The 57,671-nt window shown below is 75.2% G+C and carries 43 protein-coding genes (1 of these 43 running past the window's edge); 15 read left to right on the top strand and 28 right to left on the bottom strand.

Translation table 11 applies throughout. The features are described from left to right. The 3 genes from Ade02nite_RS07640 to Ade02nite_RS07630 all read right to left on the bottom strand — a co-directional run. On the bottom strand, positions 1-813 hold part of the coding region annotated (locus Ade02nite_RS07640; RefSeq protein WP_498370398.1) for a HoxN/HupN/NixA family nickel/cobalt transporter (this coding region is incomplete at its 3' end). The annotated region extends 647 nt beyond the left edge of the window; 813 of 1,460 annotated nt are visible. Beyond that, positions 810-2,102, bottom strand: coding sequence for a tetratricopeptide repeat protein (locus tag Ade02nite_RS07635; protein ID WP_203760832.1), 1,293 nt, complete (start codon positions 2,100-2,102; stop codon positions 810-812). The genes Ade02nite_RS07635 and Ade02nite_RS07640, both read right to left, overlap by 4 nt. Positions 2,103-2,137: 35 nt before the next feature. Beyond that, positions 2,138-3,772: a DUF4331 domain-containing protein gene (locus Ade02nite_RS07630; protein ID WP_203760831.1), complete on the bottom strand. Its 1,635-nt coding sequence runs from the start codon at positions 3,770-3,772 to the stop codon at positions 2,138-2,140. Positions 3,773-3,867: 95 nt separating this feature from the next. Between Ade02nite_RS07630 and Ade02nite_RS07625 the strand changes: the two genes are divergently transcribed. After that, positions 3,868-6,744: a beta-galactosidase gene (locus Ade02nite_RS07625; RefSeq protein WP_203760830.1), complete on the top strand. Its 2,877-nt coding sequence runs from the start codon at positions 3,868-3,870 to the stop codon at positions 6,742-6,744. Here Ade02nite_RS07625 and Ade02nite_RS07620 read toward each other — a convergent pair. Next, entirely contained in the window at positions 6,731-7,570 is an 840-nt protein-coding gene (locus tag Ade02nite_RS07620) for a response regulator (protein ID WP_203760829.1), read from the bottom strand. The two genes, Ade02nite_RS07625 and Ade02nite_RS07620, sit on opposite strands and share 14 nt — an antisense overlap. A gap of 326 nt (positions 7,571-7,896) precedes the next feature. Between Ade02nite_RS07620 and Ade02nite_RS07615 the strand changes: the two genes are divergently transcribed. Further along, positions 7,897-9,126: a VWA domain-containing protein gene (locus Ade02nite_RS07615; RefSeq protein WP_379037486.1), complete on the top strand. Its 1,230-nt coding sequence runs from the start codon at positions 7,897-7,899 to the stop codon at positions 9,124-9,126. After that, the gene (locus Ade02nite_RS07610; protein ID WP_203760834.1) at positions 9,096-9,848 is read left to right on the top strand and encodes a peptidase; all 753 of its coding nucleotides are present in this window, start codon (positions 9,096-9,098) and stop codon (positions 9,846-9,848) included. The genes Ade02nite_RS07615 and Ade02nite_RS07610 overlap by 31 nt, the downstream gene beginning before the upstream one ends. Before the next feature lie 79 nt (positions 9,849-9,927). On the opposite strand, the gene Ade02nite_RS07605 is transcribed toward Ade02nite_RS07610, so the two are convergent. Beyond that, the gene (locus Ade02nite_RS07605; RefSeq protein ID WP_203760827.1) at positions 9,928-10,488 is read right to left on the bottom strand and encodes a TetR/AcrR family transcriptional regulator; all 561 of its coding nucleotides are present in this window, start codon (positions 10,486-10,488) and stop codon (positions 9,928-9,930) included. Between the two features lie 99 nt (positions 10,489-10,587). Between Ade02nite_RS07605 and Ade02nite_RS07600 the strand changes: the two genes are divergently transcribed. Continuing rightward, complete coding sequence (locus Ade02nite_RS07600; protein WP_203760826.1) at positions 10,588-11,751, top strand: FAD-dependent oxidoreductase; 1,164 nt, start codon at positions 10,588-10,590, stop codon at positions 11,749-11,751. 114 nt (positions 11,752-11,865) lie between these two features. Then, positions 11,866-12,981 carry an FAD-dependent oxidoreductase gene (locus Ade02nite_RS07595; RefSeq protein ID WP_203760825.1) on the top strand — a complete coding sequence of 372 codons (1,116 nt, stop codon included), beginning with the start codon at positions 11,866-11,868 and terminating at the stop codon, positions 12,979-12,981. On the opposite strand, the gene Ade02nite_RS07590 is transcribed toward Ade02nite_RS07595, so the two are convergent. Continuing rightward, entirely contained in the window at positions 12,976-14,358 is a 1,383-nt protein-coding gene (locus tag Ade02nite_RS07590; RefSeq protein ID WP_203760824.1) for a glycoside hydrolase family 43 protein, read from the bottom strand. The two genes, Ade02nite_RS07595 and Ade02nite_RS07590, sit on opposite strands and share 6 nt — an antisense overlap. Positions 14,359-14,504: 146 nt before the next feature. On the opposite strand from Ade02nite_RS07590, the gene Ade02nite_RS07585 reads away from it, so the two are divergent. After that, a complete protein-coding gene (locus Ade02nite_RS07585) occupies positions 14,505-15,812 on the top strand; it encodes an MFS transporter (RefSeq protein ID WP_203760823.1) in 1,308 nt (435 codons plus the stop codon). Here Ade02nite_RS07585 and Ade02nite_RS07580 read toward each other — a convergent pair. Further along, positions 15,804-17,234 carry a PA0049 C-terminal domain-containing protein gene (locus Ade02nite_RS07580; protein ID WP_203760822.1) on the bottom strand — a complete coding sequence of 477 codons (1,431 nt, stop codon included), beginning with the start codon at positions 17,232-17,234 and terminating at the stop codon, positions 15,804-15,806. The genes Ade02nite_RS07585 and Ade02nite_RS07580 overlap by 9 nt on opposite strands. 53 nt (positions 17,235-17,287) lie before the next feature. Here Ade02nite_RS07580 and Ade02nite_RS07575 point away from each other — a divergent pair, with 53 nt between their 5' ends. Then, positions 17,288-18,655 carry an SGNH/GDSL hydrolase family protein gene (locus tag Ade02nite_RS07575; protein ID WP_203760821.1) on the top strand — a complete coding sequence of 456 codons (1,368 nt, stop codon included), beginning with the start codon at positions 17,288-17,290 and terminating at the stop codon, positions 18,653-18,655. A gap of 41 nt (positions 18,656-18,696) precedes the next feature. On the opposite strand, the gene Ade02nite_RS07570 is transcribed toward Ade02nite_RS07575, so the two are convergent. From Ade02nite_RS07570 to Ade02nite_RS07500, 15 genes are read right to left on the bottom strand one after another with little or no spacing between them, the layout of a single operon-like run. After that, positions 18,697-21,948, bottom strand: coding sequence for a hypothetical protein (locus tag Ade02nite_RS07570; protein WP_203760820.1), 3,252 nt, complete (start codon positions 21,946-21,948; stop codon positions 18,697-18,699). A gap of 10 nt (positions 21,949-21,958) precedes the next feature. Continuing rightward, positions 21,959-23,251, bottom strand: coding sequence for a hypothetical protein (locus Ade02nite_RS07565; RefSeq protein ID WP_203760819.1), 1,293 nt, complete (start codon positions 23,249-23,251; stop codon positions 21,959-21,961). A 23-nt stretch (positions 23,252-23,274) separates the two neighbouring features. Beyond that, on the bottom strand, positions 23,275-24,702 hold the full coding sequence (locus Ade02nite_RS07560; protein WP_203760818.1) for a hypothetical protein: 1,428 nt from the start codon (positions 24,700-24,702) through the stop codon (positions 23,275-23,277). Then, complete coding sequence (locus Ade02nite_RS50220; RefSeq protein WP_203760817.1) at positions 24,695-26,683, bottom strand: ATP-binding protein; 1,989 nt, start codon at positions 26,681-26,683, stop codon at positions 24,695-24,697. The genes Ade02nite_RS07560 and Ade02nite_RS50220 overlap by 8 nt, the downstream gene beginning before the upstream one ends. After that, positions 26,676-28,127 (bottom strand): hypothetical protein, encoded by a 1,452-nt coding sequence (locus tag Ade02nite_RS07550; protein WP_203760816.1) that lies wholly within the window; start codon positions 28,125-28,127, stop codon positions 26,676-26,678. The genes Ade02nite_RS50220 and Ade02nite_RS07550 overlap by 8 nt, the downstream gene beginning before the upstream one ends. A 3-nt stretch (positions 28,128-28,130) precedes the next feature. After that, positions 28,131-30,299 carry a phage tail protein gene (locus Ade02nite_RS07545; protein ID WP_203760815.1) on the bottom strand — a complete coding sequence of 723 codons (2,169 nt, stop codon included), beginning with the start codon at positions 30,297-30,299 and terminating at the stop codon, positions 28,131-28,133. Then, the gene (locus Ade02nite_RS07540) at positions 30,299-32,464 is read right to left on the bottom strand and encodes a putative baseplate assembly protein (protein ID WP_203760814.1); all 2,166 of its coding nucleotides are present in this window, start codon (positions 32,462-32,464) and stop codon (positions 30,299-30,301) included. The genes Ade02nite_RS07545 and Ade02nite_RS07540 overlap by 1 nt, the downstream gene beginning before the upstream one ends. A 3-nt stretch (positions 32,465-32,467) precedes the next feature. Further along, positions 32,468-32,863: a GPW/gp25 family protein gene (locus Ade02nite_RS07535; RefSeq protein WP_239168599.1), complete on the bottom strand. Its 396-nt coding sequence runs from the start codon at positions 32,861-32,863 to the stop codon at positions 32,468-32,470. After that, positions 32,860-34,485: a hypothetical protein gene (locus Ade02nite_RS07530; RefSeq protein WP_203760813.1), complete on the bottom strand. Its 1,626-nt coding sequence runs from the start codon at positions 34,483-34,485 to the stop codon at positions 32,860-32,862. Before Ade02nite_RS07530 ends, Ade02nite_RS07535 begins: the two co-directional genes overlap by 4 nt. Beyond that, positions 34,482-35,147: a phage baseplate assembly protein V gene (locus Ade02nite_RS07525; protein WP_203760812.1), complete on the bottom strand. Its 666-nt coding sequence runs from the start codon at positions 35,145-35,147 to the stop codon at positions 34,482-34,484. Before Ade02nite_RS07525 ends, Ade02nite_RS07530 begins: the two co-directional genes overlap by 4 nt. After that, the gene (locus Ade02nite_RS07520; protein ID WP_203760811.1) at positions 35,144-36,235 is read right to left on the bottom strand and encodes a phage late control D family protein; all 1,092 of its coding nucleotides are present in this window, start codon (positions 36,233-36,235) and stop codon (positions 35,144-35,146) included. The genes Ade02nite_RS07525 and Ade02nite_RS07520 overlap by 4 nt, the downstream gene beginning before the upstream one ends. Continuing rightward, positions 36,228-36,398 carry a hypothetical protein gene (locus Ade02nite_RS07515; protein WP_203760810.1) on the bottom strand — a complete coding sequence of 57 codons (171 nt, stop codon included), beginning with the start codon at positions 36,396-36,398 and terminating at the stop codon, positions 36,228-36,230. Before Ade02nite_RS07515 ends, Ade02nite_RS07520 begins: the two co-directional genes overlap by 8 nt. Further along, positions 36,395-37,564, bottom strand: a complete 1,170-nt coding sequence (locus Ade02nite_RS07510) for a CIS tube protein (protein ID WP_203760809.1) — start codon at positions 37,562-37,564, stop codon at positions 36,395-36,397. The genes Ade02nite_RS07515 and Ade02nite_RS07510 overlap by 4 nt, the downstream gene beginning before the upstream one ends. Continuing rightward, a complete protein-coding gene (locus Ade02nite_RS07505) occupies positions 37,561-38,040 on the bottom strand; it encodes a phage tail protein (RefSeq protein WP_203760808.1) in 480 nt (159 codons plus the stop codon). Before Ade02nite_RS07505 ends, Ade02nite_RS07510 begins: the two co-directional genes overlap by 4 nt. A 34-nt stretch (positions 38,041-38,074) precedes the next feature. Continuing rightward, positions 38,075-38,407, bottom strand: a complete 333-nt coding sequence (locus Ade02nite_RS07500; RefSeq protein ID WP_203760807.1) for a hypothetical protein — start codon at positions 38,405-38,407, stop codon at positions 38,075-38,077. Positions 38,408-38,595: 188 nt separating this feature from the next. Here Ade02nite_RS07500 and Ade02nite_RS07495 point away from each other — a divergent pair, with 188 nt between their 5' ends. Together Ade02nite_RS07495 and Ade02nite_RS07490 are read left to right on the top strand one after the other, a co-directional pair. Further along, complete coding sequence (locus Ade02nite_RS07495; protein WP_203760806.1) at positions 38,596-42,756, top strand: eCIS core domain-containing protein; 4,161 nt, start codon at positions 38,596-38,598, stop codon at positions 42,754-42,756. Next, entirely contained in the window at positions 42,753-46,850 is a 4,098-nt protein-coding gene (locus tag Ade02nite_RS07490; protein WP_203760805.1) for an eCIS core domain-containing protein, read from the top strand. The genes Ade02nite_RS07495 and Ade02nite_RS07490 overlap by 4 nt, the downstream gene beginning before the upstream one ends. 13 nt (positions 46,851-46,863) lie before the next feature. On the opposite strand, the gene Ade02nite_RS07485 is transcribed toward Ade02nite_RS07490, so the two are convergent. The 5 genes from Ade02nite_RS07485 to Ade02nite_RS07465 are packed head-to-tail and all read right to left on the bottom strand — an operon-like array spanning position 46,864 to position 52,633. Further along, the gene (locus Ade02nite_RS07485) at positions 46,864-48,825 is read right to left on the bottom strand and encodes a phage tail sheath C-terminal domain-containing protein (RefSeq protein WP_203760804.1); all 1,962 of its coding nucleotides are present in this window, start codon (positions 48,823-48,825) and stop codon (positions 46,864-46,866) included. Next, a complete protein-coding gene (locus Ade02nite_RS07480; protein WP_203760803.1) occupies positions 48,822-49,277 on the bottom strand; it encodes a phage tail protein in 456 nt (151 codons plus the stop codon). Before Ade02nite_RS07480 ends, Ade02nite_RS07485 begins: the two co-directional genes overlap by 4 nt. A 13-nt stretch (positions 49,278-49,290) precedes the next feature. Next, complete coding sequence (locus Ade02nite_RS07475; RefSeq protein ID WP_203760802.1) at positions 49,291-51,207, bottom strand: phage tail sheath family protein; 1,917 nt, start codon at positions 51,205-51,207, stop codon at positions 49,291-49,293. A 14-nt stretch (positions 51,208-51,221) separates the two neighbouring features. Beyond that, on the bottom strand, positions 51,222-52,019 hold the full coding sequence (locus Ade02nite_RS07470; protein WP_203760801.1) for a hypothetical protein: 798 nt from the start codon (positions 52,017-52,019) through the stop codon (positions 51,222-51,224). Further along, a complete protein-coding gene (locus tag Ade02nite_RS07465) occupies positions 52,016-52,633 on the bottom strand; it encodes a Pvc16 family protein (protein WP_203760800.1) in 618 nt (205 codons plus the stop codon). The genes Ade02nite_RS07470 and Ade02nite_RS07465 overlap by 4 nt, the downstream gene beginning before the upstream one ends. Before the next feature lie 79 nt (positions 52,634-52,712). Between Ade02nite_RS07465 and Ade02nite_RS07460 the strand changes: the two genes are divergently transcribed. The 5 genes from Ade02nite_RS07460 (at position 52,713) to Ade02nite_RS07440 (ending at position 56,110) form a co-directional block, all read left to right on the top strand. Further along, positions 52,713-53,897 (top strand): prolipoprotein diacylglyceryl transferase family protein, encoded by a 1,185-nt coding sequence (locus Ade02nite_RS07460; protein ID WP_203760799.1) that lies wholly within the window; start codon positions 52,713-52,715, stop codon positions 53,895-53,897. A 38-nt stretch (positions 53,898-53,935) separates the two neighbouring features. After that, entirely contained in the window at positions 53,936-54,685 is a 750-nt protein-coding gene (locus Ade02nite_RS07455; protein WP_203760798.1) for an AfsR/SARP family transcriptional regulator, read from the top strand. A gap of 2 nt (positions 54,686-54,687) precedes the next feature. Then, positions 54,688-54,891, top strand: coding sequence for a hypothetical protein (locus Ade02nite_RS07450; protein WP_203760797.1), 204 nt, complete (start codon positions 54,688-54,690; stop codon positions 54,889-54,891). Between the two features lie 93 nt (positions 54,892-54,984). Then, the gene (locus tag Ade02nite_RS07445; RefSeq protein WP_203760796.1) at positions 54,985-55,698 is read left to right on the top strand and encodes an AfsR/SARP family transcriptional regulator; all 714 of its coding nucleotides are present in this window, start codon (positions 54,985-54,987) and stop codon (positions 55,696-55,698) included. Between the two features lie 4 nt (positions 55,699-55,702). After that, entirely contained in the window at positions 55,703-56,110 is a 408-nt protein-coding gene (locus Ade02nite_RS07440; protein ID WP_203760795.1) for a YkvA family protein, read from the top strand. Positions 56,111-56,129: 19 nt separating this feature from the next. Here the strand turns inward: Ade02nite_RS07440 and Ade02nite_RS07435 are convergent, their stop codons facing one another. Next, positions 56,130-56,561, bottom strand: coding sequence for a hypothetical protein (locus tag Ade02nite_RS07435; protein ID WP_203760794.1), 432 nt, complete (start codon positions 56,559-56,561; stop codon positions 56,130-56,132). Positions 56,562-56,744: 183 nt separating this feature from the next. On the opposite strand from Ade02nite_RS07435, the gene Ade02nite_RS07430 reads away from it, so the two are divergent. Further along, a partial coding sequence (locus Ade02nite_RS07430; protein WP_203760793.1) for a serine/threonine-protein kinase occupies positions 56,745-57,671 on the top strand: 927 nt, incomplete at its 3' end.

Below are 57,671 nucleotides of genomic sequence, written 5' to 3'. Positions count from 1 at the left end.
GGCGCCGGCCAGGGGACCGCTGAGGCTGAGGGGACGGTCGGCGGGCGCCGGCGCCGCCGCGATCGGGCACGGCGAGGCCGCGGGAGAGGAAGCGGGCGAGGCTGAGCCGGGAGAGGAAGAAGAGCAGTCGGTGGCGGGGCCTGGTGAGGCGGTGAAGGAGGCCGATCGCACGTCGGACGGAGCGGCGAGGAGGTCGCGGGGGTAGGAGCGTAGCTCGTTGCTGGGGCTCACTGTGGGCAGTGGGGAGTTGGTCAGCTGGACGCCGGTGCCGGTGGCTACCAGCTCGCGCCAGCCTATGTGGGTGTCGCGGAAGGTGTTGGCCATCTCGATCGGTGTGGTGCCCTCGAAGGATGTGGGGGCGGACAGGCGGCAGGTCAGGCGGGTGGTCTGCAAGCCGCCTGCGCCTTTTTCGTGGGCCAGGTGGGCGTCTTTGACGGTCCAGCGCAGGCCGGTGCCGGCGACGGTGACGGTCAGGGCGGCTGCGGCTTCGTCGCATGTCGGGGGTGGGTCCTGCAAGGTGGGGAGCTCGGCCAGGTCGGCGACCGTCAAGGCATCCACGCGGTCGGGGTGGAGGGTCAGGCCGGCGTAGCGGTTGACGGAGAAGTTGCCCAGCGGGTGGGCAGCGGCGAGCGCGGACGACAAGCCGGGAGCGGACGACAAGCCGGGAGCGGACGACAAAGCGGGAGCGGACGACAAAGCGGACGCCGACGACAAGCCAGGAGCCGACGACAAAGCGGAAGCGGCAGCGGGCGTGGACGACAGGGCCGCGAAGGCCAGGAAGGAGAAGAGCGCGACAACCGAAAGGCGTTTCATCGCCGGGACTCCAGGGCGGCCAGGGCCCGGGCGGCGTTCGGGCCGTCCACGGGCGAGAAGTGGGGGTTCAGGGTGCGGGCGCGGCGCAGGTCGGCGCGGGCGCTCTCGTGGTCGCCGAGGGAGAGGGCGATCAGGGCCTTGTGGTAGGCGTAGGCGGCGTTCTGCGGGCTCGCGGCGGTCGCCTGCTGGGCGTACGGCAGTGCCGCTTTGTCCTGGCCCGTGGTGTGGAGGGCCTGGGCCAGCACGTCGGCGACCTCGGCGAACGGGCGGCGGCGCCACTCTGTCGTCGCGGCGGTCACGGCCTTGTGGGGGTCGCCCGTGGCCAGGGCCAGCTGGGCGGCGGTCAGCTCGTCGCGGCCGCCGTTGGCCACGAAGAGCTGGTGGGCGGCGGCGGCCAGGGTGAGCTGGCGCGCGGCCTCCTCGGCACGGCCCGCGAGGCGCAGCGTCTCCGCGTACTCCATCAGGGTCTCGGGGGTGGGGGTTCGCGCCGTCACCGCTCGCAGGTCGGCCACCGCCGCGTCCACGTTGCCGGTGGCGGCCGACACGCGGGCCCGGCCGCGCAGCAGGGGGTGATAGTCGGGAGCCGCCGCCAGGCCGGCCTCGTATTCGGCCGCGGCGCCCGTCAGGTCGCCGCGAAACCAGGCCAGGTCGCCCAGCTGGTTGCGGCAGAAGGCGATGTCAGCCGGGTCCACCGCGGCGGCCAGGGCGCGCCGCATCAGAGCCGTGGCCTCCGTGAGGCGGCCCTTCTGTTCCAGGTCGTACGAGGCCCTGGCGTACGCGGCGAGCCCGGGCCGCAGGTCGAGCATGCGCTGCACGGCCGCGCTCGCCGCCGCCGGACGGCCCAGCTGGGTCTCGGCGTCGGCCAGCACCCCGTACGCGTCGGAGGAATAGGGGTTGACCCTCAGCGCGGCCTGGGCGTGCCCGCGCGCGGCGGTGAAGTCGTGCCGGGCGTTCGCCAGGGCGCCGAGGCCGACCTGGGCGTCCGGGTTGTCGCGCGGGCGCACGGCCAGCGAGCGGCGCAGCGCCTCCTCGGCCATCGGATACCGGCTCGGGTCGGCGCTCACCCGGGCCTGCTCCACATATGCCAGACCCAATTGGGCCCAGGTCCGGTGGTCGCGGGGCAGGGTGCGCAGCCGCTGCCGCGCCTGGGTGACCGTCTGCTCGAGCCGGTCGGTGCGGGCGATGGCGGCGGCCGGCTCGGGCGGGGCGGGTGTCCCCCGCAGTCCGAAGATCGCGCCCACGGCGAGCAGGGCGATCGCGGCCAGGGCCACGGTGACAGCTCGTTTCATGGGAGGTTCCTTCCTCGTACGGGGGACACGCGCGCTCAGAAGATGACCGTGTCGTCGTCGGCGGACGGCCGGGACAGCCGCCGTCGCCGCATCAGCCACCAGACGGTGAGCATCGTGACCAGCGCGACCGCGCCCAGCACACCGCCCAGCAGCGCGGACGAGTTGCTGAGCCCGCTCGACGACGCCGCGGGCGTGATCGAGGGCTGAGGCTCGTCAGAAGGAGACGGAGAGGAAGGGGAAGAGGGGGAAGCCGCGGCCGGAGAAGGAGAGGCCGGGCCCTGGTTGGGCAGCGCCACGTACGGGAACGTGCCGCCGAACGGGTTGTCGTTCGCGTCCACCTTGTCGCCCGCGGCCAGCGCGTCCACCAGCTTGCCGCTCTGCGCCGCGCCCTCGACCGCCTGCACCGAGATGTCCACGACGTCGTCGGTCAGCCGACGCCCGTTCGGGAAGCCCTGAAGGTCCTTGGCGAGCACGCCGAGCCGCTGCGGCTGGGCGCTGACCGGCACGCCGAGGTTGAGCCGCAGCATCTCCGAGGGCCGGAACCGGCTCGCGTCGACGTCCTTGTTGTTCAGCTGCGAGTTCAGGTCCGCCTTGATCGGGCCCTTCACCTTCGTGGTGATGCCGGTCAGGTAGATCTCGACCAGGTCGTTGCGCGGCGCCGGCGGGGCCTTCACCCCGTAGATCTTCTCGATCAGGCGGGGCAGCTCCGGGTCGGTGACCCGCTTGACCACCTGCGGGATGCCGGCGTCCTTGTCCGGCGAGATCGAGTTGAACGCGTCCTTCAGGCCGGCCGGCACGACGACCTCGTTGACCAGCGGGTTGCCGAGCCGCGACACCTGCACGCTGTCGTTGCCCCGCGGCGCGGAGGCGTCGCCGCCGGTCATCCGGTAGCGGCTGCGCTCGGTGGTGGTCCAGACGCCGACGACCGGGTTGCGGTCCGCGTCGCCCTTGAGCGCCACGTCCTTGAACGGCACCTGCAGGGCGATGGTGTTCACGTTGTAGCCGGCCAGCGTGTCGGTGCCCGTCTCGCTGAGGTCCCCGCCGTACAGCAGGTCGAAGACGCGCAGGTCGAGGAAGAACGGGTCGTCGGCCTGGCCCGCGAACAGCTTCCAGCCGCCCTTGAGCTGGATGGTCGACTGGTCGCGCAGCTTCTGGTAGTCGGGCATCGAGGCGGCGCCGATCCGCGACGGCGCGACCGGTGCGTCGCTGACGCGGGTCTTGAAGGGCTCGCCGTTGAACGACGACTCGAGCGTGTAGGTCTGCTTGAACAGCAGGTTCTGGTCGTCGAGCGAGGTGACCGGGCCGTCGTTGTAGAGGAAGGTCTTGGTGCCGCGCTTGTCGACGTTCTTGAAGGTCCACCGGAAGACCGCGTCCGGCTTGGCGTCGCCGTCGCTGTCGACGTTGATGCGGTACGCGGCGTCGGTGGCGAACGGGTAGAAGTTGGGCCCGCCGTCGGGCTCCTCGAACGGGATCCAGTTGGCGATCATCGTCACGTAGCCCGGGCGGTCCGGGCTCACGAAGGCGTAGAGGTCGGTGTTGTCGGCGGCCGGGTCGCTGGCGATGAGCGGCGCCTCGCGGTGGCTGGACGCCGTGGAGGCGCCGGGCCCGAGCGCGGTGAGCGACACGACGAGTGCGACGGCTCCGGCCGCCGCCAGTGATCGTTTGATCATTGTTCCCCTCCCGATGTCGCGAGAGGTTCGGCGCGGGGCGGACGCCGGATGGGTCCCCGCGGCGAATTGGCACGAACGGCCACTACGTTTGCGTCATGACCTTGATCCGCAGGACCGCGCTCGTCGTGGTGCTCGCCGTGCTGGCGGCGGCGCTGGGCGGGGCCGTGCCGCGGACCCCGGTCCCCGCCACCGCGAAGCACACGGTGACGTACGACAAGTACTCGCTCCTGCTCGACGGCAAGCGGACGTACATCTGGTCGGGCGAGTTCGCGTACTGGCGGCTGCCGAGCCCCGGGCTGTGGCGCGACGTGCTGCAGAAGATGAAGGCGAACGGCTACAACGCCGTGTCGATCTACTTCAACTGGGCGTACCACTCGCCGAAGAGGGGCGTGTACGACTTCGGCGGCGTCCGCGACGTGGACCTGCTGCTCGACATCGCCGCGCAGACCGGGCTGTACGTGATCGCGCGTCCCGGCCCGTACATCAACGCCGAGACCAGCAGCGGCGGCTTCCCGGGCTGGCTGAGCAACGACCCCGGGCGGGCCCGCAGCGACGCACCGAGCTATCTCGCCGCCGCCGACGAGTGGATGACCCGCATCGACGCGATCATCGGGCGGCACCAGTTCACCGAGGGCACCGGCACGGTGATCCTCCAGCAGATCGAGAACGAGCTCTTCGTCACCGGCGCCGCGCAGCAACGGTACATGCTGCGCCTCGCCCGCCGGGTCCGCGCCGACGGCATCACCGTGCCGATCTTCCACAACGACGTGGGCCGCAACGGCTATTGGGTGCCGCGCAGCTCCGAGGTGCCCGGCACCGTCGAGGGACCGACCGGCCTGTACGCCTTCGACGCCTACGTCGGCCCGCAGCGCTGCGGCGAGGCGCCGAAGGACGCGCCCGACTTCGGCCTGTGGGGTCCCGGCGGCGCCAAGGGCGGGGCCTCCGCCTCACCACGCACCCCGGGCTTCACGGCCGAGTTCGGCGGCGGCTGGTTCGACCACTGGGGCGGGCCGGGCGCCTATCCCTGCCTCGCGCGGGAGGCAGGCTCCGGCTACCAGCGCGTCTTCTACGGCACGAACATCGCCAACGGCCTGAGCATCCAGAACTTCTACATGACGTACGGGGGCACGTCCTGGGGCTGGCTGCCGTCGCCGGTCGTCTACACCTCCTACGACTACGGCGCCGCGATCGACGAGGCCCGGCAGCCGCGGCCCAAGGCGACCACGATGAAGCAGCTCGGCATGTTCGTGCAGAGCTTCGCACCGCTCACCGAGCTGGACCGCGGCGATCCGGTCACCCCGTCGTCGGCGAAGGTCAAGGTCTACCACGACGTCAACCCGCACTCCGGCGCGCACCTCTACGTCGCCATGCACCACCCGTCCAGCGCCACCACCGACGACGCGTTCACCTTCCCCATCTCGACCGAGGACGGCGATCACACCCTGGCGGTACGCCTGAACGGGCTGGACGCCAAGCTGCTCGTCGCCGATTACGACATGGACGCTCAGCACCTGGTCTACTCCACGTCCGAGCTGATGACCCACTTCGCCGGCACCGCGCTCTTCCACGGCCGCCGGGGCGAGAGCGGCGAGACGGTGCTGCGCTACCCGAGCGCGCCGGCCGTCTCCGGTGACGTGCGGAGCAGCTACGACGCGGCCACGGGCGACCTGCGCCTGACGTACGTGCACGACGGTCTCACCGAGGTGCGGATCACCGGCGGTGGCCGGCCGCCGCTCACCCTGCTGCTCGCCGACGACGAGGCGACCGCGACCCTCTGGCGGCAGGACACCCCGGCGGGCCCGGTGCTCGTGAGCGGGCCCGCGCTCGTGCGCACAGCCACGTACGAGGGCTCGGATCTGCTGTTGAGCGGGGACACGACCGGCCGCACGAGCCTGCGGGTATGGGGTGCCCCGCCCGGGACGCGGGTGCGGTGGAACGGCCGGCTCGACGGTGCTGATCCCGTACGGCTGCCCGATCTGGTCTGGCGCTCCTCCCCCGGCTCGCCGGAGGCCGATCCCGGCTACGACGACTCCGGCTGGCAGCCGGCCGGCCGCACCACGACCGCCGCCACCACACCGCCCCCGCCCGGCGAGCCCGTGCTCACCGCCGACGACTACGGCTTCCACCAGGGCGACGTCTGGTATCGCGGCCGCTGGACCGGCAGCGTCGAGACGCTGCGGATCCGGTACGGGGGCGGCGGCGCCGGCCTGGCGCAGGTCTGGGTCGACGGCGCCTACCTCGGCCAGAACGTGCTGCCCGCCGGAAAGCCGTCGCCGCCGCGGACCGCCACGGCCACCTTCACCGTGCCGTCCTCGTCCCGGACCGCCGGGCAGCACGTCGTCGCCGTGATGGTGCGCAACAACGGGCACACCCAGGACGTGTACGCCGACGACGCGCACAAGGAGGGCCGCGGCCTGATCTCCACGTCGCTCGGCGCGGCCGCCACCTGGCGGATCCAGGGCAACCTCGGCGGCGAGGACCCCGCCGACCCGGTACGCGGCATCACGAACGCGGGCGGGCTGGCCGGCGAGCGCGCCGGTGTGCACCTGCCCGGCTATCCCGACGCCGCCTGGCACACGGCCGCCGTGCCCGCCGCGACGGCCGCGCCCGGCACCACGTGGTATCGCAGCACGTTCCGGCTGGCGGTGCCCGCCGGCCACGACGCGTCGCTGGGCCTGACCATCGGCGACCCGGGCACGCCCCGGTCGGCGGCGAGGTACCGGGCGCTGATCTTCCTGAACGGGTGGAACCTCGGCCAGTACATCGCCGACGTCGGGCCGCAGGGCACGTTCGTGCTGCCGAACGGCATCCTCGACCCGCACGGCGTCAACACCCTCGCCCTCGCGGTCACCAGCGACGGCGGCCCCGGCAACGGCCTCGAGAAGGTGGCGCTGACGAACCTCGGCACCGTCCGCGGCGGCGTGGACGTGCCGCTCGTCGCGGCCCCCGCCTGGGCGCCTACGGGCGGATGAACGCCGTGGCCTCCGCGGCGCGCGCGGTGAGCTGGTCGACAGTGGCGGCGGAGAAGGCGCCCGGGTCGTGCCCCATCACGCAGACGGTGCCGATCCGGTGGCCCGCGGCGCCGGCAAGCGGCACCCCGGCGTACGAGCGGACCTGGCTGATCGTCACCAGCGGGGTGCCGGCGAGGTCCGGGTCGGCGGCGAGGTCGTCGATCACGACCGGCTCGCCGGCGCGGACCACCCGGGCGCACGGCGTCCACTCCGCCGGCATCCCCCCGGCCTCCCGGATCCACCCGCCGAACGCGTGCGCCCCGTAGACGGCGACCGAGTCGGCGAGGACCACGGTGACCGCCGCCATGTCGGCGCCCACCTCGGCGGCGACCTCGGCGGCGAACCTGTCGACCCGCTGGGCGGTGTGATCGCTGTAGCCGTCGAGCGCCACCCCCGCGGCGCGCAGCCGGTCGGGGTCACGCAGCGGGTCGTTCTCGTGCGGCGTGAGCAGGTCGCTCACGACCGAGCGGAACTGGCCGAGCGGCACGGGCTTGGCGAGGACGACGTTGCAGTAGAGCAACGCGGTGGGCGGCGCGCACGCGCTCACCATCAGCAGTGGCAGACCGGTCGTGCCGGGATCGTCGCGCAGCCGCTGGGCGACCTGAAGCCCCGTCATCTCGGGCATGTAGTGGTCGAGGACGCTCAGATCGGGCTTCAGCTCGGCGATGCGGGCGAGCGCGGACGGCCCGTCGGGCACGGTGTGCACCGTGTGTCCCGCCGACGTCAATACGGTCGTGAAAAGGTCCGCGACGTCCGGTTCGTCGTCGGCCACCAGGATCGTCGCCATCGGCCTCTCCCGTGATGTGATGCCGGCACCTCCGACCGTACGCGGGCCGCCGCCGCCAGGTGTGCGGATCGGCGGATCAGCCGTAGGGCGCCTCGACCCGGGCCGTCACCTGCCGCCCGCCGGCCGTTCCGGCGACCGCGACGTACGCCGTCCCGCCGATGTGCCGCACGCTCGCCTCGGAAGCGGCGCTCGTCGTAGGCGCGGAGGAACGCCTTGACGCGGTCGCGCGCCTGCTTCGAAAGCGCCTTCGGCCCCCTGGCATCGATACCGGTCACCGTCTGGGCCGCGTGCGGCGGCTCCGCCCGCACGCCTTATGATCTTGCCGCGTGATCCACAGAAGACTGTCCATATGGGCATCAGTCGGTTTGATCGCCACATCGACGTTGATGGGCGCCGCGCCGGCCCGTGCCGACGAGACCTCCGAGCCACCCCGGGTGGAGCTCGTCCTCGACGTCAGCGGCTCCATGCGCGCCAAGGACATCGACGGCGAGACCCGCATCGCGGTCGCCAAGCGGGCCTTCGGCCAGGTCGTCGACGGGCTGCCGGAGACCACGCAGCTCGGCATCCGGGTGCTCGGCGCCACGTACGGCGGCGACGACAAGCGCAAGGGCTGCCAGGACACCCAGTCGATCGTGCCGATCGGGCCGGTCGAGCCGGTCGCCGCCAAGAACGCCATCGCGCGGCTGCAGCCCACCGGCTTCACGCCGATCGGCCTCGCCCTGCGCGCGGCCGCACGCGACCTCGGCACCGGCGAGGCGGCCCGGCGCATCGTGCTGATCACCGACGGGGAGGACACCTGCACGCCGCCGGACCCGTGCACCGTCGCGCGGCAGCTGGCGGCCCAGGGCACCAAGCTGGTCGTGGACACGCTCGGGCTGACCCCCGACGAGAAGACCCGCAAACAGCTCGTCTGCATCTCCACGGCGACCGGCGGCACCTACGCGTCGGCGACGAGCGAGCAGGAGCTGACCGACCGGGTACGCCAACTCGTGGACCGCGCCGCCGTACCACCGCCCGTCACCCCCGCGGCCGTCACCGGCGCCGCGACGTGCGAGAAGGCCCCGGTGCTGTCGGCCGGCCTCTTCACCGACCGGGAGCGCATCGGCGAGCACCGCTACTACCGGGTGCCGCTGCAACCGGGCCAGGAACTGCGGGCGTCCGTCAGCGTCGCGCTGGACCGCCCCGTGAACCGCGACTACGGCGTCCTCCTGAAGGCCGCGACTCCGAACGGCCGCGAGCTGGTGCGGGGCCTCGACGCGAGCAGCGGGCGCGCCGACGTCATCTCGGCCGGCCTGCGCTGGTCCCCCGGCGACGAGGCCATCGACACCGTCTGCCTGATCGTGAGCAACTCCTTCGCGTCCGCCACCTCGGCCGGCGCCCCCGGCATGCCGCTCGAGCTCAGCATCGACACCGTCGCCGCCTCGACCGCCCCCGACGCGCCCGGCCTCGGCCGCGGCTGGCTGCTCCTGCTGGTGCTCGTCGTGGCCGGCCTGATCGCCGGCGTGCTGGCCGGCTGGCTGACCCGCTGGTGGGTCGCCACCTGGAGGGAGAACTGATGCTCACCCATCTCGCCGCCCTGCTCCTCGCGCCCGGCGCCGCCGGCCTCAGCGCCGGGACGTCCTTTCTCACCGCCGCGCCCATCGAGGCGGACCGGCCCGTCCAGGTGGCCGCGGTCACGGGCGACTACCTGTATTGGTCGTTCCCCGCGACGGCCGGCCAGCAGCCGCACCTGACCGCCACGGTCACGCTGCCGCCCGCGGCCGACCGCCACGGCGCCCAGGCGTGGACCATCGAGGTCTTCGACGGCCTCCGCCGCCGCCAGCCGTGCGTGGCCGGCGAGCAGAGCCCGATCGCCGAGCCCGCCGCCACGGACATCACCCTCGGCTGCGACCTGCGCCAGATCCGCTCGTGGGCGGAGCCGTCCGACCAGGACCCGCTGCCCGGCACCTACTACGTGCGCCTCACCTCGACCGAGATCCCCGAACAGGACCTCGGCCTGCCGCTGAAGGTGGACCTGACGCTGACCGCCGAGAAGGGCGACACGGGCGCCGACCAGGGCACCCTGGCCGCGCCGCTCAACCCGGTCAGCCGCCCCGGCACGGTGTCGGCGGACGTTCCCACGCCCGCCGTCTCCCCCTCGGCCGACCCGGACGACACGTCGGCGTTCTCCTTCGTGCCCGAGTTCTCGTCCCGCTGGATCTGGACCACCACCGGCGGCGTCCTGGCGGCCGTCGCCGGGTTGGTCGGCTTCTCCTTCACCCGCCGGCGCCGCCCCTGAGCCGGGCTTGCGGCTTCGGCTTCGGCTTCGGGCAGAAAGAACGTTCGTTCTGCCCGAAGCCGGAGCCGGAGCCGGCCGCTCAGTCGGGGCGGCCGCGCAGGTAGTGGCGCACCGCCGGAGCCGTCCAAGCAACAACCTCGGCGCGGGTCATGGCCGTGATCGGGGGCAGTTTCAGGACATAGCGGCTCAGGGCCAGGCCCAGGACCTGCGACGCCACCAGGCCGGCCCGGGTCAGCGGCTCGCCGGGTGCCAGGCGCTCGGCGAGGGGCACCAGCTGGGTCGCGAAGATCTCGCGCATGCGGTCGGCCGCGGCCGGGTTGGTCACGCCGGCGCGCAGGAGCGCCATCAGGGTCTCGTCGCCCTCCCAGCGGTCCAGGAAGTGGCGGATCAGGACGGTGGCGACCTCCTCGTCCGGCACGGCGGACAGGTCCGGCAGGCGCAGGTCGAACTCGGCCGCCGCCGCGAACAACCGCTCCTTGTTGCCGTAGTAGCGCATCACCATCGACGGGTCGATGGCCGCGTCCGCCGCGATCGCGCGGATGGTGGCGCGCTCGTAGCCGTCTGCGGCGAACCTCTCCCGGGCCGCGCGCAGGATCGCCGCTCGGGTGCCGTCGGAGCGCCTCGGTCGTTCCCCACTCATGCCAACAATCGTAGGCCAACACCTGTTGACTGTCACGGCACCGCGCCGTACCGTTATGCCAACAAGCGTTGGCAAACAGATGTTGGCAGGTGATTCGCAATGCTTCCCGCAACCACCGATGTCCTGATCGTCGGCGCCGGGCCCGTGGGCCTCGCCACCGCGACCGCGCTCGCTCAGGCCGGCGTCGCCGTGACCGTCACCGACCGGGCGCCCGGCGCCGCGCACACCAGCCGGGCCGCCGTCGTGCACGCCCGCACGCTGGAGGTCCTCGACCGCATCGGCGCCGCCGCCCCGCTGGTCGACGCGGGGATCCCGGCGCCGCGCTTCACGATCCGCGACCGTGACCGGGTGCTCGTGCCGGTCACCTTCGACACACTGCCGACCCCTTACCCGTACGCGTTGATGGTCCCCCAATCGACCACCGAAGCGGTGCTCGGCGACCGGCTCACCGCGGCCGGCGGCACCGTCCTGCGCGGCTACGAGGCCACCGGGCTCGACGGCCGCACCGTCACCTTCGCGACCGGCGAACGGGTCACCGCCCGCTACGTGGTGGCCGCCGACGGCATGCACAGCACCCTGCGCCACCTGGCCGGCATCGGCTTCGGCACCTCCGGCGCCGGCGGCAGCGCCACCACCGGCGGTGAGTCGTTCACGCTGGCGGACGTGCAGGTGCACGGCGGCCCGCCCCGCGACGAGGTCGTCCTCTACTTCTCGCGCGCCGGCCTGCTCGTGTGGGCCCCGCTCCCCGACGGCACGGTGCGCATCGTCGCCGCCGTCGGTGACGCGCCCGAGCAGCCCGGCGCGGCGTACATCCAGTTCCTGCTGGACGGCCGCGGTCCCGTCCGCGAACGGGCGCGCGTCGACGACGTCGTGTGGGGCTCTCGGTTCCGCGTGCACCACCGCGTCGCCGACACGTTCCGCGCCGGCCCCGTGCTGCTCGCCGGCGACGCCGGGCACGTGCACAGCCCCGCCGGCGGCCAGGGCATGAACCTCGGCCTCCGCGACGCGCTCGCGCTGGCCGGCGCGCTCACCGAGACGCTGGGCTCCGGCTCCGAGACCCCCCTCGACCGGTACGCGGCCGAGCGCCGCCCCGCCGCGCGCGAGGTCGTGCGCTTCGCCTCCCGGCTGACCCGGCTCGCCACCGTGCCCGCGCCCCTGCGCCCGCTGCGCAACGGCGCGCTGTCGGCGCTGTCGCTGCTTCCCGCGTTCCGCGAGTCCCTGGCCTTCCGCCTGTCGAGCCTCGAACGCCCCGCGCACCGGTGACGACAGCCCGCCGCCCTGAAAGTCGTCATCAAGCCGGCCTGACCGCAGGTCGGCGTGGCCCGGCGTCAGCGGCGTGTCAGCGGTCTGTAGGGGCTTCGCGCCACGCTCGTGACCATGAACAACTCAGTCACGATCATCGGCGCGGGGCTCGGCGGTCTCACCCTCGCTCGCGTCCTGCACGTCCACGGCATCCCGTCGGCCGTCTACGAGGCGGAGGCGTCCCCGGCGGCGCGCACCCAGGGCGGGATGCTCGACATCCACGACTACAACGGCCGGCCGGCCCTGGCCGCCGCCGGCCTCACCGCCGAGTTCCGCGCCGCGGTCCTCGAGGGCCGGGAAGCCTACCGCGGGCTGGCCCCCGACGGGACGGTCCTGTTCGACAAGCCGGACGACGGCACCGCCGGGCGGCCCGAGGTGCTGCGCGGCGACCTGCGCCGGATCCTGCTCGACTCGCTGCCGGCCGGGACGGTCCGGTGGGGACACCGGGTCACGGGCGTGCGCGCGGACGGCGACGGGCGACACGAGGTGACCTTCGCGGACGGCGCCACGGTCCGCACCGGCCTGCTGGTGGGTGCCGACGGGGCCTGGTCGCGGGTGCGGCCGCTGCTCACCGAGGCCGTTCCCGCGTACGCCGGCACGTCGTTCGTCGAGACCTTCCTGTACGACGCCGACACCCGGCACCCCGCGACGGCCCGAGCGGTCGGCGCCGGGTCGATGGTGGCCGGCGACTTCGCGGGCAAGCAGATCAACGCGCATCGCGAGGCCGGCGGCACCCTGCACGCCTACATCGAGCTGACCGAGCCGCTGGAGTGGTTCGCCGGCATCGACTTCGGGGACCCGGCCGCCGCCACCCGGCGGATCGCGCGGGAGTTCGAGGGCTGGGCCCCCGAGCTCACCGCGCTTCTCACCGGCAGCGACACCGCGCCGGTCCACCGCCCACACTACGCACTGCCGGCCGGGCTGCGCTGGGACCGCACGCCGGGTGTGACCCTGCTGGGCGACGCCGCGCACCTGGCGCCGCCGGACGGCGAGGGCGCCAACCTGGCCCTGCAGGACGCCGCCGAGCTGGGCGCCGCGCTCGCCGGGCACCCCGGCGACATCGAGGGCGCGCTCACCTCGTACGAGCAAGCGCTCTTCCCCCGCAGCGAGGAGCACGCCCGGCAGGCGGCTTACCAGCCCACGGCCGAGGACATGATGGCGTTCTTCGGCGTCGAGCGGCTCGGGTCATGAGACCCGGAAGGTGGCGTCCTCGCGGTCGACCGCGGTGCTGATCGGGTCGATGCGCAGCAGGTAGTTGGCGTGGCGCAGGTGGCGGTCCGGGAAGTTGTACGAGCGGAACGAGGACCACGACCCGTTGGCGAGGCCGGCGACCCGGGTGAAGGTGGCGTCGGCGCGGAAGGTGGCGGTGCCGTCGCTGGCGTCGAGGCGGATCGCGTAGTTGCTGTGGCGCAGGTAGCGGCCGGGGTAGTTGACCGACTCGAAGGACACGCCGGCGGCGTCGGCCAGCCCGGGGACCATGCGCCACAGCTGATCCTGGTACGGGTCGAAGGGGTACGCGTCGAGGCGGCCCACGTTGTCGGCGTGCCGCACGTACCGGTCGGGGAAGTTGTACGACTTCAGGCGCACCCAGGCGGGCAGGCCCCAGCGGGCGACGAGGCCGTCGTACTCGGCGCCGGTGATGCCCACGATGGAGCCGTGCTTGGCGTTCAGCGGCGGGGTGTAGTCGCGCTGGTTCAGCACGGTCCACGCGTTGGCGCTGATGGTCGACGTCGACCAGGCGTAGAAGTCGTTGTTGACCGGGCTGAACGAGTCGCCCCACAGCCGCCAGCCGCTGCCGCTGTTGTCGCGGATCAGCAGCGGCGCCTCCATGGCGTTGCCCTGGCGCAGGCCGCTGGTGTAGTTCGTGTAGCTGTTCGGGGCGCCGGTGGACGAGCGCGCGCCGTAGGTGAGACCGTCGGCGAGGTTCTTGTAGTACATGTAGAACGTCGAGCCGTCCGCGACGATGTCGGCGTCGAGGACCCCGTACCCGGGACTGAAGTAGACCTGGTTGGCGGTGACCGTCCGGAAATCGGTCGTGTAGTTCACCATGAAGACGTCGGCGCCGTTGCTGGCCGAGTAGACGATCGCGTACTGGCCGCGGGAGGCCACCCAGAAGGCGGTCGGCGCCCAGGTGTGCGTGGCCAGGCCGTGCATGCGGATCCGGCGGTAGCCGGTGAAGCTGCGCAGGTCGGTGGAGTCCCACACGTGCAGGTACTGGTTGTTCTGGCTGAAGTCGGTGCCGTTGAGGTCGGTCGCCAGCACGACGAAGGTGCCGTCCTGCTTGCGCAGGATGAACGGGTCGCGCAGGCCGAGCGTGCCGGCGGTCGGGGTCACCACCGGGTTGTTCTGGTTGAGCGGCCGCCAGTTGAGCCCGTCGGTGCTGACGGCGAGGTGCAGCCCGTAGTTCGAGCCGACGCGGTTGGGCGTCTCGGTGAAATACGCGAAGACGTAGGCGGTGTTGGCCGCCAGCGCGGCCGACGGCGAACCGAGCACGGCGGCGCCGGTGGTGGCCGCGGTCAGCGCCCCCATCGCGGCGAGGCGGGTGAACTCTCTGCGGGTCAGGGACACGGGGATTCCTCTCGGGGGAAGGGGAGGTGAACGTTCACTCCAGGATCTGAATATCGACTCTCGAAATAGACTGTTAACGATCACATAGATCCAGTCAAGACAGCGACACTGGTCGATCAAGCTCGCGAGCGGGTATCCCGCCTCGCATGTCCGCAACCTCTACGCCGCGCAGGGTGATCGTCGCCAGTCTGATCGGGACGTCGCTGGAGTGGTACGACTTCTTTCTCTACGGCTCGGCGGCGGCGCTGGTCTTCGGCAAGCTGTTCTTTCCGCAGTTCGAGGCGCTGACCGGCACCCTGCTCGCCTTCGCCACATACGCCGTCGGGTTTGTCGCGCGGCCGCTCGGGGGCGTGATCTTCGGCCACTTCGGTGACCGGGTGGGGCGCCGCAACGTCCTGGTCGTCACCCTGCTGCTCATGGGCGCGGCCACCTTCGCCATCGGGCTCGTGCCGTCGTACGCCGCCATCGGGGTGGCAGCGCCGATCTTGCTGGTCACCCTGCGCTTCCTCCAGGGGCTGGGGCTGGGTGGCGAATGGGGCGGCGCCGTCATCATGTCGGTGGAGCACGGCGGGGCGGACCGGCGCGGGCTCAACGCGAGCTGGCCGCAGGTGGGTGTGCCGGCCGGCAACCTGCTCGCGGCGGGAGTGCTGTGGGTGCTCAACGCCGTCCTGCCGGAGTCCGCGTTCCTCTCCTGGGGCTGGCGGATCGCCTTCCTGCTCTCCGGCGCCCTCGTCGCGGTCGGCCTCTGGATCCGGCTGACGGTCAGCGAGTCGCCGCTGTTCGCGGAGGTGGAGAAGTCCGGCGACACGGCCAAGATCCCGCTGGTGGAGGTGCTGCGCCGGCACCCGCGAGGGCTGCTGGTCGCGATGGCCGCCCGGATCGGCACCGACGTGGCCTTCTACACCTTCACGCTGTACGTGCTGACGTACATCACCGGCACGCTCGGGCTGCCGCGCAGCGCCGGGCTCGCGGCGGTGCTCATCGGCTCGGCGTTCCAGCTCGCCCTGATCCCGGCGTTCGGCGCGCTCTCCGATCGGGTGGGACGGCGCCCGGTGTACGCGGCCGGTGCGGCGGCCGCCGCCGGCTGGGCGTTCGCCTTCTTCCCATTACTGGACACCGGGAACCGCGCCGTGATCGTGCTGGCGGTCGTGGTCGCGCTGGCCACCCACGCCGCGATGTACGGGCCGCAGGCGGCGTTCATCGTCGAGCTGTTCAGCACGCGGCTGCGCTACTCGGGCGCCTCGATGGGCTACCAGATCGCGGGCATCCTCGGCGGCGCGCTGGCGCCCATCGTGTCGATCAAGCTGGTGCAGGTGACCGGGAGCGCGTTCGCCGTGTCCGCCTACGTGCTCGCCGCCCTGCTCGTCACGCTTATCGCGCTCTGGTTCGCGCCGGAGACGTCCCGTGCCGGGCTGCGCGACGAGCAGCCCGGCACGGTGACGGCGTCAGGCTGAGTCGGCGACCACGTGGATGAGGTTGCGGGCCTGCTGCGCGATCGACAGGCGCCACGCGTCGAAGGTCGCGTCGCTCACCCCGTACTCGGTCTCGAAGTGTTGCATGTCGGGGGTGTGGATGTGCCCGGCCGGGACGGTCAGGCCCATCCGGTCACGCAGCAGCGTGTTGCGGTAGGCGCTCTCGTTCGACAGATAGTTGCCGCCGCCACCGCTGTAGGAGCATGACTGCGGGCTGGGCGGTACGCCGTCGCGGGTGATCCGCTCGGGCGCGGCGCAGTCCGGGAACTCGGTGTAGCTCGTGCGCCACAGCACCCCGAAGGCGACCGACTCGTCCGGCCACGTGTCGCCCGGCGGGCGCGGCACGCCCGCACCGGTCCGGGCGTCGATCATCCGCTGGACGGGAAGCGTCGCGGCCGTCCACTGTGGCGGGTTGCGCAGGTCGAACGTGGGCGGGCCGCCCCACCGGTCCACCACCGTGGTGTTGCACTCGGGGTTGTTCACGGCCAGCTGCGGCACGCCGCCGACCAGGGGGCACGGCCGGAACCGGTCGTTGCCCAGCGAGATCCCGTGGTAGCGCGCGTTCCACTGCTCCAGGTTGAACTCGGAACCGCCGGCCTGGCTGACCGTGACGGACGCGTCCAGCCGCCGGGGCCCGGGCAGCATGAACGGCCCGACGGTGTCCTCCAGATAGCCGCGCCGGAACTCGGGGAAGCTGACCGGCAGCGTGTACGCCTCGATGTGCGCGACCTTGCCGTCCGCCGCCCGGTAGCGCGTGCCGTCGATCGACAGGGCCGTCGCCCCCGAGGGGTTGCCATGGCGGATGTTGTTGCCGCCGGGACCCCCGTCCAGCGTGTACGGGTCGAAGCCGCTCACGATGAGCCGCTTCACCCCGTCGCCGGCCGGCAGCGCGATGTCCCGCATGCCCCGCGACGCCCGGTCGAACGCCTCGATGAGCTCCAGCCGCTGCCCCACGAAGAGCGGGAAGGCCGGCACCCACTGCCGGATCGCGGCCGTCGCCTGCACCCGCGTCCAGTAGAGCGGCCGGTCGTCGCTGTAGGGCAGGTCGCCGCGGACCGGCCCGCGCCGCTGCGCCCGGTCGACCGCCATCGTCCACAGCCGGCCGGCGGCGCGCGTCACGACCTTCTCGGCGGCCTTCAGCGTCCGTGCGCCGCACAGCTGCGCGACCAGGGCCGGGGTGAAGCCCGCGAAGCCCGCGCCCTCGATCATCCGCTGCGCGAACGGGGTGCCCGGCGATCCGGCCGGGAGGGTGACGGTGAGGCGGCTCTCCTCGGCGGACAGCGGCGCGCCGGGGTCGAGGCAGCCGGCCGCGCCCGGTTCGCGGGCCCGGGCGGCGCCGGTCATGGCGAGCAGCGCGGCCACGCTGACTGCCGACGACAGGATGCGGAGTCCCAGTCTGCTCATCGCGCCATGTTATAACGATGGCTGTCGATTGATTGCCTCCCGAGGGGAGTGTCATGCGAGTCGCACGAATCAGCCGAGGCGCCGTCGCATCCATCGCCTTCGTCCTGCTCACCCCCGTCGTCGCCGTCGCTCAGGAGCCGGCCGCCCCCGCGAACGGCTCGTCGCGCTCCTGGGTGAGCGCGTGGACCGCGTCGGCGCAGGGCGCCTATCCGGACGGCTTCGCCGTCGCCCAGCCCGGCCCGGACGGGCTGCTGACCGCCGCCTTCCCCGACAATCAGGCCCGCGACCAGACCCTGCGCATGATCGTGCGGCCCAGCGTCGCCGGCTCGAGCTGGCGGGTGCGGCTCACCAACGAGTACGGCACGCGCCCGGTCACCTTCCAGCGGGCGTCCGCGGGCCTGCAGACCACCGGCGCGAACGTGGCACCGGGCAGCAACCGCGCGCTGACCTTCGCGGGCCGCCCGTCGGTCACCGTCCCGGCCGGGCGCACGGTGCTGAGCGACCCGGTGACCGTCAAGGTGACCGACGCCCGGTCGCAGCGCCTCGCGATCAGCACCCACGTGGCCGGCGCCAGCGGGCCGATGACCTGGCACGCGGCCGCGTTCACCACGTCGTACCTGTCGGACCAGAACGCCGGCGACCACACCGCCGACCTCGCCGAGACGGCGTTCCCGCACTCGACCACCTCGTGGTTCTTCCTCTCCGAGGTGGTGGCGCAGCGCCGCGACACGGCGGCCGTGGTGGCCTTCGGCGACTCGATCACCGACGGCTTCTTCGCCACCCTCAACGGCGACGACCGGTGGCCCGACGTGCTGCAACGCCGGCTCGACCAGCGCCCGTCGCCGCGCGGCACCCTCTCGGTGGTCACCGAGGCGATCGGCGGCAACACGGTCACCCGTGTGCCGGGTGGCTGCGCGGCCTGCGGCCCGCCCGCCGTCGACCGGCTCGACCGCGACGTCCTCGACCGCCCCGGCGTCCGCGTCGTCATCATGCTCGAGGGGATCAACGACCTCGGTGGCGCCGGCGCCACCGCCGAGCAGGTCATCGAGGGCTACCGGGACATCGTCCGCCGGGTCCACGCCCGCGGCCTGAAGATCGTCGGCGCGACGCTGACCCCGTCGGCGGGCACCGAGTTCGGCGAGTACGGCACCCCCGAGACCGACGCGAAACGCCGCGCCGTCAACGACTTCATCCGCACCAGCGGCCTCTTCGACGGCGTCGCCGACTTCGCCGCCGTCACCGAGGACCCGGCCAACCCCGGCCACCTGCTCCCCGCCTACGACACCAACAGCACCACCGGCGGCCCGGGCGACCACCTGCACCCCAACCGGGCCGGCTTCCTCGCCATGGCCGGCGCCGTCGACATCGCCCAGCTCCAGCGCCTCGCCCTGACCCCGGCGGCCCTGACGCCGGCCGCCTGACGCACACCGGGCGCGCCGCCCAGGGCGGCGCGCCCGTGCTCTCAGTTGACGGCCGGCTCGGCGGCCACGACGAGGATCGCGCCGCAGTCGCCGGTCTGCGCGGGCATCGTGGCGCCCGGGTTGTCCGGCATGTGGACCGCCCGGCCGACCTTGGCGGCCCGCTCGCGGAGCAGCTTCTCGTCCTCCGGGCCGGTGCCGGACGGCAGGCCGACGACGTTGTCGACGATGCGCACCTGGTCCCAGCCGCCCGGGATGCTGTCCGGGTTCACCACCACCTCGTCGGCCAGGTCCACGAAGAACACGTCGGGCTGGGCGTTGGCGCGGCTGAGGACCTCGCTCATCGGCACGGAGTCCTTCAGCTGGCGCAGCGCGACGAGCACCCGCTTGTACGCGTCGGGCAGCAGCCGGTAGATCGTGACGCAGACGCGCACCACCGGCCGGCGGCGCACCCCCGCCGTGAACATCGCGCCGTGCAGGCCGGGCTGGTGGTACTGGGCGGGGATGTCCGGCAGGTACTGCGCCTGCGCGTTGCTGCTGTCCGCCAGGTCGGCCAGCACCGAGCGGACGGTGGAGAGCCGGCCCAGCGCGATCGCCTCGCCGTCGCTGTCGGCGAAGTCGCCCACCCCGCAGAGCCTGATCTCGTTGCCGCGATCGGCGCCGGACAGCCACCCGGCGCGCAGGTCCGCCGCGGACGACGTCATCGTGACCTGGCCCGCGGTGAACTGAACGGTGGCCACCGGCTCGAAGTCGCCGTCGTCGTCGGCCGCCAGGCCCGGGAGGCCGGCCGCCGTCGCGCTCCGGTCCGACAGCGTCCGGTGGAAGAGGCGATAGGTGCGGGTGACGACCGGCGTCTCCACCACGTCGCCCGCGCAGCGACGATCCCGGCGCCGGGTGAAGAAGACCCAGTCCGTGGTCGCCGTGACCTCCTCCGGGCCGCTCGTGGTGAGCCCGCCCAGCAGCCGCTCGGTGGCGTACTGGGGGAAGCTCGGGTCCCGGCCCGGCACGGCCAGCTCCGCGCCGATCACCGCGATGACCGACTCGGCCAGGGCCCGGCCGGACGAGCCGGGGTCGAGGACGCCGCCCTGCTCCCGCATCTCCAGGGTGGCGTAGGTGCGGGTGGTGGGCACCGCGCCGCGCACGGGCACCAGCATCCGCCCGCTCACGTGCCGGGGGACGCCACCCTCCTGGAGCTCGACCACCACCGCGGCCTCCGGGTCGCCGACGGCGACGCTGAGCGCTCTCGTCTGCCGGTGGAACGTCCAGACCATCGGCAGCAGGACCTCCTCGAGCCGCGGCTTCTCGGAGTCGGCCTGGAGGATCTGGGCCACCCCGGACGTCTCGGTCCGCACGACCTTCCGGTCGGCGAGGACGACCGAGTCGAGCACCCGCAGGCTGCCGCCGATCCGGACGTCGATGAAGACCGCCGCCCGGGTGCTCGCCCGCGAGTAGAGGCTGAACCGTGCCCCGAAGCGGGTGGTCTTGTCGATCGGCAGCGTGTCCACCGGGGCCTCGGTGTAGCCGTCCAGCCACATCATGACGGGGCGGAACTCGCCCTCCGCGAGCGGCCGGTCGGCGGGCGGGCGTCCCGGGGCCGCGCCGCGCATCGCGGCCCGGCGCGCCGCCGCGGCCCGGCCCTCCGACACGAGGCGCCGGGCGAAGGCGGAGGTGCGCCGGATCCGGTCCTGGTCCGCGTTCGGCCGCACGGAGACGCCGGCGAACGGGTCGCCGTCTCCCCTGCCGGAGAACGCTGCGGCCGAGGCGGCGGCGAAGTCCTGCACGGAGACCCGCCGGGGCAGCTCGCCGTAGGCCGCGGCCGTCCACGACCAGCCCGGACCGGACCGGTCGCGGGCGACCACCGACAGGGTCAGCGCCGACTGCTCGTCGTCCTCGCCGCGCTCGTTCTCCAGGATCCGGCCGGTGCCGGTGAACGCCGTGGTGGCGGGCGCCGCCGTGCCGATGACGCCGTCGGGCACGAGCACGTCCACGGCCTCCTTGCGGTCCGGCTCGTCGAGGCCGCGGGTGAGCGAGATCCGGTCCAGGTGCTGCGCCTCCTGCAACATCTCCGGTACGTGGTCCGGCCGCGCCACGCAGAACCGCAGGTCGACGCCGTCGCCGAGCAGCGCGCGGACCTGGTCGCCGACCGGCCGGGTCAGGTCGATCGGCAGGTAGCCGGCCGGCGGCAGCTCGACCAGGCCGCCGTCGAGCAGCAGCGAGCCCGTGCCGGCCGCCGTGGGTGCCGCGTCGAGGGCGGCGACGAGGCGCTTCCGCACGGCAGCCAGCGCGCCCTCGGGGTCGGCCTCGACCCGGCCGAGCGCCTCCGCGGCCGCCCGCAGCGTCTCGCGGTCGGTGCTCGCGCCCGCCCGGCCCAGATCGGCGAGCTGGCATTGGAACTGCAGCACCTGGGCGAGGAACACGTCCCACGGCCGCATCGCCATCCGCCACTGCCAGTAGCGCCGCGGGGTGGCCTCCTGCAGCTCGCGCCGGGCGGTCCACCCGTCGATCAGGGCGGTGACCCCGGCGGCCCGGTCGAGCACGGCGAGCGGCACCTCGTCGCCGCCGATCCCCTCGGCACCGGCGCACCACACCGGCGTGGCCAGCCCGGAGCCGGAGACGCGGGACGGCACGGCGGTGCGCTCGGCGGCGAAGTACGCCGACGCCACGCGGGAGCGCAGGTGCCGCAGGTCGAAGGGGACCGTGCTGCTGGACGGCAACGTCAGCGCCAGCTCACGCACCCGGAAGCGGACGCCCTCGACCACCGTGGACCGGTCGGTCTCGGTGGCGCAGGCGTCCACGCAGAGCTGCCCGAAGCGCTCCTCCTCGCCGCAGAGCGCCTCGACGCCGGCGACCGTGAGCAGATAGAGCGGCCGTCCCGCGACGGTGACGTCCGGGCCGGCGGCCTCCTCGGGCGCGCACCGGCCGAAGTCGGCCACCCCGGCGGCGGGCGGTGTCGCCGGGTCGGCGGCGCCGGACGAGCGGGCGATCAGGTCGGCGATGCTGACCTCGGCCTGCCGGGGCAGGTAGGCGACCCGGCCGGACGGTGCCAGCGCGAGCCCGCCGGTGATCCGCAGCTTGTCCCCGGCGGCCGGGCTCACGTCGTAGCCGTGCACCACGCCGCTGCCGGTGGCCTGGTGCGAGAGGGCGGCCAGCGAGCGCACGTACGCCTGGTCGGTGCGGAAGCCCTCGGCGCGCAGGAACTTGCCGTCGAAGTACCAGAGCCGGGTGAGGATCGTGCCCGGGTCGATCACACTGAGCCCGGCGCCGGTGCCGAGCAGTTCCAGCGGGGTGGTGGTCATCGGTCCGTCCTCACTCGGGTGGGGCGCCGTCGGCGCCGATCAGCAGCGCGGCGTCGGCGCCGGAGGGCACGGCCGCGCGGTCGGCCTCGGCGCCGGACAGCGGCAGGCCGTCGGCGCCGAGGATCGGAGTCGGCCCGGCGCCGGCGGCGACCACCCGGATCGGCCGGGTGCGCGGCGCGGAGCGCAGGGTCAGCGTCACCGCGGTGCCGTCCTCGTCCGCCTCGGCGCCGGTCACGGCGACCCGGTTCCAGCCGTCGGCGCGCAGCACGGTGACGGTGAACGCGCCCGGGGTCACGGTGGCGGCCAGCAGCGGCCGGGTGAAAAGGATCCGCAGCCGGCTGCCGGTGAGCCCGGCGTCGCGGGCGCGGGGCGGCTCGCCGTCCGGCGCGGCGCCCGTGCGGGCCTGCGGCGGCGCGGCCGGCTGGGCGAACAGCAGCTCCTGCAGGGCCGAGGTGCGCACGTGCGCGGGCCGCACCGCGTTGTCCACAGTGGTGTCGGCGGCGACGGTCCAGCGGTCACCGTCGGGCACGAGGTGCGCCTCGATCTGCGCCAGCACCACGCACCCGTCCCCGGCGACGGGGTAGAGCTCGCCCGCGCCGCCCTCCGGCTCCAGGGCGACGGTGTCCAGCGCGGCCAGCCGGCGCAGCGCGCGCAGGATCTCGGCCGGGCGGTCGGCCGCGGCGTCGATGGCCGCGGCGGCGTCCCGCACGTCCTGGTCGGTCATCTCCAGCTGACCGGCGAGTTGCCGCAGCCGGGGGTACGGGGGCGCGGCCACCGCCGGTGCCGGCCCGCCGGCCAGCTCGGGCTGCGCCTGCTCGACCGTGCGGGAGTAGGCGGTGCCCAGGTCGGAGCCCTCGCACGGCTCGCTCACCGAGGGCACCGGCCGGTCGAGGCAGGGCCGGGCGCAGAGCCGCACGTGCGCGGTGAACCGGATGCTGCCGTCCGGCTCCTCGGTGACGTCCAGGCCGGCCGGCCGCCGCTCCGCGTACCACCGGCCGAAGTCGACGCAGAGCCGCTCGCCGACGTGCAGCTCGCGGCCGTTGCCGTCCAGGGCCAGCCCGGGGTGCACCACCACCTCGTTGTTCGCCGGGGTCACCTCGGCGCGCAGGCCCCACACCGCGCCGGGCCCGTGCAGCCAGGCGTTGTGCAGCCAGCCCTTGCCCCGGTGATAGCCCTGCTCGGTGTCGAGGTCGGCGACGCCGAGCAGCATGCCGAAGTGATAGCGGTTGGACACGAACGGGTTCAGCGGCAGGGTCGCCGGCCGGCAGGCCGGGGTGCCGAGAACCAGGTCTGGGGTGGCCACGTCGCGCTCCCTGTTCGTCGTCGTCAGAGCTGGGCCGGGGTGCGGCCGCCCGGCCCGTCGCCCCGTACGTACTGGCCGACGCGGTCGGCGGGTGCGGCGCCGCCGGCGGCCGCGGCGCCGGCCCGGGGCGCGAGCGCGGCGTCCACGGCGAGCTCCCGGCGCTCCTGCTCGGCGCGGGCGTCCAGGGCGTCGGTGAAGGCGTCCCCGGCCGCGTCCACCCGGGCCACCAGGGCGTCGCGGGCGGCCTGGTCGGCCAGCCGGTCGAGGGCCCGGCCGGCGGCCGCGAGGTCGGTGGTGGCGCGCCACAGCGCGTCCGGCACCTCGACCTCCCAGTCGTCGAGGGCCGCGCGGGCCGCGTCGTCGTAGCCGGTGCGGGCCGCCTTCAGCGGGTCCTGGATCGCCGCCGCGTCCCGGTCCTGCACCGCCTTCTTGACCTTGGTGTCCTCCATCGGGTCGGCGTCCGGCTTGGCGAGCAGGGCCGTGGCGATCGCGTCGTCCACCGTGCGCTGGGCGACGGCGAGCGCCGCGACGGCCGTGGCCAGCTTGCCCTCGGCGGTCGCGGCCGCCACCCCGGCCGGGCGCCGCGCCGGGTCCAGCGCCTCCTTCTGGGCGGCGCTGAGGTCGGGCAGCGCGGCGACGCCGGCGAGACCCGACCGGGCGATCTCCAGCTCGGCCGGCGCGGTGGAGGCGTAGCGGCGCAGCGCGGCCAGCGCGGCGACGAAGGCCGCCCGGGCGGTGTCGGCCGCGATCGCGAGCGGGTGGGCGGCCGACCGGGCCGAGACGCGGCTCGCCTCGACCGCCGCGGCCGCGGCCGTCTCCGCGTCGGCCAGCGCCTGCGCCTCGGCGGCCCGGTCCAGGGCCCGCTTGCGCAGGGGCTCCGGGAACAGGGCGGCGAGCCGGTCGTTCGCGGGCTTGCGGTCCACCGCCGCGGCGTCGGCGACCACGGTCTTGAGCGGCGGCTTGCCGAGCGCGGCGCGCAGCGCGTCCGCGTCGGCCTGCCAGCGGGTCGCGGCGGTCACGTCCGCCTCGGCGGCGCCGGCCGCGGCCGAGGCCCGGCCGGCCAGCGCGGTCCACTCGGCGAGCGACCCGGTGGCCGCCGCGGCCCGCTCGGTCGCCTCGCGCAGCCGCACCCGCAGCGCCGCGCCGGCGACGAGCGCGGCCCGCAGCCGCCGCTCGTACGTCTCGGTGTCGGCCGGGTTCGCCACCTCGGCCAGCGCCTGGCGGATCCGGTCCTGCTCGGCCCGGTTCGCCGCGAGCGCGGCGCGGGCGGTCGCCACGTGCTGGGTGGCGCCCAGCTCGGCGGCCCAGTCCTCCGGGGCGACCGAGGCCGGGTCGGGGTGCCGGCGGTTCAGCTCGGCGCGGGCCGCGGCCAATCCGGCGCCGGCGGCGTCACGGCGGGCGCGCACGGCGGTCAGCCGGGCCTTCGCCCGGTCGGCGAGGTTCTTAGCCATGTCGGGTTCCTCCTCGGGCCCGGGGTGCGCCCGGGAACGACCGGCCGGCCTTGCGGTACTCGTCGCGTACCGCGTCGATCAGCGCGTCCTGGTCGATGGGGCGCCCGCCGGCCGCGGCCACGTAGGCGGCCGAGAGCGCGGCGTTGCGGATGAGGCCGCCCGGCGTCTCGTACAGGGCGGCGAGAACGGACGCGTCGACGTCCGCGGCGATCGGGGCACCGGCCGGCAGGTGGCGGCGCCAGAGCAGCTCCCGGGCCGGCCGGTCCGGCTCCTCGAGGTCGAGGATCACGTCGAGCCGGCGGACGAACGCGTCGTCGACGTTGCGCCGCAGGTTGGTGGCGAGCGCGACCAGGCCGTCCGAGCGGTCGATCCGGCCGAGCAGGTAGGCGGTCTCCAGGTTGGCCCACCGGCCCTGCGCGTCGGAGGCGTCGGTGCGGCGGCCGAAGACGGCGTCGGCCTCGTCGAAGAAGAGCACGGCCTGGCAGCGCTCGGCCGCGTCGAAGACCTCGGCGATGTTCTTCTCGGTCTCGCCGAGCCACTTGCTGACCAGCGCGGCCAGGTCGACCACGAGCAGGTCGAGGCCGAGCTCGCCGGCGACCGCCTCCACGGCGAGGGTCTTGCCGGTGCCGGGCGGGCCGGAGAGCAGCAGGCGCACGCCGCCCGGGTGGCGGGCCGCGTCGCCGAAGCCCCACTCGTGCAGCACCCGCGCCTGCCCGCGGACCCGGTCGACGACCGAGCGCAGCGCCCGGTGCCGGCTCTCCGGCAGCACCAGGCGGTCCAGGGTGGCGCGCGGCCGGACCAGCCGGACCGAGGCGGGCAGCCGCAGCTCCGTGCGCCGGCGGACCCGGTCGACGACGGCGCCGACGGTCACCGCGCCCGCGGCCTCGGTGTCGCGGACCGCCCGGACGGCGCCGATCCGGCCCACCCGCAGCAGGCCGGCCAGCTCGGTGGCGGCGCCGTTGAGCCCGGGCAGCAGGTCGCGCCAGAGGGCGATCGCGTCGCCGAGGCCCGGCCGGGGCAACTCGACCGTGACGGCGGGCCGGTCGTCGAGCGGGAACCCGGCGGCGGCGCAGGCCACCACGACCGGCCCGGGATGGCCGGGCAGCGGCGGCGCCGGCGGCGCACCGACCACGATCGGCGTGGCGCCGCGGGCGAGCAGGTGCACGGTCCACATCGGAGCGCGGTCGCCGTCGAGCTCGGCCGCCGGCACCCCGGCCGGGTCCGCGACCCAGGCGGCGGCCAGGGCGGCCAGCTCGTGGTCGTCGCGCCCGTCGCCCGTCACCACCACGACCCGCGGGCCATCGGCGGCCGTCAGCGGCACGGCCGAGCTTGTCACGACCGAGCCCATTACGGCCGAGCCCATCACGGCCGAGCCCATTGCGGCCGAGCCCACTGCGGCCGAGCCTGGCACTGCCGAGCCTGGCACTGCCGAGCCTGGCACTGCCGAGCCTGGCACGTGCGGGCCGCCGGCCGCCACCGGCGGCACGGCCGAGCCCGGCAGGTCGGGCAGGTCCATCGGGTGCAGGGCGGCCGGCCAGCAGTCGACGCCGCGGAGCACGCTCCACAGGCCCGGCGGCAGGCGCAGCCCGCGCTCCGGCAGCGGCACGGTGTCGGGCCCGGTCACCAGCTGGAAACGGCGCAACGGACCGGCCTCGAGGGCCCGGCGCAGGTGGGCGCGGCCGGCGGCGTCGAGCTCCAGCACGGCGGCGGCGACGGCCGGCGTGAACCAGCACTCGGCGCCGGGATGCAGCCGGCGGGCCAGCCGGCACAGCGCCTCGTGCTCCTCGGGCAGCCCGGCGAGCAGCAGCAGATCGAACTCGAACGGCGTCAGCCCCGTCGCCGCGGCGAGCCGGTGCGCGGCCGCCGTGTCGCTCTCCGCGCGCAGCCCTTCGATCAGCTCGTCCACGGGCTCGGCACAGAGGCCCGCGAGCCGCTCGGCCAGGGCGGCGGCGCGGGCGGGCAGGGCCGGAAGCTCAGACATAGCGATACCGCACGACGGAGCCGAGCCACCAGACGAAGCCCGGGTCGAGGTCCAGCCCGGCGGCGCGCACGCGCGTGTCGACGTCGTCGAGGGCGAAGGTGATCTCGGCCCAGCCGGGCTGCGCGTCGATCCGGGCGGTCCGCCGCCAGAGCCACCCGAGGTCGTCGCCCGGCTCCAGCCGCAGCAGGGGGCGCAGCCACTCCTCCACCCGCGTGGCCACGGCCGCGAGCGCCGCGTCCTCGTCCGGCCGCGGCGCGGCGAGCGGTTCGGCCGGGCTTCCGGCCAGCAGGTGCACGGCGGGATCGTCCGCACCCACACCGCCGAGGCGCGCCGCCACCCACGCGACGACCGTGCTCAGCGGCCAGTCGGCAAGCGCCTCGGGAAGCGTCTCGAACGGCCCGGCACCGGCACCTTCCGCCTCCACGCCACTGCCCTCGGCGGCGCGGATCAGGAAGAGGACTCCCCCGGCGGCGGTGACCGGCAGGTCGGTGGTCGCGGCGACGGCAACCGGATCGCCATCCGCCAACGGCGGGACGGCATCAACGGCTGACGCGCCGGCCGATGGCGGCGACGACGCAGGCCCGAGCACGGGCGGCCCGTCCGGCGACGCGATCCCGGACGCGTACTCCGGACTGGACGGCGAGATTACGCCCTCGGGCAGCGGCGTGCCCGGCGGCGTTTCGGCGGGCGACGCCAGCGAGGCCGCGACGGCCGCGATCGCCGGCGCGGACCGCGACAGCGCGGGCGCCGCGCAGAGCAGCACCAGACGGGCCACCGCGCGCCGCTCCCCCGCCGGCCGCCGGGCGATCTGCGCCGCAGGCAGCCGGAGCGCCACCGGATGGCCGAGGACAGCGGGCAGCCGGAGCGCCGCCGGATGGGTGGGAACAGACGCCGGCTTCTCCGGTTGCGAGCCCGTGGCCGGCGGCGGGCCGGCCACCTCCCCGACGGCGTGGGCGATCGTCACCCACCCGGCCGCCGTCAACGGCAGCGGGCCGAGCCGCGCCGCCGCGGTGAGCGCGGCGCACGCCAGGTCCGGCCGCTGGGCCACGGCGGCGGCGAACGCCTCGGGGCCCGGGGGCAGCACGCCCGTCTGCCGCCACGCCCATTCCCGGCGCGTGTCTCCTCGGCCGGCCGCGGCGAGCATGTCGGCGAGCACGTCCAGGGTCCGGCGATAGACGACCACGTCCTCGGCCCCGACATCGGCCACGGCCCGGGCCAGGGCAGCCGCGATCTGGTCCGCCCACGCGCGGGCCGCCGTCAGCGTGTCCCGGTCGAGGCGCACCGGCACGGTCAGCCGCCGCACGCAGACGTGCCCCTCCGGCACCCGCACCGCGTCGAGCGCCCGGTCGAGCTCGACATCCACCATCCGGGGCAGGCTGTCCGCGAAGCGCACGGCGTCGCCGGCGTACCGGGTGTGCAGGCGGCCGATCGTGAGGGTGACCACGGCTCAGCCCACCCGGGCCGTGCGGTCGAGGCGGGCGCCCTCCACGGCCAGGCCGGAGCCGGCGCCGCCGAGGACCGTGCCCGCCGTGGCCACGGACGCGCCCACCACCAGCGGCGTCATCGCGCCGGTGGGGCCGACCAGCGAGGTGAGCCCGACGTGCAGCCCCGAGCCGGCCCGCATCCCGGCGTCCACGGTGCACAGCTCGTAGGCGGTGTGCGCGGGGCGTTCGGTGTCGAGCACGTGCCGCACCGCGGCGTCCTGCTCCGCCGAGAGCGGCTGCGGCACCACCACGGTGAAGCGGTGCGCCTCGGCGCCCTGGCCGGCCGCGCCGGTGCCGGCGGTGTCGCCGAGCCGGAAGCCGAAGCCGACCACGGCGCGCCGCGACGTCAGCGGGTCGCCGCCCGGGCGGGGCGCCAGCCCGCGCAGCCGGAAGTGCTCGACGAGGATCGGTGCGCGGCCGAGCAGCAGTTCGAGGTAGCGGGTGAGCGCGCCGGCCGTGCCCCGGCGGCGGTAGAGCGGGACGATCTCGGCCAGCAGGCGGCGGCGGGCCGCCTCCGGCCAGCGGTCGTCCAGCACCAGCCCGGCGAACGAGGCCAGCCAGGGCAGCGCCTCGACCGGGGTGGCCGCCGGGTCGAGCAGCACGTCGCGGCGGGCGGCGCGCTGGTCCAGGTCGTACAGCAGGCTGTCGAAGATGGCGAGGTAGCGGTCGAGGAACGACGGGTCGGCGAGCCCCTCGGCGAAGACGGCGGGCAGCCGCCGTACCAGGTCGTGGGCCTGTCTCTCGACCCGCAGCGCGCGCACCGACGGGGTGCTGCTGCCGTCGCCGGTGAGCCGCAGGCTGATCCAGAGATAGCGGCCGGGCGGCGCGGTCACCGGCGCCTCGAAGACGTCGACCGGGTCGTGGGCGGCGGGCCGCCACCAGGGCGTGGGCGCGTCGCGGCGGCGGTGCACGGCGCCGGCGACGGCCGGGCCCGTCGGCGCGAGGCCGTCCGGAGGCAGCGGCGGCGTCTTGCCGGGGCCGGGCTCGCAGGCGGCCGGGTCGGCGGGCGCCGGGGGCAGTCCGGTCTCGAAGTCGTCGTCGCTGGTCACCGCGGCAACCCGGCAGTCGGTGCCGGGCGGCAGGCAGCCGTCCAGGATGATCCGGCCCCATCGGTTGCGTGGTTGTCCGGAGTCGAGGCGGTAGGTCACGCAGGTGCCGTCCTTGGCGTACCGGACCCGGCCCCGCGCGGCCAGCCGGAACCCCGCCGCGGTCCAGTAGCCGACGCGGCCGTCACCCGTCGCCACGATGCCGGAGCCGTCGTAGCCCGCGGCGTCCAGCGGCAGCGTCCGGGTCCAGCCGCCCGCGGCGGGCACCAGGCGGCGCAGCGCGGCCGGCGGCGCGCCGGGCGGCGACGGGCAGGGTGCGACGACGACCGCGCCGGTGGCGTCCACCGCGATGTCGGAGGCCCCGCCGACCGGCTCGGCGGCGCGGCCGGCGGCGGTCAGCCAGCCCGCGCCGTCCGGGGTGTGCCAGAGCACCACGGGCGTGCCGTCCGGCAGCAGCGCGACGCGCGACGGCTCGGCTCCGGCCGGCGCGCCGCCGGGCAGCTCGGCCGGCTCGGGGTCGCGGGTGGCGGTCAGCCGCACCAGCCCGGCGGGCCCCCGGACCAGCGCGTGCACCACCCGGCCGGCCGCCGTGAGACCCATCGGCAGGCCCGCGACGGGGACGACACGCAGCGTGCGGCGGCTCCACAGGTCGAGCACGGCGATCACGCGGCGTCCCCGGTCGGCCAGGAAGAGCCGGTCGTCCGCGTCCACCGCGATGCCCGTGCCGTCCAGCAGCTCGGGCCGTGGGCGCGGCGCGAAGTCGCCCGGCGGCGCCGCCTCGGCCTCCGGGCGGCGGCCCACGATCCGCACCGGAGGGCCGAGCCGGGCGTAGTCCACCCCGTGCCGGGTGGGCCCGACGAGGAGCCGTTCGACCTCGTGTCGCCGCAGCCGGTAGACGCGGCACAGCCGGTCCACGGCGAGCCCCCGGGCGAGGCAGCCGCCGCTCGCGCCGGGGCCGGGGTCGGCCGGCTCGGTCCACGACAGGGTGAGCGCGCCGGGCGCGCCGTCCACGGCCGTGTCCCGGTGCCACGCGCGGACCCACTGGTCGCAGGTGGCGATCAGCGAGGCGGCGCGGGCCGGGGGCATCAGCACACCTCCCGGGGCGCGCGCACGGGCACGGGCGGGCCGGGCGGGCCGGGCGGTGCCGGCGCCTCGCCGGGCGGCAGCGGGTCGCCGGCGGTCACGCTGATGGCGGTGAGCTCGGGGACCTCCCAGGCGGCGAGCTCCACGCGGGACTGCGCGGGCTCGCGCCAGCCGTCCTCGTCGTCCCACTCGGCCACCCGCAGGCCGGTCAGGAACTCCAGGCCCTCGACCTGGAGCGCGGCGGCCTCCAACTCGGGGCCGAACACGGCGCGGCCGAGCGGCCAGCCGCGCCCCTCCGGCCCGTACGGCGGCAGGGGTGAAAGGTATTGCCGCAGCACGAGATCGACCCAGGCCCGGACGCCCTCGGTGCCGTAGCCGGGCTTGACCGCGATGCCGACGCTGACCGCGACCCGGCGGTAGGTGGGCGGGATGACGTACAGCTCGGTGGTGATCAGCCGCCGCTCGTCGAGCCACCGGCACACCGCGCGCAGCGTGTCGCGGCCGGGCATCGGCGCGGCCGGGCGGGCCGGGTCGGCGGCGGGCCAGACCACGACGGAGACGGCGCCCGGGGTGGTCTCACCGGGCAGGTGCGGGTTGAACAGGCGCAGCGTCTCGGCCCGCACCACGCCGGCGCCGGGCGTCTGCTCGGCCAGCTCGCGGAAGTCCGAGACGGTGACGGCCCGGTCGTGCCTGCGGAACTCCTCGGGGATGCGGTTGACGGCGTCGGCCAGCGCCTCGGCGTCGGCGCCGCCCCGGCAGGCGATGGGGTTGGCGACGGTGAGCCCGGCGGCCGGCACGGACGGGCGCGCGACGGTGATGGCGCCGGGGCCGGCGTTGCCGGCCGCGCCGCCGCCGTACCTATACCGGCCGGCCCGGATGCGCTCGCCGATCTGGGGTGGCCGGCCGCGGCGGCCGTCGCCGAAGCGGACCACCCCGGCCTCGCGGTCCACGGTGAACACCCGGTCGTCGACGCCGGCCGCGCGCAGATCGCCGACCTGGCTCCACGGCCGCCACCGGCCGGTGCCCTGCTCCTCGACGTCGAGCGCGACGTCGCCGAGCACGCCCGGGTGCACGAGGCGGTACTCCTGGCCGGGCTCGCCGGTGCCGGTGCCGAGGAACTCGGCGGCCGCCTCGGCGGCCTGCTCGACCGGGGCCGCGTTGGCGCCGACCCACTCCACGGCCGGCAGGGCGGCGCCGGCCGGCCGGTACGCGCGGAGCCAGGCCAGCGCGAGCGGGATGAGCTCGTCGTCCTCGAGCAGCGGCGGCTGGTCGCCGGACCCCGTCGCGTCCGGGTCGTCCGGCAGGTAGAGGCCGATGTCGGCGAGGTCGGCGGGCATCCGCAGCCGCACCTGGCCGGGCCGGGTCAGCGCGGCGGTGGTGTCGGCCTCGACGGCCAGCGTCCGCCACACCGGGTCGGCGTTGCCGTCGTCCTCGTCCACCGGGGTGGTGGTGGCGATCTGCCACTGCACGGCCTCGGAGCCGGCCTCGTCGCCGCAGGGCCGCACGTCGGCCATCGTGTCGATCCGGCGGGCCGGCACCACGCCGAGGGTGACCAGCCGGCCGGCGAAGGCGGGCACGATCGCCGAGGTGAGCAGCACGTACAGCCGGCCGTCGATGGAGGCGGCCGGGTCGAGCACGTCGCCGCCGGGCCGCTGCGGGTCGGCCGCGCCGAACGCGGTGCGGTAGCGGGACGCCTCGGTCACGCTCGTGCCGGCGGCGGCGCTGGCCCGGGCCAGGTACTCGGCGGTGTCCTCGTCGAGCTCGCCCTCGTGCCGGGCCCGGATCGCGGCCCGCGCGGTGAGCGGCCAGGCCGTCACCTCGGCGCCGGTGCGGAACTCGACCGGGCCGGCGAGCACCGGGGTGCCGGCGGCCACCACGATCCCGGCCGGGTCCGCGGTGCCGAACACGACGGTGCCGCTCGCCGGCACCGCGGGGCGCACCGGGATGTCGAGCAGGTCGAGGAAGGCGAGCTTGGTGGCCTCCGGAATCTGGTTGAACCGGAAGAGCAGGTTCTCGGCCAGGAACGCGAAGAGCTCGACGAGCGTGATGCCGGGGTCGCTCGGGTGGTGGTCGGTCCACTCCGGCGCGTAGACCGGGATCCGGGCCACCAGCTCGTCGCGCAGCTGGGCGTACGAGCGGTCGTCGAGGATGGGGCTGCGCAGCGCCATGGCCTAGCCCTCCAGCGAGAAGGGGTGGACGAGCACGCCCGCGCTGCCGTCGCGCACGTGCTCGTAGCGGACGGTCAGCAGCACCAGCGCCGGGTCGTCGCCGGGTGTCGCGGTCACCTCGCGCAGCCGCACCCGCGGCTCCCACGCCTGCAGGGCGGCGGTGACCTCCCGGGTGAGCCGGGCGCGGGTGGCGACGGTGTTGGGCTCGCCGAGGAAGCGGCGCAGCCCGCAGCCGAAGCCCGGCCGCATGACCCGCTCGCCCGGCTCGGTCAGGAGCACGAGCAGCATGGCCTCGCGGACCTTCTCGGCGCCCGCCGCGTAGGCGAGGTCGCCGGTGGCCGGGCGGGGCCGGACCGGGAAGGCCCAGCCGGAGCCGAGCCGCGCGGGGCTGACGGTCACGGGTGCACCACCTCGTCCCGCCGCACCGGCGTGGTGTGTTCGGGCGCCGTGCCGAAGACCGGGAACGGCTCGCCCTCGGCGACCCCGTAGCCCTGCCGGGCGAGCAGCTCGCAGAGCGGGTCGTTGGTGTAGTCGGCGGTCAGCTTCGTGCCGAGGGCGCCGGGCCGGGAGTTGTCGAGCCCGGTGCGCAGCGCGGTCTCCAGGGCCGGCTGGTTCACCCGGACGTCCACGTCGACGTCGACGTCCGCTTCGATCGACGCCTGGATACCGCCCTCGATCACCGTGAGCTGGGCCTGGACCCCGGCCTCGAGCTCCGCGCTCGGCGGGATGCAGAACTTCAGCTTCAGCATCCAGAAGAGGCCGAAGATCAGCGTGACCAGCGGCAGGAAGATCTTCAGCACCAGCATGGCCACGATCGTGATCAGCGGCAGGGCGAAGAAGCAGACCTCGCCCTTCTCGCGGACGCCACCGCTGGTGGGGACCTTGCCGTCCTCGGTGAACTCGAACGACGAGCCGGGCGGCGAGCTCATCCGCACCGACGGCGTCGCGCCGGACGCCTCGAGCTGGGCGAAGTCCGGCAGGCGGATCTCGACGGGACGCTGGGAGCAGCCGTCCGGGTCGTGGAAGGAGGCCAGCCGGTACGGTTCGGAGGCCGCCGACCAGACCAGCGGGCCCGGGCAGCCGCCGCAGCCGCGCGTGCGGGCGAAGGCCCGGATCTCGTACGTGCCGAGCTCGGTGAAGCGGGCGCTGCCGTCCCGGCTCACCTCGGCGCTCGACGCCGGCACCGTGCCCCAGTAGATCGTGCCCTCCCGGGCCGCGTGGTCCGGGTCGGCGGCCGGCGCGGTGAGCAGCCGCAGCGGGTAGCGCCGCTCGATCAGCTCCGCCGGCTCGTCGTCGATCGGCACCCACTGGCCGAAATCGCCGTCGCCGGCGTCCACCCACGCCTCGGTCCGCCGGTCCACCCCCACCGCGGACGCCCACACGCGCAGTTCGCGCCGGGCGGCCTCCAGGTCGCGGCGCGCGGCGGCCGCGGCCGCCGACGGAGAGCGCACGGCGTCGCGCGCGGCGCCGAAGGGGTGCAGCCGCCGCGCCCGGTCGCGGGCCGCGGCCAGCTCCGCCCTGCGCTCGCCGGCCTGGGCGGCGGTGACCGCGGCGAGCAGTTCCGCCGCCTTCTTCTCCTGCCCCGCCGGGATGGCGGCGCGCTGCCGGCGCACCACGAAGCCGGCCTCGGCCACGTCGGCCGGGTCGACCCGCGGGAAGCCCGGCTCGTCGCAGTGCAGGCCGACCGCGACCACGTAGTGCCGCTGGTGGGCGATCGGGAAGAGCTTGCGCACCCCGCTCGGCCGCAACCGGGTCGCGGACAGGAAGCGCCGCCGCTTGCGCGGGTCGGTGGGCAGCGGCTCGTGCGGGATCGTCTCGATCTCCTGGTACTGGTCGACGTCGCCGAACGTCACCGAGCGCTGGGGGTCGGCGAGGAAGTCCGCCACGTACGCGGTGGAGGTGTACTTGTGCAGGGCCGGGCGGGCCGCGCCGTCCTTGCGCCCGGGCTCGGCGCCGTCGCGCCGCTCCCAGCGGTACCAGGGGGCCACCAGCCGCCACCGGTGGGCCGTCGGCGCGCTCACCAGACGTTCCCGACGCCGGGGGTGTAGGAGGGCGAGACCACGCCGCCGCCCTTGGCCACCAGGCCCTCGCAGGTGACGAGACCGTCGAACGTGCTGGTCGCGGCGTGGACGTTGACGGCAGCGGCGGTGATGTCGACGGTCGAGGCCGCGTTGACCGCCACGCCGCCGCTCGCGTCGAGGGTGATGGTGGCGCCGCTGGCCGACTCGATGGTGACGGTGCCGGCCGCGTCGTCGAGGGTGAGCCGGTGCATCGGCCCGTCCGGGCCGGCGACCGAGAGGCGTACGGCCACCGCGCCCGGTGTGTCGTCGAACTCCAGCCGGGTGCCGGAGCGGGTCCGCAGCACCCGCAGGTCGTTCGCGTCGGTGGGCTCGTCCGGCATGGCCGCGGTGCCGTTCCAGGTGCCGCCCAGCACGTACGGGCGGTCGGGATACCCGGCCTGGAAGCCGACGACGACCGTGGAGCCGATCTCGGGCAGGATCCGCAGGCCCTGGTCCGCGCCGGCGTACGGGCTGACCACGGTGGCCCAGGCCGTGACCGGGCCGCCGCCGTCGGAGCGGGGCAGCCAGTCGAGGCTCACCTCGATGCGCTGCCGCTTCTCGGGGTCGCCCGCCAGCGTGCGCACGGTGGCCGGGAAGAGCCCGTACCAGCGGTCGGCGGTCATGACCGGGCCTCCGGCCGCTCGGCGCGGAACGCGGTGCGGTAGCCGATCGACGGGTCGTAGCTGTGCCGGCAGCGCACCACCCGGTAGCCGTCGCCCTCGAACGGGCGGCCCACCCGGCGCAGGTCCAGATGCGCGCCGGGCATCAGGTCGGGCGTGCCGGCCGTGACGCCGTCGACGGTGACGAAGCCACGGGCGCGCCGCAGCATCTCGGCCCGGGCGTACGCCTGCCCGGTGCCGGCCACGGGCGCGTCCCGCCGCGACCGGGTGAGCCGGGGGCCGTGGTACACCCGCGCGGCGATCCCCGGCCCGCTACGCCCGCCGGTGGCCTCGGCGGTCACCACGTCCTCGCCGGCGGCCTCGTCGACCTCGGCGGCGGCCTGGTCGTCCCAGCCGAGCATCCGCACCTCGGCGCGCTGGTGTGCCAGGTCGGCGCGGCAGTGCGCCTCGATGAGCTCGTTGCCCTGCACCAGCCGCAACCTCGCACCGGGCCGCTTGTCGCGGGTGGCGAAGTGCAGCACGTCGTCGGCGTCGGCCCACAGCTCGGCGGCCACCCGCAGCGCCCGCTCGCGCAGGAACGCCAGGTCGGACTGGTCCCACTGCTGCACGAGCGGGTAGGTGGGCCCGTCCGCGTCGGTGGCGGAGCCCAGCCCGTGCCGGCCGGCGACCGTCTCGGCCAGCCCGGCGTCGGTCGTGTTCTCGTACGAGACGGTGCTGTGTGCCAGGCGCAGCCGCATCAGCGCGTCCTCGGCGAAGACGGTCACGTGCGGCGCGGCCCCCTCGGCGAAGGTGACCTCCAGCCCGGAGACCGTGCCCTGGAAGACCCGGCGCTCGCCGCCGGGCGGCCCGAGCGTGACGGTCAGCCGCGTGCCGAAGTCGAGCGGCTCGCCGTCCAGATAGGACAGCGACTCGGCGGACCCGTCGCTGTCCGGGCCGACCGGGTGCAGGTGCGCCACGAGCGTGCGCAGCCCGAGCGGGCCCTCCTCGATGTCGAGCCGCAGCAGGTCGCGCCCGAGGCGCCCGTCGGTGCGCCCGCCCACCGTGAAGACCGGGGCGTGCGAGGAGTACGGGTGGACGGCCGGCTCAGTCATGGCCGTCCTCTCCGGTCGCGGTGCGGCAGCGGTCGCGCTCGATCCGTTCCAGCGCGGCCCGGAGGCGCTGGCGCTCCTCCCAGATCGACACCTCCGGCGCCCGCGTGGGCGGCTCGCCGGCCGCGACCACCTCGGAGGTCAGCTCTCCCACGTGCACGGTCATCGACAGCACCCGCCCGATCCGGCCGGCCGCGCCGGCTCCGCCGGGGGCCGGGGGCCGATCACGACCCAGCCGCCGGTGCCCGGGGCGGCCTCGGCGGGCGCCACCCGGTCGCGCAGCGGCACACCCCGGCCGAAGCTGGTCGCCCGTGGGTCGGCCCGGGGCGGCAGCGGCCGCGGCGCCGCGGGCGCCGGGCTCAGCGTGCGGGCGGTCGGCGCCGTGCTCAGCGGGGCGCGCGGATCCGCGGCGGGTGCGGGCCGCGGGCTCGCCGGCGCGCCGAACGCGGCCCGCGCCCGGTCGGCCTCGGCCGTCGCCGCACCGGCCGCCAGCGTCTCGGCCGCGGCGGTCACCCCGCCGGCCTCGGCCAGCGCCAGCCCCGCGGAGGCGCCACCTTCCAGCCCCAGCGAGGCGCCCGCGGGCACGTTCAGGTCCGCGGCGAAGCCGAGCGACACCCCGACGCCGGCGGAGACCGAGAGCGAGCCGGAGAAGTCGACGGCCAGCCCCGCGGAGAGCGACAGCGGGTCGTCCAGCAGCCCGGCGACGGCCCGCCAGGCCGCCGGGTCGAGGCCGTTGCGGGCCAGGAAGTCGGCCGCCGACTCGCCGTCGAGGGCCTCGGCCGTGCGGTCGTCGGCGGCGGCTGTGCCGGCACCCGGCTCACCGGCCGGTGGCGCGCCGGTGTCCCGGTTGGCGCCCGGCCCGGCCTCCAGCGCCTCGAACTCGGGGTTCTGCTGCTTGATGTCGATGGCGACGGCCGCGCGCAGCGGCACCCCGTGCCCCGAGAAGAGCGTGAGCTCCTCGGACATGCTGGTCATCACGCCGCCGACGATGACGGTGCCCCAGCGGAACTGCACCCGCGGCGGCGCGTTCTTGGAGCCGGGGGCGCCCGGCAGCACGAAGCGGGCCACCTGGGAGGTGCGGCCGCGCACGTCGGCCGGCTCGTCGGTGGTGCCCTCGTCGGCGGTGTCGAACTCCAGCTGCACCGACAGCGAGGTGCTGGCCGAGCCGTTGTACTGCTGCACCTGCCGTCCCCGCGCGGCGGCGCCGTCGGTGCTGTTGGTCATCTGCAGCTTCAGCGAGGCCGGGTTGAACTGCACGGCGACAGCGCTGCCGGGCACCACCTTGCCGTCCTTGCCCAGCTCCTCGAGGACGGCCTTCTCCAGCGTCGTCATGCCGTGCCCTCCAGCAGCAGCCCCTCGTGGGCCAGGTGCAGCTCCTCCACGGCGACCTCGCCGGTGCGCGCGTTGAGCTGCGGGCCGACCAGCTTCACCGGCAGCGCCGCCCGGAACAGCCAGGCCGCGGCCGGCCGCCCCCGCTGGTCCTGCACGACGACCGTGCCGTCGTAGCGGCGCACCGGCCGCACCCCGGCCACGATGTCCTGGAACCACTGCCACAGCTCGGGCACCGCGTCGCCGCCCTCCGGCCCGAACATGCCGCGCTTGCACACCAGCGGCGAGTACTTGGCCCGGCCCACCCGGCGGACGATCCCGTCGTTGCGGCCGCCCTCCTCGTAGTCCTTCACGTCCATCTCGACATCCAGCCCGGTGACCTCCTGGAAGCCACCGTCACCGAGCCGCTGCGCCCCGGCGCCGGCCACCCGGTTGAAGGTCACCTCGAAACGGAAGGTGGTAAGCAGCACGTCAGCCACGCCGCTACGCTGCGCCGGGGCCGTCACCGCACCGTCACGGCGCAGGCGGCCGGCGAGCGGCGGCGACCGCGTCCCGGACCGCGGGCGACCGATGGCGCGCGGCAACGCGCAGCGCCTCGGCGTCCATGAAGGCTGCCTGCGCGGTGGCGAGCTGGGCATCGGTCTTCCCGGTCGAGGCGCGGACCTCCTGCCGCTCGACCAGGCGCAGCAGCCGCCGGATCGTGTCGCGGTACTTGCCGGTGCGCTCCTGCGCCGGCAGCGCCGCCAGCCGGTCGCGAATCGTCCCGGCATAGCTGCCGGGCTTGTAGTTGGTCAGGACGAAGGCCTCCTGCGCGGCGGACGGCATGGCGGCGAACTGGTCCAGCACCGCCCGGGCCTGGTCGGCCGGTGTGCGCGGCGTGCAACCGTGCGGGCCCAGCGCGCCCGCCCCGCCGCGTCCTCGCGGTGCTGCCGCTCGGTCACGCGGGAAGGGTGCGCCGCGGCCGACGAGGAGGGGAGGTCAGGCGGCGGAAACGCGGTGACGGCCCGGTGATGGGGATGCCCGATCGTGACGGCATGCAGGGGCCAGCGAGCGCCACGGAGCCGCCGGCCGGCCGGGCGCTGGCCGGGGCCGAGCGCGCCCGGATGGAGGCGATCGTCGGCGGCGACCTGTCCGGGACGGTCCTGCACACCGGCCCGGACGCCGCGGACCGCGCGGCGCGGCACGGCGCCCTCGCGGTCACCGAGGGCACCGACGTCGCGTTCGCGCGCGGCGCCTACCGGCCGGGCACGCCCGCCGGGGACGCGCTGCTGGCCCACGAGCTGGCGCACGTGCGGCAGCAGCGGGGCGGCGCGGGCTCCGGGGCCGCGGGGGCCGGGCTGGAGAACGAGGCGCACCGCGCCGGCTTCCTGGCCGCCGTGCTGCTGCTCGACCCGGCGCTGGCCCGCTCGCTGCCGCCGCCCCGCGTCTCCACCGGCCACGGCCTGCGACTGCAGCGGTGCACCGCGCCGACCTACGACGACATCGGCGCCCTGCCGACCCGGGAGGAGTACGAGCAACGCGGCGAGCTGATGCCGCTCGGCCTGCTCGACGTGGTGCCGCTGACCGACCGGCTCGTCCTGGACGCCGGCCCGCTGCTGCGCCTCGGCGAGGAGCCGGAGCCGCCGCGCACCCCGCCGCTGCCGGCACCGGACCCGTCGGCGCGCGCGCTCCCCGCCGACCAGCTGCTGGCCAGGCTGACCGTGCTGGAGGCACGGCAGCACCGCATCGAGCAGCTCACCGGCGACCTGAACGTCACCTTCCGCAACGATGTGGGCAACCTGATGGCGCCCGCGCTGATGCTCGCCATGGCCCGGCAGGACCTCGGCGCGGCCGCGCCGTTCGTGCTGGGCGCCGGGATCCGGCAGGGACGCGACCCGGTGGAGCTCTCCCGGATGCTGCCCCGCACCGAGGAGGCGCAGCGCCGCGCCCACGACGCCCTGCTCGACCTGGCACAGCGGCGGCAGCGGGAGACGGAGTCGCACGCCGCGATCGCCGGGCGGGGATACGAGCTGGGCAGGGCCGAGGCCGAGATCGACACCGTCCGCTGGGACTACGCCAAGGCGGCGGCGTTCCTCTTCGAGCCGGAACAGGGCCGGCTCCTCGCCGAGGCCGACGCCGCGCGCGCCGCCCTGGACGCCCGGCTGATGCGCCTGCTCATCCAGTACCACCAGGACCGCGCCGCGAAGGGTGACGACATCGCCCCGGCGGTCACCGAGATGCGGGACTGGGCGTCCGCGCTCGCCGCCGAGCTGGACAAGCTGACCACGGCCGCGAGCGAGCTGGAGGCGGCCGCCGCACGGGGTGAGGACGTCCGCGCCGGCCGGCGCGCGTGGGCCGAGGGCGCCCAGCTGATCGCCACCAGCCTGGACGCGCTCGGTGAATGGGACATCGCGCTCGGCGTCTACGAGATGCTGCGCGCCAACAGCGCGATGTGGGGGCACGAGGGGGTGCTGCGGATCGCCGACCGGCTCGGCCAGATGAAGGCCGCCTCGCTGGCCCGTGACGAGCCGTACCTGCGCCTGCTGGTCCGCGACCACCGCGAGGACCCCGCGCTCAGCGAGTTCTACGCCTCCATCCCCGACATCATCTCGCGGTCGCACCTCATCCTCGGCTTCGTCGTGCTGCTGCTCGCGGCGGCCGTCACGGCCGGAGTCGGGGTGGCCATCGCGGGAGCCGCCGCCGGGGCCGCCGCGGCGACCGAGAGCGCCGCCCTGGCCGCCGGGGCGAGCGCCTCGATGGCCGCCGCCGAGGCCGCCGTGGTGCTCGAGATCGGCCTGGTCGCCAAGATCGGTGGCGAGGCGATCGTCTTCACCGTCGTCCACATGGGACTTCAGTCGGCGTTCCCCGGCCTCGCCCCCGGGCCGACGCTCAGCGGGTTCCTCACCGAGCTGGTGTGGAACCTGGCCCTCTTCGGCGTGCTGCACGGCGTCGGCTCCGCCGTGGAGGGGGCGCTCGGCCGGTCGGCGTGGCTGAAGACCCTCACCCCGATGGCCCGCACCGTGCTCTCCACCGGCGCGCGGACGGGCAGCACCTACGCGACCCTCCAGGCGTACGGTGTGCTGCGTTTCCTCGTCGACCAGGGCCGGATGATGACCTGGTCCGAGATCGGCACGATGTCCGCGCACAACCTCGTCATGCTCGCCGGGCTCAGCCTCGCCATGAAGCCGCTCTCGTCGATGCTGGAGGGTGTCCACGCCGCCGGCGGCGAGCTGGGCCGGGGTGGCGCCGAGGCGCTCATCCGGTTCCGGCAGCGCTACGGCGAGCGCTACCGGCTGCTCGACTCGGAGCGCGCCCAGCTGGAGGCACGGCTGCGCCTGCGGATGGAGCAGAACCCGCAGGCCCGGGAGAAGGACCTCACCGACATCACCGCCTGGGCCGGCGACCTGGAGGCTCGGCTGCGGGAGCTGAACGAGGAGGCCTCCACCGACCCGGACACCGGCCTCACCGCGCTGCGCGAGGGCCTGACCGGGCTGGCCGCCCAGGCCGAGGCCGTTCCGGTGCCCGAACTGCTCCAACGGCTCGGGCTGGACCCCGCCACCGACCTGCGGGCCACCGGCGACCCGGCGACCTGGACCATCACGCCCGGCAAGGCGGCGGCCGTGCGGGCCTTCCTGGAGGCGCAGGGGCTCACCGCGGTCGCCGGCGAGGTCACCGGCCAGCCGGTGGTCGAGGTGTCCGTGCCCGGCCGGGGCACCGTCTCCCTGGTGGAACGGGCCGGCCCCGCCAAGCCGGCGACCACGCCGACACCGGCCCTGGAAGCACTGGCCGCCAAGGACGCCACGGTCGCGGCCGGCCTCGAGGCGGTGCGCGCCCAGACGGTCACGCCTGACCTCGCGGCCCGGCTGGAGAGCCGGGCGGCCGGTGAGCCCGCGCTCGTGGCACGGCTGTTGCGGGCCTTCGCGGAACTGGCCGAGGCCCGGGCCGCGCGGGCGGCGCCGGACGCCGACCCGGCGGTCGCCTTCGAGGCCGTCCGGGCGCACACGCTCGCCCTGGAATCGGCGCTGGCCGACCCGGCCGCCGAGGCCGGTCTGCGCCTGTTCATGTCGTGGAGCCGCTTCCGGGCCACGACGAAGGCCGGCATCCTGGCCGCCGCTCCGCCGGAGAACGTCGCCGGTTTCCTGCGGGCGCTGACCGACTCGGGGGTGCACTCGCAGCCGTCGGCGTTCTACTCGGTGCTCGCGCGCAGCCGGCCGGCCAGCGAGCTGGTCGGCCGGCACGGTGGCGCGATGCTGATGAAGCTCGTGCACATGCAGCCCGGCGACGCCACAGGCATCCGGCTCGCCCGCGCCCAGGTGGACGTGGAGCGGGTGCTGCGCGGCCTCGACGAGGCGGCCGCCCAGAGCCCGGCGGCGAGGGACGCGCTCGCCAAGGCGATCCGGAAGCTGCCGTACGACGCCCGCTACACCCGCCTGGACCGCCTGGTCGGCCCCCGCCCGCCGGCCGGCCCCGCCTTCGAGCCGGTGACGAGACCCGGCGCCGGCTGGGAGACGTTCCTGGCCAAGGCGCGCCAGTACGCGAGGGACCACCCGCCGGAGGACGGCCCGGTGACGAGGGCCGAGATCGAGACGAGGGCCATGCTGCTCCAGGTGGTGGAGCGGGCGCGGGCCCAGGAGTTCGGCGAGCTCACCGGCCCCGAACGGCGGGCCATGCTGGAGCAGTACAACGCGCTTGCCCTCTCCGCCCGCCTCGAACAGGGCTGGATCTCCTCGACCCGGGGCAACTTCAACGAGGCCCTGGCCCGCGGCGCCGGCCGGGTCAGCCTGCGCGTCGTCTTCCTGAAGGGCCGCGTCGTCACCGGCGGCGACGACACCACGATCCCGGACGACGCGGTCCCGCCGGTGCTCCCCCGCGACCTGATGATCGACGCGACCGGCACTCGCCCGGTCGAGCGCGATGGCCGTCTGTGGATCGAGCGCAAGACGTACGAGCTGGGCGGCGAGCTGGACCCCAACGGCGTGTCCAAGAGGGCCAGGCAGGCAGCGAAGGACCACGCCGAGGAGGCCGCGGACGACCTGACCAACCTGCCGCCCGGCAGCACCATCGCCCTCGACTACGCCTCCGACCCGGGCGTGGCCACCCGGAACGCGATGCTGCGGGAGCTCTTCACCGTCCCGGGCGTCGTACGGGTGACCTTCGAGGGCGTCCCGTACACCCGGGCCTCGGCCGGGGCGGCGCCGCAGGGTGGCACCCCATGACTCAGGCGGGCGGGGACGTCACGCCCCGCTCCCCCGCTCCGGCGCCGACACCCGAACCCCAGCAGCGCGTGGGGCACAGTTCCGCGTGGGAGGCCGCGCTGCTCATCGTCGAGGACGGCGTGGCGGCCGGCGCCACCAGCCGGTCGGTCTTCCTCGATCGGCTCAAGGCCGAGCTCGAGGCCATGGTGGACGACGAGATGCGCGACACGCCCTGGCAGGGGCGCGACTGTCCGTGGATCTCCCGCTACGTCGAGGGCTTCCGGGTGCGCCCGCTGGCCGATCTCCGTGCCGTCGCGGCGCGCTACGGAGACCGGATGGTGCCCGGAACGGGCCTGCCCGGGCTGCGCGCGGCACTCGTCGAACGCGCCCGCGACGGCTTGCGCCAGTGGCGGGCGACCGGCGAGGTGCCGCGGCTGCCGCCCGGCTTCCCGCTACCTCCCGCCGGGCTCGCCGGCGCGGCCCGCGTGCTGCGCAAGCCCGACGGATCCGGTCGCCCGCCGGAGGCTGGCGTGCCACGGCTCGGCGGCGGGCAGGCTCTCGACGGGTCCGACCGGAGCTGGCTGGAGCACGCCTACGGCCAGGATCTCTCCGCGATCCGTGTGCATCGCGGCGCGGCGGCCTCGGACGCGGCAGCCCGCCAGGCGGCGCTGGCCTTCTCGCTCGGTGACGACATCGTGCTGGGCGCGGAGGCGGCCGGGGCCCCGCCGCTCAGCCGGCGCGCCCTGCTGGCCCACGAGGCCGCGCACGTTCTCCAGCAACGGTCGGCGGCCACCACGCCGGACCCGGCCCTGGAGAGCGATGCCGACACAGCCGCCGGGCACGCGCTCCTCGGCCTGCACCACCGGCCCCGCGCGGGCGGCGGCCTGCGGCTCCAACGGTGCGGCACGCCGGCCGCGATGTCCCAGGAGGAGATCGCGGACTACCTGGCCGGCAACCACCTGCGCGTGGTGGTCACCGGCGAGACCGAGAAGTTCGTGGCCGGCATGAAGAAGCCGATCGCCGTCGCCGCCAACGCCGACGCCTCGGTCCAGCAGGTGGTCCGGCAACCGGCCGACCAGCTCATCGTCAACTCGCCCGACTATCCTCGGCTGACCGCGGTCGCCGTCGAGGAGCCCTTCCCGGACGGCTCGCGTTCCACCCGGTACCTCACGGTCCACCGGCGCACCGGCACATTCCCCGTCACCCTGATGTTTCCCGGCCGCCGGGAGATCACGGCCTGGGTGCTGCTGGCGCCGGGCCACGTCGTCGAGCTGCACCGGTCGATAGATGTGGCGCCGTTCGACTTCGCCGGCGAGTCCGAGAAGGCCGCGCCGGAGCAGCTCGCCGGGCAGCCGGCGAACACGCCGTTGCTGGAGCGGCTCGGGCTGACCCTGCAACGCGCCGACCTGCGCCGCAGGGCCGTCGACGCAGGGCTGCTGTCCACGACGGTGGCGGACGCGTGGACCGCCGTCTCGCTGGCGGTCGTGGCCCGCGCGACGGCACTCCAGGCCGGCGAGCCGGGAGCCGGCACCGGGACGGCGATCGACGACGCGCTGGCACGGTTCGCGACGTCGTTCGGCGCGATACCCGCCGGCCTGCGGGCTCCGATCGGCGCCCTGCGCGCCCGCGCCTACCACGGCGACCTCGCCCGCCTCCGGTCCGCCACCGAGCTGCTGTCCCGGGCGTTCGACACCTGGGTGGTCGCCCAGCTGCACGGCAAGGCGGGCGGCGACGAGCTGGCCAAGGGCATCACGTACGCGGGCCAGGTCGAGGACGCGGTCGCCCGGATCGAGCAACGGGCCAAGGGCGGTGCCGTCCGGCTGCCGGCCGTCTTCCACCCCGAGGCCGCCTACGTCCGCCGCGAGCTGTTCGTCTCGGGACCGCAGAGTCTCGGCAAGATCGTGGCGCTGCCGCTCAATCTGTGGCTCTTCAGCGAGGGCGGCACCAACTGGACGCTGCGCGACATCACCAACCCCGAGGAGACCTTCGAGTACGACACCACCAACGCCGACCGGGACGCGGCCGTCGACAACCTGCTGAAGCAGCTCGCCGACGACGAGGAGCACTGGCCGAACGGCCGCCTGCACGTCCAGCCGCCGGGCCGGCCCCGCCAGTCGTTCGACACCGATAGCGACATGGACTTCACCGACTGGGTCGCCCTCTTCGCGCTCGCGCTCACCGCCGCCGGCCTGATCCTGGTCACCGCCGGCGCGGCCACGCCGGGCGTGGTGGCCGCCGGCGGCTACCTGCTCACCGCCTCGGCCGTCGTGGGCGCGGCGACGGCCGTCGTGGACACGGTGGACGCCTACGAGCGCGGCCGCCTCACCGCGAAGCGGCTCGCGCTCAACGCCCTTCAGATCGTCGCGTCGGCCGCCGGCGCGGGCACGTCCACCATCTTCGCCAACAGCGCCCGCCAGGGCGTGAGCGGTCTGGCAAAGCTCGGCGCCAACGCCCGCTACATCTTCCTCAACCGGAGCGCGGCCGCCGCAGACGTGGTGACTCTGCTGGTGATGACCGGCGACACCGCCCTCCAGCTGGCCAAGCTGGCGATCAAGGGCGACGCCCGGTCCCCCGACACGGCGGCCCGCGCCGCGCTGGCCCTCGGCCAACTGCTCGTTCAGGGGACCATCACGACGATCTCGGCGAAGGACGCCTTCCGCGGCGGCGACCTGAGCGGGCATCCGCCGGTCGCCCTGCACGAGGGCGCCGACGGCCTGATCGTGGTGCGCCCGCCCGGCGGCACCGCCGGAGCCGACGCCCCGGCGGCTCCCCGCATCGCCGAGGATCTCCTGGACAAGGCCGGGACCCATTTCTCACCCGACCACAAGACCTTGCGGACGGCGTACGGCGAATATCTGGCGCGGCAGCGAGCGAAGCCGGACGGCGGCGACCCGCTCGGCCCGCTCGACTGGCTCAAGTTCCAGAGCCACGGCAAGGCCGCCGACTACCTCGACGCCACGCTGCCGGCCGGATGGCGCGAGGCGCGCCGGGGGCAGTATCCGGGATCACGGCCGGAGTTGATCGAACGTCCGAGCAACTCACCGCCCGAGGGCTCGATCAACCCGGTCACCAAGACGCGATGGCGCTACAAGCGGGTGACGATCGACGACCTTCGGCCGTCGGTCGACGAGGACGGCGATCCGTTCTGGACCTTCCCCGACCTCGAGGACGGCGAGGTCCTCCTGCTTCCCTCGGGCACCCGGGTGTGGAAGCATCCGGTGACCAAGGCCGTGATCGAGGAACACCCGATCGGCCCGAGCGTGTCGGGACAGCGCAACCGCACCGCGGGCGAGGCCGTCCTGATGAGCCGGGCCGACGTCGGCCCGGAGCACGCGGCGGCGGGCACCGAGCGCTCACACGGCGCGGCCTCGCCGGGTCTCGGGTTCGACAGCCCGTACAGCCCGGCTCATGCTCCCCCGCGGGTCAACCAGGCCATCGAGCGGGCCGGGATCGAGACGTACCTGCGGCGGCTGCGAGACAACGCCCCGGCCGGCGTCACCTACCTGTCGACGACGTCGACCGTGTACACCGCGCCCAGCCGCACGCTGGTGGAGCGGACCTACCGGATCGACGCGATCAAAGACGGCAAGATCCATCGGATGTTCGAGTTCAAGGTGGTGGTCGAGGGCGGCGTCGCCGACGTGAACGCCCGCTTCGTGACCGACGAGATGTCGGTCTTCCCGGGGGCCGAGCAGTTCGGCGCGCCGAAGCTGCGGGTGCAGCCGGCGGGCGCCCCGCCCGAGGGCAACAACGTCCAGCCTCCGCCCCGCCTCAAGGACCTCATGGCGCCGCAGCCGGGGCGGGCGCCGGTCGCCCCACCGCCGGAGGTGCCCGGCTTCGAGGCGAGCCAGGAGGTGCGGCGCCGGCTCGACGACCTGCTCGAGGCACGAATCCAGCGGAAGACCCTCGATCCGGCCTGGATGGACGCCCAGTCCGGCGCGGTGGACGTGCTGCACCGCGCCGAGGCGGAGATCCTCGGCGGCACCGACGCGGTCAAGCAGCAGAAGCTGCGCGACCTGCTGAAGTCCATGACCCTGCGGACCGGCCGGCACCCGCACACCGTCACCACCAAGCGGCTCCAGGACTTCACCGCGGCCGTGATGGCCCTGCTGTGACCGATCGCCCGCCTCAGGCGTTCTCGGCGCGGACGGTGTCGTCGCGGTCGCGGGTCAGGCGGAGGACCAGGTATTCCAGGGGCTCGGCCGGGGCCACGCCGACCAGGCAGACGAAGCGGCCCGCGTCGAGGTCGGCCCGGGTCATGGTGGTGCGGTCGCAGCGGACGAAGAAGGCCTCGCGCGCGGTGGCGCCGGTGAGGGCGCCGGCGGCGTACAGGCGGGTCAGGAAGCTGGTGACCAGGCGGCGGACCTCGGACCAGAGGGCGTCGCCGTTGGGCTCGAAGACCGCCCAGTCGAGCTCGCGCTCCAGCGAGAGGCGCAGAACGGTCATCAGGCGGGCGACGCTGAGCTGGCGCAGGGTGGGGTCGCGCGCGAGGGTGCGGGCGGCGGTGAGGCGCAGGCCGTCGCGGGTGGCGCGGTAGACGTTGACGCCCTCGGGGTGCAGCTGATCGTGCTCGTCGTCGGTGACCAGGGTGCTCGCGCGCACGGCGCCGGCGGCCGTCTGGTTGCTGGGGCCGGTGGCGACGCCGCGGCGGCGTTCCCGGTCGGCGATGATGCCGGCCGCGAAGGCGGACGGGTTCACGCGCACCAGGGCGTCGCGGGCGTCGTCGGGGGCGGCCACGTCGAGCCAGGGGTGATAGGCGGCCGCGTACGGGGTGTCGAAGGCCGCGCGCCACTGGAGCACCCGCCGGTGCGGCAGGCCGAGCGGCACGTCGAGCAGCACCGTGAGGTCGCGCCGGACCTCGGCGAAGCGGACGAGCTCCCGCTGGCACGCGAGGATCCGGGCCAGGTCGGCGGGGAGCAGCGGGTCGAGGGCGAGGCCGGTGAGCCCGGCGGGCGGCGGCGTGGCCGGCGGCGACGGGTCCGCCACGTCCACGCAGACCGCGAAGTCCGGGCCGGCCACCGTCGGCGGGGTGCCGACGTCCTGGCCGGCGGCGGGCAGCGGCGACGGGTCGTACAGGTCGGCGGTGACCAGCAGGGCCACCTCGTCGTTCTCGGCCAGGCAGTGCACGCCCGCGCCGGGGCGCTCGTCGCCGGGGACCCACCGGGCGTCCCAGAAGTCCTCCGGCACGATCTCGTCCCAGCGGTCGCGGCCGCCGGCGAGCACCGCCTCCGCCGGGGGCAGGGCCGGGTCGAGGCCGGCCAGGTCGAGGGTGCCGCCGGCCCAGCGGTCGAGGGGCCGCAGCAGCGCCGACTCGGCGGCGAGCACCCGGGCCAGCCAGCGCGGGTGGCCGGCGCGCAGCCCCAGCCCGGCGAGGGTCTCGGTGCGCGGCAGCAGCGGGTCGGCGTCGACCGTCGTCAGCGTGGCGGTGACCAGGTCGCAGTCGTCAGTGGCCCGGTCGAGCGGCAGGTCGAGGAGCAGGCGGCGCAGGGCGCCGGGGCCGTCCGGGTCGGGGACGTCGTCGACCCGCTCGACGAAGCGCAGGCGCCGCTCGTCGCCGGGCAGCCGCAGGCGCAGCAGCGAGCCGGCCGGCACGTCGCGGCCGGGGGTCACCAGCAGCTCGCCCGGGGTGGCGGTGCGGACCGGCAACGGTTGCGCCGTGAACGTGAGCCGGCAGCGGACCCGGTCGCCCCAGCGGCCCTCGTCGCGCGCGGACAGCTCGATCGGGTCGCCGCCGGTGACGGTCAGCGCGCCGAGCGGGCCGGTGGCGCGCCCGCCGTCGTCGTCCACGGTCCCGTAGTGGTGCACGACGCGCACGATCCACGCCCGCTCGCCGCCCTGGGCGAAGAAGGCCGCCACCGCGTACGGCAACCGGCCCGGCCCCTCGTAGCCGCCGAACCGGTAGCGGTACTCGTCCCAGCTGGTCACCGGCACCGCCACCGACCGGGCCACCGCGCCGCCGGCGGCCGGCTCCCGGCACGGGCCGCGGGGCGCGACCCCGGCGAACGCGGCCACGTCACGGCGTACCCCCGTGATCGCGCGAAGCGGCTCCGGCGGGGCGACCCGGACGCCGGGCGCGCCGAGCAGGGTCACTGGTACTCGATGTCCCGGTAGTTGAGCACCAGCTCCTCCATCGCGGTCTCGGTGCCGCCCTTCGCCGCAAGGGTCGGCCCGGTCCACTTCTTGGGCTGGGCGGAGAGCAGCTTCCAGCTCGACACGGGCTTGCGGGCCTCGTCGAGCAGGGTGATGGTGACCGTGCGGGCGTCGATCGTCCCCTGCCGCACCGACTGAAGCCACGCGAAGAGGTCGTTCGAGCCGATCAGCCCGCGCTTGAGGGTGACGTCGTCCACCTTGAACGAGTTCTGGATCTTGCGGACGGTGTTGACCTTCTCGTTGCCGTTGCGATATTCGGCGTACTGCACCTCGAAGCCGAGGCCGCTCACGTCGGAGAAGCCGCCCACCACCGAGCCCTCGCCGCCCTGGCCGGGGCCGAGGGAGACCAGGAAGTTGAAGGCGCCGTACGGGTCGTCGCGCTGCACCGGCATCTGTCAGCCCTCCTCAGGCCCGCGCGTCGGCCGTGAACTGGCCGATCCGGAAGATGACGAACTCGGCCGGCTTGGTCGGTGCCACGCCCACCAGGCAGATGAGCCGGCCGCTGTCGAGGTCGTTCTGGGTCATCGTGGTGCGGTCGCACCGGACGAAGAAGGCCTCGTCCGGCGTGGTGCCCAGCAACGCGCCGGAGAGCCATTGCACGTAGAGGAAGTCCTCGACGGTGCGCCGGATCGAGTCCCACAGCTGCGGATTGTTCGGCTCGAAGACCGCGTACTGCATGGCGATGTCGATGGAGTGCTCGAGGTAGATGAACAGCCGGCGCACGTTCACGTACACCCACTCGGGGTCCGACGTCATCGTGCGGGCGCCCCACACCCGGTTGCCGCGACCCTCGAAGAAGCGCAGTGCGTTGATGCCCTCCGGGTTGAGCACGTCGTTGCGGGCCTTGTTGATGTTCGCCTCGAACCGGGTCAGGCCCTGCACCACCTCGTTCGCGGGCGCCTTGAAGACCCCGCGGCTGACGTCGGTGCGGGCGTAGATGCCGGTCACGAAGCCGGACGGGGGCAGCAGCACCCGGCGCTGCGGAGCGCCCTGCGCCGGCCGCTGCAACGGGTCGAGCACCTCGATCCACGGGTGGTAGAGCGCGGCCCGGGTGCTGTCGAACTTGCCGCGGAAGTCGCGCACCTCGGTCATCGAGCTGGCCCGGGGCGCGTCCACCACCGCGATCCGGTAGCGCAGCTCCTCGGCGTGCGCGATCAGGAAGCCGGCGGCCACCTCGCAGCTGGTCAGGTCGGCGTACGTGCCGGCGTCGGGCAGCGCCACGATCGCGATGTCGTCCACCTCGCCCAGAGCGGTCAGGCCGGTCGCCTTCACCGTGGCCACGTCCGGGTCGGCCGCGTCGCCGAGCAGGTCGCCGGGTGTCGGCATGACGCCGTCGTGGCCGCCGGTCAGGCGTACGCCGGTGATCGGGGTGACCAGCGCCGCGACCAGCTCGGCGGCCCGGGTCAGCGTCGCGTCGTCGTCCGGGTCGTCCGGCGCCTCGGTGTCGGCGAAGAGGACCGCGTTCTCGTCCTCGGGGTCGTCGGCCTGCAGGATCCGGCCGATCCAGCGGCGCTGGGCCGGGTGGGTGGCCAGGTCGTCGTAGACGTCGACGCGCTCCGGCGACGGCTGCACGGTGGCCCGCAGCACCACCTCCTTGACGATCGAGGTGGGCGTGGTGGGCACCGGGCCGCCGGTGCCGAGGAAGACCTGCCGCGGGCGGCCGGCGGCGTCCACCGTGGTCTCGTCGAGGCCGACCACGGCCAGGGTGGCGGGCACCAGGTCGTCCTGGTCGCGCGGCAGCGTGGCGGGCGGCACCGGCGGCTCCACGATCTCGACCACGGCGCCGCGGGTCAGGCCGGTCGCCTGGGTGCCGAAGTCGGGGTGCTGCACGGCGCAGTTGCGCTTGCGCACCGGGCGGACGGTCAGCAGCGCGTTGCCGTACGCGCCGGGCCAGCGCGCCCGCCAGGTCGCCGAGTCGCCGGAGCCGAACGCCACCGGCAGCGACGCGAGGCCGAAGTCGAGCGCGCCGCCCCCGCCGGGGTCGCGCGGCGCGAAGACCCGGCTCACGTAGAGCCGGCGGCCGCCGTTCAGGAAGAACGCCCGGGCCGCGTGGGCCAGGTACGACTCGCTCGCCGGCTGCCCGTCGCCGCGGTCGACGGCGATCGCCTCGAGGCTGCCGTACACCCGCTCGAACTCGGTGAAGCTGGTGATCAGCCGCGGTTCGGTGGAGCGCGGGCCGGGCCGGGCGCCGGCCACGTACTGCACCGGCCCGTAGCGGGTCACGCCCGCGAAGCCGGTGGTGCTGGTCGGCACCCCCTCGATGGACTTGGACCGGAAGGTGGTCTCCTCGACGTAGACGCCGGGGGCGAGGTACTCGGGCATCGCGGCGATCTCCCCTACGGAACGGATATCGGGATCGAGGTCTCCCGGCCGAGCGGGAGATCGAACGGAAACGGGCCGAACTGCGCCTGGCCGGGCAGCGGCAGGCGCCCGGAGCCGGCCGCGGGCAACGGCTCGGCGGGCAGGTCCCACAGCGGGTCGACCGTGGGCCGAAGCGGATCCCCCGGATCGGGCGAGCGCGCCGGCAGCGCCGCCGAGACGGTGAGCCGCACGGCGTACGGGTCGTCGGCCGGGCCCACCGCGGTCTCGGCCGGCGTGACGACGAGGACGAACTCGCCCCGGTCGTCGCCGTGCGCCCAGCCGACATCGGCGCCGTCCTCGTCGGTGGCCCGCACCCGCGCCCAGCGCACCGGCACCGCCGCCCCGGTGGTCACCCGGCCGCGCACCACGGTGCACCGCGACGGCAGCGGCGCCGCGGCGCCGGGGAACAGCTCGACGACGTGCATCTCGCCGGCGGTGTCCGGGGTGGGCACGGTGATCACGACCCGTCGCGGCACCACGCCCCGGCCGCCCGCCTCGGTGAGCCGCAGGACCACGTCGCCGCCGCGCAGACCGGTGCCGTGCAACCGGGCGAAGCGGCCGGTGCGATGCCGGTCGAGCCGCCCCAGGAAGTCGTCGAGGGTCTCCCCCGGCCGCCAGCGCCGCCACGCGTGCAGCGGCTTCGGCGCGTCCTCGACCAGCACGCGCAGCCGCCCCGCCACCCGCCCGCCGAGCGTGCCGCGCGGCTCGACGCCGGCGGCGATGCGGACGATCCGCTCGTCGTAGCGCTCGGGGGTGAAGCGGGCGGTGCTCACGGGTACGGCACCGAACTCGCCGCGAGCCCGCGCACCACTGTCGTCACGTCCGGGTGGCCGGGCTCGTCCGGCGCGTCGATCCGGGCGATCCGCAGGCAGTACGAGACGCTCAGCCGGAAGTCGCTGGGCAGCGTGTCGAAGGTGCGCATCACGTCCTCGGTGACCAGGTCCTCGTTGAGCACCTGGATCGCCTCGCCGCGCCGCCAGCGGCCGAGCGGGTGCAGCGCCGGGCCGCTGAGCACCGGATACTGCTCGAGGCACTGCATGGTCGCGCCGAGGATGCGCAGCTCGCCCTCGGCGTCGGTGTCCCACGGCGTGAGCAGCAGGTGGACGTCGAGCGGCAGGTGCACCGACCCGTCCACCGAGGCCACGGCCGCCCAGGGCGCGCGCATGGTCCGGTTGACGTCCACCCGGTAGCAGAAGATCGACAGCGTCGGGTAGCGGATCGGGCTGTTCGCGTCGCCGGCCTTGCAGAAGTCGTCGGTGCGCACGATCCGGGCGGTCGGCCGTTCCCGGAACGCGTCCGGGTCGGCCGTGTCCAGCTCGGTGAACGACCGGTTGAGCCGCGTCTGCACGCTCAGCACGGTCGCCGCGACCACCGTCGATCTCGCCACGCCGCGACTCTCCGGCGTGCCCGTCACCGCACCGTCACCGGGCGACGGCCCGGTGACGCCGGGGCGCGACCGTGCGGGGATGGACCTCAACCGGCTGCTGGACCGGCTGCCGCGGCGCACCGTCACGGTGGGCGCCCGCGTGCTGCCCGCGTTCCGCTCGATCGGGGTGCTCGGCTTCCACGTCGCCGTGCTGGTCGCACTGCTGACCGGTTTCCGCGCCGGCGTCGAGGTGCCGGACACGCTCGCGATCGCCGCGGTGGCGGCCGCCTCGCTGTTCGCCTGGGGCCTGCTGCGGCGTGCGCTGACCGGCCGTGAGTCGCTCGTGCTGATGGAGTCCGTGGCGGTGGCGTTCGCCGCGGTCGCCGGGCTGCGCTGGGCCGCCGGGACGCCGCTGCTGCCCGGCCTCGACGTGCTCGCGGTGGCGCTGTGCCCGTTCCTCGCCGCCGGGCGGCTCGGCTGCCTGACCGCCGGCTGCTGCCACGGCCACCCCGCCCCGATCGGGGTCGCCTATCCGGGCCTTTCGCCGCGCCTGACGGGCGTGCGGCTCTTCCCCGTGCCGCTGGTCGAGGCGGCCGCGCTCGCCGCGATCGGGGTGGCCGGCTTCGCCCTGGCGGCCGGGCCGCCGGGCACGGCGACGGCCTGGTTCCTGGCCGCCTACGCGACCGTCCGGTTCGGCACCGAGGCGCTGCGCGGCGACCGCCGGCCGGCCGTCCTCGGTGTCTGCGTGACCCGCCTGGCGTGCGCCGCGCAGCTCGCCGCCGCCGCGTGGCTGGGCGCGGTGATCGTGCCCGGCGGGACCCGGCGGTCGGCGGCCGTCGCCGCGAGTGTGCTGGTCGCGGCCGGTGCCGCCGGTGTGGTCCTGTCCCGCCGGCGGCGGGACCCGCTGGCCGCGCCGGGCCACCTCGACGAGACCTGGGACCGGATTGTCGCGCTGGCCCGCTGCGCGCGGACCGGCGGCGCGAGCCCGGCCACGGCCGAGACCTCGCAAGGGCTGCGCCTCGCCGCCTCGTGGAGCGAGCACGGCCTGCACGTGTCCTTCTCGCACCCGGGCCGCCCGGTGACCGGCCTGCCCCGCGCTCTCGGCTTGATCCCCCTGGTCAGCACCGGTGTCGCGGTGCACGCCGTGGTGTCACCGACCCGACTGCCCGACCGGGTCACGCCCGGCCGAAACCGGATGCCCGGCCGATACCATGTGGTCGAGGCACCTGATTCCCTGGACAACGGGACGGGCGGAGACTACTTCGGCGACCGGTCCGGCGTCTGATCCGCCGCCGCTGTGGTCCTTCACAGACGGGAGCCGGCGTGCGACGGGACGGCAGCGGCGACACACCCCGCGACGCACGCGCGCCGGGTGTGCGGCTGCGCCTGCTCGGCCGCTTCGCGATGACCGTCGACGGCTCGCCGGTGACCGTCTCCCGCACCGGCCAGCGGGTGCTGACCCGGGTCGCGCTCAACGACGGCACCGAGGACCGCGCCATGCTGGCCCGCTCGCTCTGGCCCGGGCACACGTGCTCCCGCGCCCAGGCCAACCTGCGCGGCGCGGTCTGGCGGCTGCCGTCCGTGCTCCACAAGCGCCTGGTGCTCGACGCCGGCACGCTCGCCTTCGGCGGCGAGTGGGACGTCGACCTCCAGGTGGTCGAGCGGCTGGCCGGCCCCGCGTCGCCGCCCGGCCCGCTGCCGGCGGCCACCCTGTTCCGCTACGACCTGCTGCCCGACTGGGACGAGCCGTGGTTGCTCGTCCACCGCGAGCGTTACCGGCAGCTGCGCCTGCACGCCCTGGAGGACCTCGCCCGGCGGCACCTGGCGGCCGGCGACCCGTTCCAGGCGATCGACTGCGCGCTGCTCGCCATCTGCTCGGAGCCGCTGCGCGAGAGCGCACAGTGGCTGCTGGTCCGCGGCCACCTCGCCGCGGGCAACAGGGCCGCGGCGAGGTCCTGCTACGAGCAGTTCCGCCGCCGGCTCGCCGACGAGCTGGGCGTGCCACCCGGCCCGGAATTCGCCGCGCTGGTGGCCCATGTGACGGCCCGGCGACACCCCGGTGCCAGCCTGTAGGGGTGCGTGAGCCCGGTACGGCCGACGCGACCTGCATCGTCCGGGTGTGGTTGGAGCCCGGCGACCCCGTGCTGCGCGGCCGCGTCGAGTCGGTGCCGGGCGGCGCGGCGGTGGCCGCCCGCGGCGTGGAGGAGCTGGTGGCGGCCGTACGCGAGGAGCTGGCCCGCCTGGAGCGGCTGCTCGCCACCCGGCCCGGCGGGCCGTGACGCCCGCGTCTCCGCCGGCCGTGACGCCGGTGCGACGCCGATGCGACGTCCGGGACGACGCTGCGACGACGCCCCGTGCGGACACTGAGGCTTGTGACTGGACACGAAGCGCCCGCGGCCCGGCTGCACCTCCTCGGCGGCTTCGAGCTGCGCGTGCACGGCGCCACAGTGGAGATCAAACCGGCGCCCCAGCGGCTCCTGGCGATGCTCGCCCTGGCCGGCACCACGATCCAGCGCGGCTTCGCGGCCGGTCAGCTCTGGCCGGACGCGTCCGCCGAGCGGGCCCAGGCCAACCTGCGCACCACCATGTGGCGGCTGCGCCACGTGCCGTGCGAGCTGGTGCACGGCACGAAGACGCACATCCGGCTGGGCGCCGAGGTCTGGGTCGACGTCCGCGAGGGCCTCAGCGACTCGGGCGACGTCCTGCGCGGCCCGCGCTCCGGGACGGCGCTGCTCGCCGACCTGCTGCCCGACTGGTACGACGACTGGCTGGACACCGAGCGCGAGCGCATCCGCCAGTTGCGCCTGGCCGCCCTGGAACGCGACGGCGAGGTGATGCTCGAGGCCGGCCACCCGGCGGACGGCATCCAGCTCGGCCTGCGCGCCGTCGCCCTGGAGCCGCTGCGCGAGAGCGCGCAGCGGCTGGTGATCCGCTGCCATCTGGCCGAGGGCAATCTCATCGAGGCGGTACGCCAGTACGAGCGCTACGCCGCGTCCCTGCGCCGCGACCTGAGCGCCGAGCCCTCGCCCCGCATGGCCGAACTGCTGGGCACCTTCCGCCGCCGCGCCCCCGCTTTGCCATCATGAGGACGTGGACTGGTGGTGGCGGACCCTGATCGGTCTCGCGGTGGCGCTGCTGGTGATCTGGGTGGCCCTGCTGGTCGCGCTGCTGATCGCCAAGCCCGACAAGGGCCGGCTCAAGGAAGCGCTGCGGCTGCTGCCCGACCTGCTCCGGCTGCTGCGCCGGCTGGCCGCCGACCGCACCCTCCCCCGCGGGGTGCGGATCCGGCTCGCCCTGCTGCTCGCCTACCTGGCGGTCCCGTTCGACCTGATCCCCGACTTCATCCCGGTGCTCGGCTACGCCGACGACGCGATCATCGTGACCGCGGTGCTGCGCTCCACCGTCCGCCGCGCCGGCCTCGACGCGGTCCGCCGGCACTGGCCCGGCACCGACGACGGCTTCGCCGCGCTCAGCCGCCTCACCGGCCTCGGCAAGTGAGGCGGCTGCCCCGGCGCGATCAGCAGACCGTGCTGGTGGAACCACCGGTCGAGTTGAGATAGCCGGTGACGTGCGTGCAGTGCGCGGCGGTCGCCGCCGGGGCGCCCCACAGCTCGGCGCGGGTGGTGTTGTTGAGCTCGCCCACGCCGTAGTCGCTGCCGCTGTCGCTGTGGTCGATGACGTGCACGTAGAGGTCCCAGTTGGAGTGGGTGTCGCGGTACTGCTGCCACACGTAGATGTACGCGTAGTTGTAGCCGCAGCCGTAGTACTGCTTGACCGAGGCCGCCTCCATGCCGCCGACGGTCAGCACCCGGGTGGTGCCGATCTGGCGGACGCTGCCGCAGCTCGCGGGCGTGCTGGCCAGGGCGGCGGCGGGGTTGATCAGGGTGGCGGCGCCCGCCGCGGCGGCGACCACGGCCGCACCGGCGAGGCTCTTGCGAAGAATCGACATGGCAAGCAGACAACCAGGGCGCCCGGCCGCCGGAAAGGTGCCGGAAAGGCCACCAATTCCTCCCCTGGGGCGGCTGGCTATCATCGCAACCGCCATGCTCCCGTAACCCGGAGGAAAGCCTTGCGCCGACAGCGGTTCGGTTCGGCGACGTCTCTCGGTGTGCCGGGCTGCGCGGACGCGGCCGTGATCGGGCGCGGCGGGTTCGGCACCGTCTACCGCGCCTGGCAACCCGGCTTCCGCCGTACCGTCGCGGTCAAGGTCCTCGACGCCGGACGGGTGGACGAGGCGCGCTTCGAGCGCGAGGTGCAGGCCCTGGGCCGCCTCTCCGGCCATCCGCACATCGTCACCGTGCACCAGGCGGGCCGCACGGCGTCCGGCGCGCCGTACATCCTGATGGCCTACGAGGAGGGTGGCTCGCTGGCCGGGCGCGCGGGCGCGGCCCCGTGGCAGGAGGTGCTGGCCGGCGGGGTCGCGATCGCTGGGGCGCTGGAGGCGGCGCATCGCGCGGGGGTGCTGCACCGCGACGTCAAACCCGACAACATCCTGATCTCCCGGTACGGGGTGCTGAAGCTCGCCGACTTCGGGCTGGCCCGCCCGGTGCACCGGGAGCCGCCCCGCGAGCAGCAGGCGGTCACCGCGAGCGTGCCGTACGCCGCGCCGGAGGTGCTGCGCGGCCGGCCGGCGACGGCCGCCTCGGACGTGTACTCGCTGGCGGCGACGCTGTACCGCTGGCTCTGCGGGCGCGCGCCGTTCGTCCCGCTGCCGGGCGAGAGCGTCGCCGGCCTGATCGCGCGCATCGGCGCCGAACCCGTCCCGGACCTGCGGCCCGGCGTCCCCTCGGCGGTCTTCGCGGTCCTGGAACGCGCGTTGGCGAAAGATCCGGCGGCGCGGCCGGCGTCGGCGGCGGAGTTCGCGGAGGAGCTGCGGGAGGCGCAGCGGGCCTGCGGCGTGGCGGTGACGCCGCTGATCGCCGCGCCGGCCGTGCCGCCTTCCGGGGCCGCGCCTTCAGGAGCCGCACCCTCCGGAGCCGCACCCTCCGATCCCGCGCCTTCCGATGCCGCAGCCCTCGATCCCGCGCCTTTCGGGGCGCCTTTGGCCGCCGGGCCATCT

Origin of the sequence: Paractinoplanes deccanensis (assembly GCF_016862115.1) — a bacterium.
GTDB lineage: Bacteria > Actinomycetota > Actinomycetes > Mycobacteriales > Micromonosporaceae > Actinoplanes > Actinoplanes deccanensis.
The sequence above is the reverse complement of the archived record's forward strand: the minus strand, read 5'-3'. Positions and strand labels throughout refer to the sequence as shown.

Excerpts from the sequence above, each read along its gene's own strand:
- Ade02nite_RS07635 (WP_203760832.1), bottom strand. The coding sequence starts at position 2,102 with ATGAAACGAGCTGTCACCGTGGCCCTGGCCGCGATCGCCCTGCTCGCC.
- Ade02nite_RS07630 (WP_203760831.1), bottom strand. The coding sequence starts at position 3,772 with ATGATCAAACGATCACTGGCGGCGGCCGGAGCCGTCGCACTCGTCGTG.
- Ade02nite_RS07625 (WP_203760830.1), top strand. The coding sequence starts at position 3,868 with ATGACCTTGATCCGCAGGACCGCGCTCGTCGTGGTGCTCGCCGTGCTG.
- Ade02nite_RS07620 (WP_203760829.1), bottom strand. The coding sequence starts at position 7,570 with ATGGCGACGATCCTGGTGGCCGACGACGAACCGGACGTCGCGGACCTT.
- Ade02nite_RS07605 (WP_203760827.1), bottom strand. The coding sequence starts at position 10,488 with ATGAGTGGGGAACGACCGAGGCGCTCCGACGGCACCCGAGCGGCGATC.
- Ade02nite_RS07600 (WP_203760826.1), top strand. The coding sequence starts at position 10,588 with ATGCTTCCCGCAACCACCGATGTCCTGATCGTCGGCGCCGGGCCCGTG.
- Ade02nite_RS07595 (WP_203760825.1), top strand. The coding sequence starts at position 11,866 with ATGAACAACTCAGTCACGATCATCGGCGCGGGGCTCGGCGGTCTCACC.
- Ade02nite_RS07585 (WP_203760823.1), top strand. The coding sequence starts at position 14,505 with ATGTCCGCAACCTCTACGCCGCGCAGGGTGATCGTCGCCAGTCTGATC.
- Ade02nite_RS07580 (WP_203760822.1), bottom strand. The coding sequence starts at position 17,234 with ATGAGCAGACTGGGACTCCGCATCCTGTCGTCGGCAGTCAGCGTGGCC.
- Ade02nite_RS07575 (WP_203760821.1), top strand. The coding sequence starts at position 17,288 with ATGCGAGTCGCACGAATCAGCCGAGGCGCCGTCGCATCCATCGCCTTC.
- Ade02nite_RS07570 (WP_203760820.1), bottom strand. The coding sequence starts at position 21,948 with ATGACCACCACCCCGCTGGAACTGCTCGGCACCGGCGCCGGGCTCAGT.
- Ade02nite_RS07560 (WP_203760818.1), bottom strand. The coding sequence starts at position 24,702 with ATGGCTAAGAACCTCGCCGACCGGGCGAAGGCCCGGCTGACCGCCGTG.
- Ade02nite_RS50220 (WP_203760817.1), bottom strand. The coding sequence starts at position 26,683 with ATGTCTGAGCTTCCGGCCCTGCCCGCCCGCGCCGCCGCCCTGGCCGAG.
- Ade02nite_RS07545 (WP_203760815.1), bottom strand. The coding sequence starts at position 30,299 with ATGCCCCCGGCCCGCGCCGCCTCGCTGATCGCCACCTGCGACCAGTGG.
- Ade02nite_RS07540 (WP_203760814.1), bottom strand. The coding sequence starts at position 32,464 with ATGGCGCTGCGCAGCCCCATCCTCGACGACCGCTCGTACGCCCAGCTG.
- Ade02nite_RS07525 (WP_203760812.1), bottom strand. The coding sequence starts at position 35,147 with ATGACCGCCGACCGCTGGTACGGGCTCTTCCCGGCCACCGTGCGCACG.
- Ade02nite_RS07520 (WP_203760811.1), bottom strand. The coding sequence starts at position 36,235 with ATGACTGAGCCGGCCGTCCACCCGTACTCCTCGCACGCCCCGGTCTTC.
- Ade02nite_RS07515 (WP_203760810.1), bottom strand. The coding sequence starts at position 36,398 with ATGACCGTGCACGTGGGAGAGCTGACCTCCGAGGTGGTCGCGGCCGGC.
- Ade02nite_RS07510 (WP_203760809.1), bottom strand. The coding sequence starts at position 37,564 with ATGACGACGCTGGAGAAGGCCGTCCTCGAGGAGCTGGGCAAGGACGGC.
- Ade02nite_RS07495 (WP_203760806.1), top strand. The coding sequence starts at position 38,596 with ATGCAGGGGCCAGCGAGCGCCACGGAGCCGCCGGCCGGCCGGGCGCTG.
- Ade02nite_RS07490 (WP_203760805.1), top strand. The coding sequence starts at position 42,753 with ATGACTCAGGCGGGCGGGGACGTCACGCCCCGCTCCCCCGCTCCGGCG.
- Ade02nite_RS07480 (WP_203760803.1), bottom strand. The coding sequence starts at position 49,277 with ATGCCGGTGCAGCGCGACGACCCGTACGGCGCCTTCAACTTCCTGGTC.
- Ade02nite_RS07475 (WP_203760802.1), bottom strand. The coding sequence starts at position 51,207 with ATGCCCGAGTACCTCGCCCCCGGCGTCTACGTCGAGGAGACCACCTTC.
- Ade02nite_RS07460 (WP_203760799.1), top strand. The coding sequence starts at position 52,713 with ATGGACCTCAACCGGCTGCTGGACCGGCTGCCGCGGCGCACCGTCACG.
- Ade02nite_RS07435 (WP_203760794.1), bottom strand. The coding sequence starts at position 56,561 with ATGTCGATTCTTCGCAAGAGCCTCGCCGGTGCGGCCGTGGTCGCCGCC.